This is a genomic window from Mediterraneibacter sp. ICN-202921 (assembly GCF_037890075.1).
GTDB classification, from domain to species: Bacteria; Bacillota; Clostridia; order Lachnospirales; family Lachnospiraceae; genus Mediterraneibacter; species Mediterraneibacter massiliensis.
The window spans coordinates 1-57,671 of the sequence record NZ_JBBKBE010000010.1 but is presented as its reverse complement, the minus strand read 5'-3'; the positions used below and the strand labels follow the sequence as shown (position 1 = coordinate 57,671).

The following is a 57,671-nucleotide window of genomic DNA, read 5'->3' as shown; positions in this document are numbered from 1 at the left end:
CGACATCAATTTATGAAGAATTGGAATTTGTAGAAGATATTCTTGATCACAACAAGGAAAGTGTGGTGATCGTAGATGAAGCTTATGTAGATTTCGCCGGAAGATCTGCATTGGAATTGATTGAAAAGTATGATAATCTGCTTGTCGTACAGACATTTTCTAAGGCAAGGAGCATGGCGGGGATGCGTATCGGTTATGCGATAGGAAATAGGGCGCTGATCCGCTGCTTAAATGATGTGAAATATTCTTTTAATTCTTATACCCTTAATCAGACTGCGCTCATCTGTGGAGCAGAGGCGGTGCGTGACAAAGCATATTTTGAAAAAAATATCAGTAAAATTATAAAGACTAGGGAGAAGGCGAAGGAGAAACTTGCGGGTCTGGGCTTTGTGTTTCCGGATGCGAAGGCGAATTTTATTTTTGCGGCACATCCTAAATATTCTGCGCAGGAGATGTATTTGGCGCTGAAAAAAGCGGATATTTATGTGAGACATTGGGATGGAGAGAGAATACGGGATTATTTACGTATTACGATCGGAACAGAAGAAGAAATGAGAATATTATTTGATTTTTTGCAACAGTATATAAAGTAAGGAGAAAAAATGCTGAAAAAGATATTACAAGGAATGGTAGTAGGCATCGCCAATATTATCCCCGGGGTAAGCGGCGGAACGATGATGGTCGCTATGGGTCTCTATGATAAGCTGATCCATTCAATTACACATTTAAAAAGTGATTTTAAAAATAGCATGAAATTGCTGATTCCCATATTTTTAGGGGCCGGTATAGCAATTGTTGCATTATCTAGGCTGTTTGAATTTTTGCTCCGGGAGTATCCAATCCCGACAAATTTTGCATTCTGCGGTCTGATAGCGGGAAGTCTGCCTTTTATTTTCAAGAAAGTCCAGGGACATAAGACTTCGGGCGGGAAGATTGCCGCATTTATTGTTTTTTTTGCGGTCGTGATTTTGATGGCACTGTTAGGAGAGACAGGAGGTAAAAGCGCAGATGTTACATTTGGAGTTATCAATGTGATCAAACTTCTGTTTGTCGGCATCATTGCAGCCGCTACGATGGTTGTTCCCGGAGTGAGCGGTTCCATGATGCTTATGTTATTGGGATATTATGATACGATCATCCGAACGATCAATCGTTTCATAGACGCTCTCGTCTCTTTTGATATGGGGCAGATATTGACTGCCTGCGGAGTATTGATCCCATTTGGCATTGGAGTGGTATTGGGGATTTTCCTGATCGCAAAATTAATAGAATTTATTTTCCGCAAAGCAGAAATACATGCTTACTATGGAATACTAGGACTGATCATAGCCTCACCGATCGCGATTTTATTGAAAACAGACTGGTCCGGCGGGTCTGTGCTTGTGGTGGGGATAGGAATTGTGACCTTTATAGCAGGATGGTTTGTGGCTTCTAAATTAGGCGGAGAGTAAACGGATGGTGTTTGTAAGCAGAGTCGATGAAAAAGAGATGCGTCGTTGACACCGTCATAGAAAATCCGTATAATGAAACAGAGGAAAAGAAAGGACGGTGGCAGATGATTTTTGGAAATGATGAAGGAAAAAGAAACAGCATCTGGAAGACCGTAATGTCAGTCTCTACAGTACTGATCATTATTATCGCTGCCTTTTTTATCATAAAGCTTTTTACAGCGAATCCACTAGAAGGGAAATGGTACTGTGCAGACAGTGATCTTACGATGTCGGTAGGCGGAGACAAGACGATCGAATTTTCATGGAAGGATGAAGAAGAACAGTCTGTGAAAATGCATGCCGAGTACCAGATCGACAAAGAAGAAAAAGTGCTTACCCTCTATGAAAAAGAGAGTGCAGATGATGGAGCAGGCGGCGCAAAAGCAAAAGATGTATCTGCTGTATTAGATACCTTGTATGATTACAGTATTGAGCAGGAGACGTTGACATTGACAGATCGGGAGTATGGTGAGCAGATGATATTTGAAAGAAAATAGCGCCTGAAAAGCGGCAGTATATATGGGAGGGGTGGCAAGGGCCATCACTCCCATATGTTTCTTATGCGGCGCAGGTTTTGGGAGGAAGAAAAATGTTAAGAAATAAGACAAAAGAGATCAGGATAGGGAAGGTTTGTATCGGAGGAGAGCAGCCTGTTGCGATACAGTCTATGACAAATACAAAGACAGAAGATGTAAAAGGGACGATAGACCAGATCCTCAGGCTGGAGGCGGCAGGATGTGAAATCGTTCGCTGTGCGGTTCCGACGCCAGAAGCGGCAGAGGCGCTGAGGGAGATAAAAAAACAAATACATATTCCGCTTGTGGCAGATATACATTTTGATTACCGGCTTGCTGTTGCGGCTATTAAAAATGGTGTCGATAAGATACGCATTAATCCGGGAAACATCGGAAGTGAAGAAAAAGTACGTATGGTGGTAGAGGCGGCAAAGGAAAGAGAGGTACCTATCCGCATAGGGGTCAACAGTGGATCTTTAGAAAAGCATATACTGGAGAAAAATGGAGGCGTGACAGCGGAAGGACTCGTAGAAAGTGCTCTGGATAAAGTACACATGATCGAAAATATGGGATATGACAATCTCGTAGTAAGCATCAAATCTTCAGATGTGCTGATGTGTATAAAGGCGCATGAACTTATTTCTGAAATGTGTCCATATCCTCTGCATGTAGGAATCACGGAGGCGGGGACAGTATATGCCGGAAATATCAAATCTTCCGTAGGTCTGGGGGTCATTCTCTATGAAGGGATTGGGAATACGATCCGTGTGTCGCTGACAGGAGATCCGGTGGAGGAAATCAAGACAGCGAAACAGATCCTAAAGACATTGGGACTTAGAAAGGGAGGCATTGAAGTTGTATCCTGCCCGACATGTGGAAGAACAAAGATCGATCTGATCCAATTGGCGAATCAAGTAGAAAAAATGGTGGCAGACATTCCTTTGGATATTAAAGTCGCTGTTATGGGATGTGTGGTGAATGGACCAGGTGAAGCAAAAGAAGCGGATATCGGCATTGCAGGCGGCATAGGAGAAGGTCTGCTGATCAAAAAGGGCAAGATTATCAAGAAGGTAAAGGAAGAAGATCTCCTTTCGGTCCTTCGTCAGGAGTTGTTGAATTGGAAAGAGTAAGCAGTGAGAAAAAATTTTTTGACGTATTTCCTACACTGAAAACAGAGGAAGATCTGCAGGCTTTGTTCCGGGATGTAGAAGTGAAAAAGATCACGACAAATACAAAACGGGATTTCCTTCATGTGCATATACTCAGTACACATCTTATACAAAAAAAAGAAATCCGGAGAATGGAACAAAAGATTAAGGAACAGCTGTTTGGAACTGTACAGATCATAATCCGTATAGAAGAAAAATATATACTTTCCGGGCAGTATTCTGCAGAAGCGTTACTTTTGGAATACCGGGACAGTATTATCGAGGAACTGCGTGAAGACAGTGTACTGGCGGCAAATATGTACGAGCAGGCAGAACTGCATTTTGAAGGCAGGACAGTTTATCTGGAGCTGTTGGACACGATCGTGTCAAAAGGCCGAAAAGAGTCTATTGCAGAATACCTGGATACGGTTTTAAACAAACGTTTCCAGATAGGTGCGGAAGTGCGCATTTCTTATAAAAAGGCGTCTAAGCACAGCAGCAGGGAGGAAGATGAAGAACGTCTTCAGCTGGAGATCAATGAAATATTTAGACGGCGCACTGCTGAGCATAGGGAAGAAGACCCTAAAACGGTAGAAAAGAAAATGGTATCCTCAAAAGAAAGTCCTTCATCCGAAAAAAGAGGAAAGGCAGCCGGGAAAAAAGAATTTAAGAAGAAAGAATTTTACCGTCCGTTAAAACAGGGAGACGATCCCAATCTGCTCTATGGAAGAAATTTTGAAGATGAACCGATTCCTTTGGAACAGGTCATCACAGAGATGGGAGAAATCACAGTTCATGGGAAGATCATCAGCTTTGATACCCGGGAGATACGCAATGAAAAGACGATCATCATGTTTTCCGTGACAGATTTTACAGATACGATCACGGTAAAAATGTTTGCGAGGAATGAACAACTCCCAGATCTTCTGGGAGAACTAAAAAAGGGCGCTTTTATTAAAATAAAAGGTGTAACCACGATCGATAAGTTTGATGGAGAATTGACGATCGGTTCCGTAACTGGGATTAAGAAGATCGGGGATTTTACAGTCTCCAGAAAAGATCTGAGCATGCACAAGAGGGTGGAGCTCCACTGTCATACAAAGATGAGCGATATGGATGGAGTCTCGGAAGTAAAAGATATCGTGAAGCGTGCGCATGACTGGGGACATCCGGCCATCGCAATCACAGACCATGGGGTGGCGCAGGCATTTCCGGATGCGAACCATTATATAGAGACGCTAGATAAGGCAGATCCATTTAAGATTATTTATGGTGTGGAAGGCTATGTCGTAGATGACCTGACGGAGATTGCAGTGGGAGCGGGGAAACAGACGCTGGATGATACATATATTGTTTTTGATCTGGAGACGACGGGATTCAGCGCTATTAAAGATAAGATCATAGAGATTGGCGCTGTGAAAGTGATAAATGGAGAAATCGTAGATTCTTTTAGCACATTTGTCAACCCTAAACGGCCGATTCCTTTTGAGATCACGCAGCTTACCAGTATCACAGATGAGATGGTCATGGATTCCCCTGCTATTGAGACAGTACTTCCAGAATTTTTAGCGTTTGTAGGAGACGGTATTTTAGTGGCACATAACGCGGGATTTGATGTGGGATTTATCGAGCAGAACTGCCGCTATCAGGATATAGAACCGCATTTTACCTATGTAGATACGGTGGCATTAGCACGCGTACTTCTGCCTACATTGTCCAAATATAAGCTCAATGTAGTGGCAAAGGCGCTGAATATTTCTTTGGAAAATCATCACCGGGCAGTAGACGACGCAGAGGCGACGGCAGAAATATTTGTAAAGTTTGTCGAAATGCTGAAAAAAGAGAATATCACAACCTTAAAGGAAATAAATCGGTTTGGAGATATGAATCCAAACGCGATCCGGAAATTACCTACATACCATATCATTATCCTGGCAAAAAATGATATTGGAAGATATAATCTTTACCAACTGATCACGCAGTCTCATCTTACATATTATGCGCGTCGTCCGCGGATTCCCAAAAGTCTGCTGAATAAGCACCGGGAAGGACTGATCATAGGAAGTGCCTGTGAGGCAGGAGAGTTGTACCAGGCATTGCTGCATAAAAAATCAACAGAATTTATAGCAAGGCTTGCGGATTTCTATGATTACTATGAAATACAGCCTCTGGGGAACAATCGATTCATGATCGAGAGCAGCCGTCTGCCGGATATCAATGCAGACGAAGATTTAATGGAGATCAATCGAGAAATCGTGCAGCTTGGTGAAAAGTTCAAAAAGCCGGTCGTAGCCACCTGTGACGTTCATTTCCTCGATCCGGAGGATGAAGTGTATCGTCGGATCATCATGGCAGGGAAAGGCTTTGATGATGCAGATGCTCAGCCGCCTTTGTATCTGCGCACGACAGAAGAGATGCTGGAGGAATTTGCGTATCTGGGGGCTGCAAAAGCAAGAGAGATTGTGATCGATAATCCCAATAAAATTGCAGATATGGTGGAAAAGATCTCGCCGGTGAATCCTAACAAATGCCCGCCGGTGATCGAGAATTCAGATCAGGAATTAAGGGAGATCTGCTATCAAAAGGCACATGAGATGTATGGAGAAGAATTGCCTGTGCAGGTTTCCACCCGATTGGAAAAGGAATTAAATTCCATCATATCAAATGGGTATGCCGTGATGTATATCATTGCGCAGAAACTGGTGTGGAAATCGAACGAAGATGGGTATCTGGTCGGCTCCCGAGGGTCTGTTGGATCCTCTTTTGTAGCGACGATGGCGGGCATCACAGAGGTCAATCCTTTAAGCCCTCACTATTACTGCCCAAAATGTCATTACAGTGATTTTGAGTCAGAGGAAGTGAGAAGCTACGCAGGAGGTTGCGGCTTTGACATGCCGGATAAACGATGTCCAAACTGCGGCGCGCCTCTTGTGAAAGCAGGATTTGATATCCCTTTTGAGACTTTTCTTGGTTTTAAGGGCGATAAGGAGCCGGATATTGATTTGAACTTTTCCGGGGATTATCAGGCAAAGGCGCATAAATATACGGAAGTTCTTTTTGGAACCGGTCACACGTTTAAGGCTGGAACGATAGGAACTTTAGCGGATAAGACAGCCTATGGCTTTGTGAAAAATTATTATGAGGAAAAGGGGCAGAGAAAACGGAAGTGTGAAATTGACAGGATCACACAGGGATGTACCGGGATCCGGCGCAGCACCGGACAGCATCCCGGAGGGATAGTCGTACTGCCGCACGGACACAATATCAATGAATTTACTCCTGTGCAGCATCCGGCAAATGATATGGAGACAGATATCGTCACGACACATTTTGATTATCATTCTATTGACCATAACCTTTTGAAGTTGGATATCCTTGGACATGATGATCCGACGATGATCCGTACATTGGAAGATTATATTACGTCCGATGCGTTGGAAAATGAGTATAATACAGAACATCCGTTTATTGCGACAGAGATTCCGCTGGATGATGAACAAGTGATTTCCTTGTTCCATAATACAAGTGCCCTGGGGATTAAACCGGAGGATATAGACGGCTGCAAACTGGGGTGTTTGGGGATACCTGAATTTGGAACAGATTTTGTTATCCAGATGGTGCAGGATACGAAACCACAGACCCTGTCCGATCTGATCCGTATTTCCGGATTGTCTCACGGAACGAACGTATGGCTTGGAAATGCCCAGGAACTGGTGAAATCCGGAAAAGCGACGATTTCTACGGCAATTTGTACAAGAGATGATATTATGATCTATCTGATCAATCAAGGGGTAGAAAGTGCCCTAGCTTTTACGATCATGGAGAGTGTGCGTAAAGGAAAGGGATTAAAGCCGGAATGGGAAACAGCGATGAAGGAAAAGAATGTTCCAGACTGGTATATATGGTCCTGTAAAAAGATCAGTTATATGTTCCCAAAAGCGCACGCGGCGGCATATGTCATGATGGCATACCGCATTGCCTATTGTAAGATCAACTATCCACTGGCGTATTATGGCGCCTATTTTGGAATTCGTGCAGATGCGTTTTCTTATGAGATCATGTGTCAGGGAAAAGAAAAATTGAACTATTATATGAGGGATTATAAACGAAGAAGTGATTCGTTAAGTAAAAAAGAGCAGGATGTATTAAAGGATATGAAGATCGTACAGGAAATGTATGCAAGAGGCTTTGAATTCGTTCCAATCGATATTTATAAAGCAAAAGCAACGAAATTCCAGATCATAGACGGAAAACTTATGCCTTCTTTATCCAGTATTGAAGGAATGGGAGAAAAGGCGGCAGAAGCGGTGGAGGAAGCAGCGAAAGACGGACCCTATCTGTCCTTGGATGATTTCAGGGCAAGGACAAAGGTCAGCAAGACAGTCATTGATCTGATGGCGGATCTGGGACTCTTTGGTGATCTGCCGCAGAGCAACCAGCTTTCCCTGTTTGATTTTTAAAAAGGTCAAAGGTGAGCCTGTACAGAAAAGCAAGACCTATGCTATAATAATGCCAATGTATGGAAAAATAGGACAGATGGAGGAAAAGACAATGTACGATTTCGAAGAAATCAAGAAGGCGGATGCCGAAATTGCAGAGGCGATCGAAGAAGAAATGAAAAGACAGAATTCCCATATTGAGCTGATCGCCTCTGAAAATTGGGTGAGCAAGGCAGTCATGGCGGCGATGGGAAGCCCTCTGACAAATAAATATGCAGAAGGATATCCGGGGAAAAGATATTACGGTGGCTGTCAGTGTGTGGATGTGGCAGAGAATCTCGCTAGAGAAAGGGCAAAAAAGCTGTTTGGCTGCGAGTATGTAAACGTGCAGCCCCATTCTGGCGCGCAGGCAAATATGGCAGTTATGTTTGCGATGCTGACGCCCGGGGATACTGTGATGGGAATGAACCTAGATCACGGCGGTCATCTGACACACGGTTCACCGGTCAATATGTCAGGAAAATATTTCAAGATCACGCCTTATGGTGTCAATGAAGATGGGGTGATCGATTATGATAATGTTCTTAAAATCGCTAGAGAATGTAAACCCAAATTGATCATTGCAGGAGCCAGTGCATATGCAAGGACCATTGATTTTAAAAGATTTCGGGAGATTGCAGATGAGGTCGGCGCATATCTGATGGTAGATATGGCGCATATCGCAGGTCTTGTGGCAGCGGGACTCCATCCAAGTCCAATCCCTTATGCCCATGTGACAACAACGACGACGCATAAGACGTTACGAGGTCCGCGTGGAGGCATGATCCTTTCCAGTAATGAAGTTAATGAGAAGTTTAACTTTAATAAAGCGGTATTTCCGGGGATCCAGGGCGGTCCGCTGATGCATGTGATCGCGGCAAAGGCAGTCTGCTTTAAAGAAGCTCTGGAACCGGAATTCAAAGTGTATCAGGAGCAGGTGATCAAGAATGCGAAAGCACTCTGCGAAGGATTGATGAAGCGCGGCGTTAAGATTGTTTCTGGCGGAACTGACAATCATCTGATGCTGGTAGACCTGACGGGTAAAGAAGTCAGTGGAAAAGAACTGGAAAAACGCCTGGATGATGCTCATGTAACATGCAACAAAAATACCATTCCAAACGATCCACGTTCACCGTTTGTGACCAGCGGAGTAAGATTGGGAACATCGGCGGTGACGACCCGTGGATTGAAAGAAGAAGATATGGATAAAGTGGCAGAGATCATTGCTATGGTCATCGAAAGTGAAGAAAATGTAGAAAAGGCCAGGGCAATGGTAGCAGAACTGACAGAAAAATATCCTCTTTGTTAGAAGGTTCATTTCATTGCCAGAAGGCAGACTCCGCAATTAGATTTCAGAAGAAAAGACGACTTCATGCTGTTATATATCTCCAATCGGAAGGAAATACATACTTCTGTTTGGAAGTCAGCAGCGTGAAGTCGATTTTTTTACGTTTTGAATATAAACTTATCGTGCAGTCATTTTTTCGAATAATTGCCCTTTGATACTTTAATTCGACAAAGTATTGTGCTATACTGGAAAAAGACAATGTTTAAAGGCTAAAGGAGGAAAAGGAAAATGATATGGGCAAAGGAAGAAACTCTGCCAAGAAATGAAATTGAAGACATCCAGCTTAAGAAACTAAAGGATACGGTTCAATATATTTATGACCGTGTCAGACCTTATAGGAAGAAAATGGATGAGGCACAGGTGAAGCCAAAGGATATCATTTCTTTGGAAGACTTGAAAAAACTCCCATTTACATATAAAGCGGATTTTCGGGACAATTATCCGGATGGATTATTTGCGGTAGATAAAAAAGAGATTGTCCGTTATCATGCAAGTTCAGGCACGACTGGGAAGCCTACGGTCGTAGGATATACGCAGAAGGATCTAGATGTTTGGCTGAATAATGTGGCACGTATTGCCTGTATGGGAGGTGCGACAGCGGATGATGTGGCACAGATCTCGTTTGGATACGGAACGTTTACAGGCGCTTTGGGACTGCATGGAGGTCTGGAAAAAATCGGCGCTTCTGTTATTCCGATGTCATCAGGTAATACAAACAAACAGATTATGTTCCTGCAGGATATGGGTGTGACGCTGCTTGTGGCAACGCCTTCCTATGCACTGCATTTAGGAGAGGTGCTGCGGGAACGTGGGATCGATCCATCTAAGGATCTGAAGATCCACATAGGGCTGTTCGGCGGCGAGGGAATGACGGAACCGATGAGAGAAGAAATGCGCAAAGTCTGGGGAAGCCAGTTTATCTGTACACAGAACTATGGAATGAGTGAACTGTGTGGTCCCGGCGTGTCAGGAGAATGTACCGAACTGTGCGGGATGCACATCAACGAAGATTGGTTTATTCCAGAAATCATCGATCCGGAGACAGAAGAAGTGCTTGCACCGGGTGAGACGGGAGAATTGGTGATCACCTGTCTGGGTAAAGAGGCGCTTCCTCTCGTCAGATACCGTACGGGCGATCTGACACGGCTTATGTATGAGCCGTGTAAATGTGGAAGAACGACAGTAAGAATGGCAAATCTGTCTGGACGGGCGGACGATATGCTTGTCATTCGAGGGGTAAATGTATTTCCTGGGCAGATTGAGGAAGTATTATTTAAAATAGAAGAAATCGGACCTCATTATGAGATTTTAGTGGAGAGAAAGAATCGGCTGGATGTTATGACGATCACGGTAGAGTTAGTAGATGACAGACTGCTCGATAGCTATGGAAAGCTAAGTGCTCTGGAACAGAGGATAAAATCAGCTTTGAAATCACAGCTTGGTCTTGCGACACAGATACGTCTGGTCGCACCAAACTCTCTGCAGAGATTTGAAGGAAAAGCAAAAAGAGTAACAGATTTACGAAAGGATGGACTGTAAAATGGGAGAAAAAGTAATTATGCTCGGCAATGAGGCAATTGCACGGGGCGCATATGAGGTAGGCGTGAAAGTCTCTTCTGCGTATCCGGGGACACCGAGTACAGAAATCAGTGAATATCTGGTGCAGTATAAGAAAGATGTATATGAGGAATGGGCGCCGAATGAGAAAGTGGCGGTGGAAGTGGCAGTAGGAGCAAGTATTTCCGGCGTACGTTCTATGGCGTGTATGAAACATGTCGGTCTGAACGTGGCAGCGGATCCTTTGTATTCCGTATCTTATATGGGCGTAAATGGCGGGCTGGTGTTAGTAGTGGCAGATGATCCGGGATTATATAGTTCACAGAATGAGCAGGATACCCGTATGGTTGCACGCGCGGCACAGATCCCGGTGATCGAGCCGTCAGACAGTGCAGAAGCAAAAGATTTCTTTAAGGAAGCATTTGCATTAAGTGAAAAATATGACAGGCCGTTTATTTTCCGTACAACAACGAGACTCGCACACTCGCAGGGGCTTGTAGAGTTAAAAGAAAGAGAAGAAATTGCGGATAGGCCATATGAGAAACAGATCCAGAAAAATGTGATGATGCCGGGCAATGCCAAGCTGCGCCATATTGAGATTGAAAAGCGTAATCTAGAACTTGCGGAGGCAGCAAATACGCTTGCGATCAATAAGATGGAGATCAATGATACGAAGATTGGTGTGATCACAAGTGGGATCCCATACCAATATGTCAAAGAAGCGCTTCCACAGGCGTCCGTTTTAAAACTTGGAATGGTCAATCCACTTCCGCGCAAGTTGATCGAAGAATTCGCGTCTAAGGTAGAGACGGTATATATAGTAGAAGAGTTAGATCCAGTTATTGAAGAACAAGTAAAATCCTGGGGTATTAAAGCAATTGGAAAAGAAATCTTTACCGTGCAGGGAGAGTACAGTGCCAATATGCTTCGCAGAGCGATCTTAAAGGAGGAACTGGATCTGGAAAAACCGGCGCAGGCACCGGGACGCCCACCTATCCTATGTCCGGGCTGTCCGCACAGAAGTGCGTTTTATGTGTTGAAGAAGCTGAAAATGCATGCAGCAGGCGATATCGGATGTTATACATTGGGGGCAGTGCCTCCTCTTAGTGTTATTGATACGACGATGTGCATGGGCTCTAGTATTTCCATGCTGCATGGGATGGAGAAAGCAAAAGGAAAAGAATATATTAAAAATTGGGTTGCAGTGATCGGAGATTCGACGTTCCTGCATACAGGTGTCAATTCTTTGATGAATATGGTGTATAACAAGGCAACAGGAACCGTGATGATCCTGGATAATTCTACGACAGGGATGACCGGGCATCAGGACCATGCGGCTACCGGAAAGACACTGCAGCAAGAGCCCACTTATGCGATCGATATTGCAGGATTATGTCGCGCGATGGGAATTAAAAATGTGGTGGAAGTTAATGTGTTTGACATCGCGCTTTTAGAAAAAACGATCAAAGAAGAAGTGGCGAAAGATGAGGTCTCTGTCATCATTACAAAGACGCCTTGCGTGCTTTTGGACAAATCCAAAAAACCTCTATATATCGCGCACGAAGATAACTGTAAAAAATGCGGTATGTGCATGAAACCGGGATGTCCGGCAATGACAAAGAATCCAGACGGAACGATCCGTATTGACGATACAATGTGTACCGGCTGTGGTTTATGTGAATCTTTATGTAAATTTGGCGCGATAGAAATGGTAAAGGCAGGTGAATAAAGATGGCGGCGAAAAATATTATGATTGTTGGTGTCGGAGGACAGGGAACATTGCTGACAAGCCGGATTTTAGGCGGACTTACGATTGCAGGAGGATATGATGTGAAGCTGTCAGAAGTACACGGAATGGCACAGCGTGGAGGAAGTGTCGTCACGTTTGTGCGTTATGGTGAAAAAGTGGCAGAACCAATCGTGGAAGAAGGGCAGGCAGATGTGATCATCGCATTTGAACGTCTGGAAGCACTTAGATATGCACATTATCTGAAAAAGGATGGTGTATTGATCGTCAATGACTGGCGTATCGATCCTATGCCGGTCGTGATCGGCGCGGCAGAGTATCCGGAGGGAATCATAGAAAAGTTGGAGAAAGAGTACAAAGTCTATAGAGTCAATGCGACGGAAGAATCGAAAAAACTGGGAAATCCAAAGGTATTTAATCTGATCGTGCTTGGTGTCGCGGCACAGCACATGGATTTCACAAAGGAGCAGTGGTACGAAGTGATCGAAAAGACAGTTCCTCCCAAGACGATAGACATCAATAAAAAAGCATTTGATGTAGGTTATACATTATAACTAAAATAGAAAAGGCAGGTGAGAAGATGATCAAGCAGCTTTCCGTATTTGTAGAAAATCAACCAGGCAGTATGATGAATGTGACGTCGGCTCTGGTCGATGCACATATCAATATACGGGCAATTTCGACGTTTGACACACCAGAGTTTGGAATCATGCGTCTGGTAGTAGATAAACCTAAAGAGGCAAAGGAGTATTTGACAAAGGAAGGATTTGTCGTTCGGATCACAGAGGTGATCGGGGCAGAATTAAAAGACGAAAAGGGAAATTTAAACCAGATGCTTACGATCCTGGCAGAGGGGAAGATTAATGTCAATTATATTTATTCCTTTGTTATACGTGCCGGTAAAGCACCGGTCATGGTCTTTCACACAGATGACTTTGAACGGGCTGAAGAAGTTTTGAAGGCAGCAAATGTCCAGATCGTGAAAGAGGACGAACTAGAATAGAAAGAAAAAATAGCAGCAGATAAGGAGCAGAAAAAATGGCAGCAGTATCGTTGGAGAATTGGAAAGAAAGAATCCGAAATCCGAAAATCGAGTGTATGAGCAGAGATGAGATGGCGCATCTGCAAAGTGAGCGTCTTGTAGACGTCGTAAGCAGAGCATATCAAAATGTAAGTTTTTATCATAAAAAGATGAAAGATATGGGAGTGGAGCCCGGGGATATTAAAGGCATTGAAGATATACATAAACTTCCGTTTACGACGAAAGAAGATTTAAGAGACAATTATCCGTTCGGCCTTCTGGCGATCCCTAAACAGGATGTCGTCCGAGTACAAGGGACGTCAGGAACGACAGGAAAGCTTACAATCGCCCCATATTCAAAAAAAGATGTAGAAGTATGGGGAGAATGTGTGGCGAGATGTCTTACAATGGCAGGTCTCACTGCAGAGGATATCATTCATGTGTGCTATGGATATGGCTTGTTTACAGGAGGATTGGGTCTGGATTATGGTGCGCAGGCATTGGGTGCTATGGCTATCCCTATGTCAGCAGGAAACACGAAAAGACAGATGATGTGTATGGAAGATCTGGGAGCGACAGCCTTTGCCTGCACGCCTTCTTATGCGCTTCATCTGGCTGAATCTATGCAGGAAGCCGGAGTGGTAGACCGTTTGAAGATCAAGGCGGGGATCCATGGAGCAGAACCTTGGACTGTAGAGATGCGCAAAAAGATCGAAAGCATTCTGCACATTAATTGTTTTGATATTTATGGAATGTGTGAAATTTCTGGTCCCGGGGTGGCACAGGACTGTATCCACCATGAAGGACTGCATGTACATGCGGATTATTTCTATCCGGAAGTTTTAAATCCGGCGACCCAGGAGGCATGCGCGGATGGAGAGACAGGCGAACTAGTATTTACGACACTGGCGAAAGAGGCGATGCCGCTTCTGCGTTACCGTACAAAGGATCTGACCAGTATGGACCGCAGTACATGCAAATGCGGAAGAACGCTGCCTCGTATTTCGAAGTTTACCGGACGTACAGATGATATGAAAGTCATCAGAGGCGTGAATGTATTCCCAACGCAGGTAGAAACCGCGCTTCTGAGTATGGGAGGAGCGGTAGCGCCGCATTACATGATGATCGTGGACAGAGAAGACAATATGGATGTACTGACAGTTATGGTAGAAGTAGATGAGAGCATGTTCTCTGACGAGATCCGTAAATTGGATGCATTGCGCAATAAGATCGGCGCTGTATTAAAACAAGCACTAGGTGTGTCTGCGCGTGTCAAGCTGGTAGAACCAAAGACGATCCAGAGAAGCGAAGGCAAAGCAGTGCGTGTGATCGACAACCGGAATCTGTAGGAAAGGAAGGTAAGGACAATGGGTATCACGATTCAACAATTATCAGTATTTCTGGAAAACAGGGAAGGAAGGCTGGACGAGGTGCTGTCGGTGCTTGCTGGAAATGAGATCAATATTGTGGCGCTGAGTCTTGCGGATACATCCGATTACGGTATGCTCAGGATGATTGTATCAGATCCGAATAAGGGCAAGGCAGTGTTGCGAGAGAATGGTATCACGGCAATGCTGACAGATGTGGTAGCTTTGCGTGTGCCGCATGAAACAGGATCTTTGAGCAAGGCGATGCATCAAATCGTAGAAGGGGAAGTGAATATTGAGTATATGTACGCTTTTGCCAATGGAGCAGATGCGTCTGCGGTACTTAAGACAGATGATCCCGCCCGTGTGGCAGATATTTTAAAAGGCAGCGGTTTTGATGTATGGGAGGCTTCTGAGGCATATGTCTCTAATATAAAAGAATAATAGAGCTGGTTTCACCCGCGGGCGGCATATTTAGATACTGCCGCCTGCAGTATGTCTGAAACGACTTTGGAAAGTGAAAAGAAGCTGTACGCACAGATTTTTCAGTGCGGCAGCTTCTTTTTTAATCTCTTTTCTCTGTATTGCTTTTTAATATTAAATCTAGTTTAATTTATATATTAAAAGGTACATAAAAAATCTGATTAAAGTTTTACTACATTTGTTGCCTGAGGTCCTTTGGCTCCTTCTGTTACTTCGAATTCAACAGCCTGGCCTTCTTCTAAGGATTTGAATCCATCCATAACCAGTCCGGAATAATGTACGAATACATCATTTCCTTCAGAATCGGAAATAAATCCGTAGCCTTTTTGGTTGTTAAACCATTTTACTGTACCTGTCATTTTGTTGTCCTCCATAAAAATTGAAAATAATATAGTTCTATATCGCTTTTTTTCGAAACGATACTGTGTCAGTTTAGCATGTTTAACAATAAAAGTCAACGGATTTAGAAAAGGTTCCACAAAAGCCACAAAAGCATGGAAAAGACGGACGGTCAATATTTTTTCTACAAATGGGAATTTTAAAATAGAGAGAGTAAAAATGATTGAAAACGATTGAATATGAATGAAAATAAAATAAAATGGTTGACAATGAATGAATCGGAGCGTAAGATAAAAGCAGAAGGAAGGTGGATGTATGTTAACGGAAGAAAGATTTTTGGAAATACTAAAAATAGTGAACACGAAGAAATCTGTAACAGTGCAGGAATTAAAAGAAATATTGGATACATCAGAATCTACTATACGCAGAGACTTGACAGCACTTCATAATAAGAAACTTTTAAATAAAGTACATGGAGGCGCTACAGCGATCGGGCTTGATTATGAAACCAAAGATGCAACAGTGGAGTCTCGTATGGATTTAAGTTCTGAGGAAAAAGATCAGATCGGACAATATGCGGCGCAGCTGATCGAAAAAAGCGATTTTATTTATTTGGACGCAGGTACAAGTATCAGCCATATGACGGCATACATTCATGAGCCGGATGCGGTTTATGTCACGAATGGGATCTATAATGCTAAACAGCTTGCACAGAAAGGATATAATGTATTTCTGCTGGGCGGAAGATTTAAGGCTGCTACAGAGGCAGCAGTAGGAACGGAAACGATCAGGAGTCTGGAAAAATATAATTTTACCAAAGGGTTTTTCGGGACAAATGGCGTGGATAAAGAACATGGTTTTACAACACCGGATGCAAGTGAAGCAGCTACAAAAGAGGCGGCAATGAAACGCTGCCGTCAGCGCTATGTGCTGGCAGATCAAACTAAGATAGGAAGAATTTCCCCTGTACAGTTTGGAAAATTTGAAGATGCATATATTATTACCACCGAAATTTTGGATGAAAAATTGAAAACAGAAAAGAATATGATCGAGGTGAAGAAAAAATGATTTATACAGTTACATTTAATCCCTCTCTGGATTATGTTGTACAGATAGATAATATGGAATTAGGACAGATCAACCGGACAAAAAAAGAGAATATCTATCCAGGCGGAAAGGGCAATAACGTGTCTGTTATTCTTTCTAATTTGGGGCTTGAAAGCAGGGCACTTGGCTTTAAGGCAGGTTTTACGGGAAAGGTGATGGATGATATGTTAAGGGCATATGGCTGTCAGACAGATTTTATTCTTCTGCCCGAGGGAAACAGCCGGATCAATGTAAAGATAAAAGCAGATACAGAAAGTGAGATCAACGGCCAGGGGCCTGTCATAGAAAAGGAAGCACTTATCCGCCTGTATGCCAAATTACAGGAACTGGAACCCGGAGATATTCTCGTGCTGGCAGGCAGTATTCCGGATACACTCCCGGAAAATGTGTATGAGCAGATTATGGAGCGGATGGAATATACCGGCGTTCGTGTCGTAGTCGATGCGACAGGTGAGCTTTTGAAAAGAGTGCTGAAATATCATCCGTTTCTTATTAAGCCAAATAATCATGAACTGGGCGATCTATTTGGAACCACGTTGTATACAGAGGAAGAAATTATTATGTATGCACAAAAATTACAGAAAATGGGCGCAGTAAATGTACTTGTCTCTATGGCAGAAAAGGGAGCACTTCTATTGGCGGAAGACGGACAGGTCAGAAAGATGAGACCGCCAAAGGGAACGGTGGTCAATTCGGTGGGCGCCGGAGATTCGATGGTGGCAGGCTTTCTTGCGGGATACTTAAATACAGGCGATTACGAGAAGGCGTTAGAGCTGGGGACAGCGGCTGGAAGCGCTACAGCATTTGTGTCCTGGCTTGCATCGAAAGAAGAAATCGTCAGATACCTTGTGAGACCGGCGATCGAATATGGATTATAAGAGATTGGTGAAGAAGAACAATTCAGAACGTATAAAGAGAGAGGGAAAATGATGAAAATTACAGATTTGTTAAAACCTTGCAGTATAGAATTAAATGGAAGGGCCGCTTCAAAAGAGGAAGTGATCTGTAAAATGGTAGATCTGATGGCAGCCAGCGGAAATATCCGCGATAAGGAAACATACAAAGCGGGCGTCTTTAAAAGAGAGTCGGAAGGCACGACTGGGATCGGAGAAGGGATTGCAATCCCGCATGCGAAGACGGATGCAGTGCAAAAACCGGGACTTGCGGCAATGGTTATACAAGAGGGCACAGACTATGATTCACTGGATGGAGAACCGGTTCAGCTGCTCTTTTTGATTGCCGCTGCGGATACCGAAGACAATGTGCATCTGGAGGTTTTAAGCCGTCTTTCTATGCTTTTGATGGATGAGACGTTTAAAGAACACCTGATACATGCAAAAAGCGTCAAAGAATTTTTAAAATATATAGATGAGGCAGAAAATGTAAAGGAAGAACAAGAACAGAAAAAGGAGCAGGAAAAAACACAAAAGCAAGGGTATGATGTGCTGGCAGTCACCGCCTGCCCGACAGGTATTGCACATACGTATATGGCGGCGGAAAGCCTGGAAAATACTGCAAAAGAGATGGGATGCAGTATCAAAGTGGAGACAAACGGATCCGGAGGGGATAAAAATGTTCTGACTGCAGAAGAAATCGCGCAGTGCAAATGTATCATTATCGCTGCCGATAAAGAAGTGAAAATGGCTAGATTTGACGGCAGACCGCTGATCGTGACAAAGGTAGCAGATGGCATACACAAACCAAAAGAACTGATAGAAAAGGCATTAAGCGGTACTGCCGCGGTTTATCACAGTAATAGCAAAGACGATATATCCGGCAGTGGAATCGGCGAAGAAAAGTTGGGAAGAAAAATATATAAGGCATTGATGAACGGTGTATCACACATGCTTCCGTTTGTGATCGGCGGCGGTATCCTGATCGCGCTTTCCTATATCTGTGACGGTGCAAATGCAGGAACAGATGTATTTGGAACCGGGACAGCGCTTGCCAGGTTTTTAAATCTGGTAGGAAATGTATCTTTTGGAATGATGTTTCCTATTTTGGCAGGATACATTGCAATGGCCATTGCAGATCGTCCGGCATTAATGCCGGGGATTGTAGGCGGGCTGCTTGCCAAAGCAGGAACTTCCGTAACTGTGCCGGAAGAACAGTGGATCTCCTCTGGATTTTTCGGCGCCTTGATCGCCGGTTTCCTGGCAGGAGTACTCATGCTTCTTCTCAAAAGACTACTGGAAAAACTTCCTCGTGCATTGGAAGGAACAAAACCGGTTCTTCTATATCCGTTTTTTGGAGTACTACTCATGGGGGCGATCATGATCTTTGTTGTAAATCCGCCTGTTGGAGCATTTAATTCCTGGTTGAATCAAGGACTTGCCAGTATGGGAGAGGGGAGCAAGGTGTTGCTGGGAATCTTTTTGGGTGGAATGATGGCCATTGATTTCGGCGGCCCATTTAATAAAGCAGCCTATGTATTCGGCACTGCTTCGATCGCAAGCGGACAATTTGATATTATGGCAGCGGTGATGGCGGGAGGAATGGTACCTCCGATCGGGATTGCCTTAGCAACAACATTTTTTAAAAATCGTTTTACAAAAAGTGAACGGCAGACAACTGTGACAAACTATATAATGGGGCTCTCCTTCATTACAGAAGGAGCGATTCCTTTTGCCGCTTCAGATCCTCTGCGGATCATACCGCCCAGTATTGTAGGAGCGGCAGCAGCAGGGGCACTGTCCATGCTGTTTGGATGTGGTTCAAGAGCGCCTCATGGCGGAATATTTGTGATCGGGATCATGGATCATGCACCGATGTTTCTCCTGGCTGTTTTAGCCGGTGCGCTGATTAGCATGCTGGGCATTGTTTTGTTAAAAAAGCCCCTGGAGAAGAAAACGCAGATTGAAAAACAGTAGCACATGGTATATACTTAATGCATAATTACCAAATCAAGGAGGAAATGAAAAATGAAAGAATTCAAATATGTGGTTACAGATCCGGAAGGAATCCATGCAAGACCGGCAGGGATCCTCGTAAAACAGGCAGCAGGTTACCAGTGTGATGTGAAAATCGCAAAAGGTGACAAGAAGGCAGATGCTAAGAGAATTTTTGGTGTGATGGGATTAGGCGTTAAAACAGGAGAAGAAGTGACGATTTCTACAGAAGGCGCAGATGAAGACAAAGCAATCGCAGAACTGGAAGCATTTTTCAAAGAGAACTTGTAGATTGTGAGAATAGATAAACCAAGGATAAGAGGACGGCGGTAAGCCGTTCTTTTTTGATTTATAGATTTTTCTTGTCAAGTATGAAAAAGTATGATATCCTTATAAAAAGAACATATGTTCTATTTTGAGACGGGAGAAAGTACAATGTACGATAAAATCATGGGGGACATGTCTGTCTATGACAAATTGCAGATATTGTCGGATGCGGCAAAATACGATGTTGCCTGTACATCCAGTGGTGTGGACAGAAAAGGGAACGGTACAGGTATGGGCAATTGTAATAAAGCAGGTATTTGTCACAGTTTTTCTGCGGACGGCAGATGTATTTCACTGTTGAAGATTTTATTTACAAACGAATGTATTTATGATTGTAAATACTGTGTAAATCGTTCTTCCAACGATGTGGTCAGGACCTCCTTTACACCTGAGGAAGTCTGTATGTTGACAATGGAGTTTTACAGAAGAAATTATATTGAAGGTTTGTTTTTAAGTTCGGGAATTTTAAAAAGTCCTGACTATACGATGGAGCTGATCTATGCAGCGCTTTATAAGCTACGCTACGTTCATAATTTCCAGGGGTATATCCATGTGAAAACGATTCCGGGAACGGATGAAGAGATGGTAAGACGGATCGGTTTTCTCGCTGATAGGATGAGTGTGAACCTGGAGTTGCCTACAGCAGAGGGGCTGCGGCTGCTGGCACCCCATAAAAATAGGAAGAATATCCTGACACCTATGCGCCTTGTACAGAATAAGATGACGGAAAATAAACAGGAGATCACTTTGTATAGAAATGTGCCTCGATTTGTCCCGGCAGGCCAGAGCACACAGATGATCATAGGGGCTACCCCGGAAACAGACTACCAGATTTTAAATGTGGCAGAATCTTTATATAAGAAATTTGAACTGAAACGGGTGTTTTATTCTGCTTTTGTATCTGTGAATAAAGAATGTTCTCTGCTCTCTGCACGAACGGAAGAAGGTCCGCCGCTTTTAAGAGAACATAGATTATATCAGGCGGACTGGTTACTTAGATTTTACCATTTTGAGGCGAAAGAATTATTAGATGAAAAGAATCCCAATTTTAATATTTTTTTGGATCCAAAGTGCAATTGGGCATTAAAACATCTGGAATATTTTCCGGTAGAGGTAAACCAGGCTGATTATAAGATGTTGTTAAGGGTACCTGGGATCGGTTGTAAATCAGCGTCCAGGATCGTGAAGGCAAGACGATTTGGAAACCTGAAGTTTGAAGATCTAAAGAAGATGGGAGTTGTACTAAAAAGGGCAGTATATTTCCTGACCTGCGGCGGAAGAATGATGTATCCGGTGAAAATGGAGGAAGATTCTATTACAAGAAATCTTCTGCATACAAAAGAAAAACTTCCAGAGGGAACGGACCGGCTGACGTACCGCCAGCTGTCTCTGTTTGACGACGTACAGTTTGGAGAAAAAGAGGCGTGCAGGGCAATCAGTCAGTGGTAAGGAAAGGAGGCGTCAGGCAGATGATGACGGTCTATCTATGTCAGGATACAATAACGGGGATATATTCTGCCCTTTATGACGCATGGCTGGAAAAGCGGGCGGGGGAGGCGAAGATTGCTTTGCGCGGGAATATGGAACCGGAGTTGTTCTGCGAGTACAGGGAAGTGGAGGAAAAGCAGAAGAAAGCAAGGGCGATAGAAAGCCTGATACGAAAATACTTAGGAGAGAATGCCTACGAAGATATTTATCGTGCGCTGTTGGCAGACGATCCGGAGAAAGCAAATGCTGTTTTCATGACAATGCAGGAGGCGAGAAGGATAAAAGACAGCAGAAGGATCATGGAACACTTAGATCACCCGGCTGTGGCAAAGGTGTTTGCGTTAAGCCGCAGAGTTGCAAATGAAGCCCATTATTTTGTTGAATTTGTCAGATTTAGAGAGTTGAAAAACGAAATCCTTTTTTCAGAGATTGCGCCGAAGAGTCAAGTGCTGACTTGTATCGGAGATCATTTTGCAAACAGGTTTCCCCTGGAAAACTTCCTGATTTATGACAAGACTCACCAGGTTTTTCTGCTGCACAAGGCAAGAAGTCCTTGGTATCTTGTGTGGGGAAAAAACCTAAATGAGGAGAGCATTTGCGAGATTTCAGAACAAGAGACAGAATATGAAAAACTTTGGAAATGCTTTTTTCATACGATTGCTGTTGAGGAACGGAAGAACCCAGTCTGTCAGCGCAGTCACCTTCCATTACGTTTTCGTACAGATATGTTAGAATTTGATAAGTGACTTGTGTGTATTTTCTCTATAAAAATGTTTCTAAAAGGATTGGCCTTGTTATATGAAATAAGGTATAATAGACAGCATGGAAACAGAAAAAATGATAAAAATATCAGTCCGAAATCTTGTGGAATTTATTTTGCGGGAGGGGGATATTGACAATCGAATAGCGCCGGGGATGGAAAAAGACGCGATGATGATGGGGAGCCGGCTTCACCGGAAAATTCAAAGGAGGATGGGCGAAGAGTATCATGCAGAGGTGAGCCTGAAGATACAGATACCCTGTGAAGGCTTCCTTCTGCAGGTAGAGGGAAGGGCGGATGGGATCATACAAAAAGAAGACGCAGAGGAGGCAACGATAGATGAGATCAAAGGAGTACTAAGAGAGCTGGCGCATCTTACCCGTCCGGTCAGCGTGCATCTTTCGCAGGCAAAATGTTATGCGTATATGTATGCCAAACAGGCAGGCTTACAAAAAATTTCTGTACAGATGACCTATTGTCATTTGGAAAGCGAGGAAATCAAGCAGTTTACACAACAGTATATGTTTGAAGAGTTAGAAATATGGTTTCAGGATCTGATTGCTAAATATGAAAAGTGGGCGCGGTTTCAGATTGAATGGAGAAAAAAGCGCAATCTCTCTATTAAAGCGCTTTCTTTTCCTTTTGCTTACCGGGAGGGGCAAAGAGAATTAGCGTACAGTGTGTATAGGACGATCTTGCGCAGAAAAAAGTTATTTATCCAGGCGCCAACCGGAGTGGGAAAGACGATGGCAGCTGTATTTCCGACAGTCAAAGCGATGGGAGAAGGACTGGGAGAGAAGATTTTTTACCTGACGGCAAAGACGATCACGCGAACAGTGGCAGAGCAGGCGTTTTTGAAGTTGAAAGGGAAGGGACTTTCCTGCAAGGTACTGACATTGACCGCTAAAGAAAAAATCTGCTTTCTAGAGCAGGCAGTCTGCAATCCGGATGCCTGTCCATATGCAAAAGGCCATTATGACCGTGTGAATGAAGCGGTATTTGAACTGCTTACCACACAGAGTACTTTTACGCGGACGGTGATTGAAGAACAGGCAAGGAAGCATAGAGTATGCCCCTTTGAGATGTCGCTGGATGTATCCAACTGGGTGGATGCGGTCATCTGTGATTATAATTATGTATTTGATCCGAATGCGCATCTGAAGCGATTTTTTTCTGAGAGTACCAAGGGAGAATATTTGTTTTTAATCGATGAAGCACATAATCTGGTAGAACGGGGACGAAAAATGTACAGCGCCGTTTTGTATAAAGAGGATTTCCTTGCGGCAAAACGGCTTGTTCAGGAAGTGGACAGCAAATTAGCAAAACGGCTTGGAGAATGTAATAAGCTTTTATTGACGCTGAAAAGGGAGTGTGAAAACTATCAGGTACTGGAGAGTGTTTCCCATATTTCTTTGAAATTAATGAACCTGATGGGGGAGATAGAACGATTTTTAGAAGAGTGTGAGGATGAGGCGAAGAGAGAACCCATCTTAGAATTATATTTCCGGGTGCGTGATTTTATTAATATTCATGATCTTCTGGATGAGAATTATGTCATATATACGGAACTGGAGCCGGATGGGCGCTTTAAGCTGAAATTGTTTTGTGTGAATCCGGCGGTAAATCTGGCAGGTTATCTGGAACAAGGAAACAGTACGATCTTTTTCTCCGCGACCTTGCTCCCTATCAAGTACTATAAGAAATTGCTCAGTGTAGAGGAGGAAGATTACGCGGTATATGCGGAATCAACATTTTCTGCAGAAAACCGGCTTCTTTTGTTGGGTATGGATGTAAGTACGAAGTATACGAGACGGGGGCCTGCTATGTATGAAAGATTTGCCGACTATATTTTGAAACTGGCTGTATCTAAAAAAGGAAATTATATTGTCTTTTTTCCATCTTATCAGTTCATGGAGGATGTGTGCCGGATATTTGCAGAAAAAACTGCGGGGAGAAGTGATTTGGAAAGCATCATGCAGTCGCAGTATATGGAAGAAGTGCACAGGGAAGAGTTCCTGGAAAAATTTAAAGAGAACAGGGAGAAGACGTTGCTAGGTTTCTGTGTGATGGGCGGTATCTTTTCAGAAGGGATCGACTTGTCCAGAGACAGGCTGATTGGTGCCGTGATCGTAGGGACAGGCCTTCCGCAAGTATGCAATGAAAGAGAAATATTGAAAACTTTTTTTGAAAAAAGAAATATGCAGGGATTTGACTTCGCTTATCTGTATCCGGGGATGAATAAAGTCCTGCAGTCCGCAGGAAGAGTAATACGTACGGAGAAAGACAGAGGCGTGATCCTGCTGTTAGATGAACGGTTTTTGAGAAGGCCCTATCAGGAAATCTTTCCACGGGAATGGAAGAAGTATCAAACATGCAGCCTGGAGACTGTGGAAAGACAGATCCGGGAATTTTGGGACAGCCAGAGCTGAAAGGTTAAGGAGCAAAATAACTTAAAAATTCCTGAACAGCTTTGGACAGAGGCATTTGTTCATTATATGCAATCACCAGTTCTCTTTCCGGCAGTTCCTCCTTTGTATCTACAATAAACAGACCGGTCATATTTCCGGCGATACAATAGTCGGGGAGAAAGGCAATGCCAAGGCCTATACGGGCAAGATCAATGAGCAGATCGTTGCTTGTCAGTTCTATCTCTGGGACGAGATCGAGCTGGTGCTGTTGAAACAGGCGATGTAGGAATTCATTGGTCGTACTATTTTTATCCAGCATTAAAATCGGATAGTGGGATAGTTCTTTTAAGGTGAATTTTTCATCTTTTAGATTTTTAAAAGCGCTTCCGGCAATGAAAACATCATGGAATGTTTTTATACTGTGAATTGCGGAGACATTACTTAAGCTGGTGTTTGGATAATTGACAACGATTAAGTCTACCTGGCCGTTTTCCAAAAGTTCTGCGCACTTGACAGAAGTCTGGTTGATCACTTTAATGTGAGCATTTGGAAAAGATCTGTGGAAACGTTCTAAATAAGGGACGAGAAAATATCGGCAGATCGTATCACTGGCTCCGATGCGGATCTGTCCTCCTGTAGTTGCGGCGTCAAGAAGCTGCGCTTCTCCGCGTTGGATCAGATGCATAGCAGGTTCTATATGGCGCAGAAGGATTTCTCCTTCAGGAGTGAGCTGTACCCGCTTTGTGCTGCGGATAAAAAGTGTCTGATCAAGTTTTCTTTCCAGTGTTTTGATGGATTGGCTGACTGCAGACTGCGAAATAAAAAGCAGTTTGGAAGCTTCTGAAAAACTCAAGGTAGATGCGACATGGAAAAACACTTTGTATAATTCATAATTTATATCCATTTATTAGACCTCCTAATAAAAACTACTTGTATTATAGGACAAAAAGGAGGGAATTACAATTGTAAAATTCACAGGCTGACAGGATATGATTCGAGAGGCAAAACAAAAAGCTAGAAAGGAACAAAAGCATGAACAAAGACACGAGAAAAAGAGATTGGCTTCTGGGGATCCTCTTTTCATTTTCGCTGATCACGGCAGTATTGATCTCCAGTTTTGAGATCGCTATGTATGCGGATTTTGGGTTTTACCAAAAAGAATATGAAAAATATAAAGTATTGCCCGAACTGGACATGGAGATGGATGACGTCATGCATGTTACGCGGGAAATGATGGCGTATCTAAGAGGAGACAGGGAAACACTGGAAGTTTATACGACGGTAGAAGGAAAAGAACAGGATTTCTTCAATGAACAGGATCGATTTCATATGGCAGAGGTAAAGGAGCTCTTCCTCGGAGGGCTACGCATAAGATGGATAGCTTTTGGCACTATGGCAGTCAGTTTGGTCTTATTGTTTTTTACGAAAGCAAAACGGAAAACACTGCTTTGCCGTTCTTATCAGATTGTTCTTGCAGTCTCCGGCGGTCTGGCATGTATTCTCGGGATTGCTGCGGCAATAGACTTTAATGCAGTATTTGTTAAATTTCATCACATCTTTTTTGATAATGATCTATGGCTGTTCGATCCGACTGAGGATTATATGATCCGTATGCTTCCGGAGGGGCTTTTTGCGGATATGCTGGGACGTATTGGTATTTTGTTTGGGGGAGGACTTCTGTTTTTGTTGGCAGTCAGCATAATCTGTATGAGAAAAAGAAAAAATTAATATTACTTATTAATTAGTTTAATTATATTAATTGTACTAATGAGAATGGGTGTGGTACCATAGAAAGTAGGAACTCTGACTGTGAGAATACAGCAGCACGGTTTAAAAGCAGCAGAATCAGAAAGAAAAAGGAGAAAATGTATGAGCAATGTAAGACGGGTATATGTAGAAAAAAAACCAGGATTTGCCGTACAGGCAAAAGAACTGAAACATGAAATCAAACATTATCTAGGGATCAGCACAGTGACAAATGTCCGAGTTTTGATCCGATACGATGTGGAGAATATCTCTGAGGATACATTTGAAAAAGCATGCAGCGGTGTATTTGCAGAGCCTCCGGTGGATGTGCTGTATAAAGAAAAATTTCCTGCAAATGAGGAAGATTTTATCTTTTCTGTAGAATATCTGCCGGGACAGTTCGATCAGAGAGCAGATTCTGCGGAACAGTGTGTACAGTTCATCAAAGAAGATGAAAAACCGGTGATAAAGACGGCTGTGACATATGTCTTAGAAGGAAATCTTTCTGCGGAAGAACAGGCAGCAGTAAAAAATCACTGTATTAATCCAGTGGATTCCCGAGAGACGGGGCTGGAAAAACCGGATACGCTTGTGACAGTATTTGAGGAACCGGAGGATGTGAAAGTGTTCGACGGTTTTAAAGATATGCCGGAAGAACAGTTAAAAATATTATACGATTCTTTGAATCTGGCAATGACATTTAAAGACTTTTTGCATATCCAGAAGTACTATGGTGCAGAGGAACATAGAGATCCGACTATGACAGAGATCCGTGTATTGGATACTTACTGGTCAGATCATTGCCGACATACGACATTTTCGACAGAATTAAAAGAGATCACCTTTGGAGAGGGCGACTATAAAGAGCCGATCGTCGGCACATATGCGCAATACCTGAAAGATCACAGTGAGATCTTTGCAGGAAGAGAAGACAAGTTTATCTGTCTGATGGATCTTGCACTGATGGCAATGCGAAAATTAAAAAAAGAAGGAAAATTAAAGGATCAGGAGGAATCCGAAGAGATCAACGCATGCAGCATCGTAGTCCCGATCCGGGTAGATGGCGTGGAGGAAGAGTGGCTCATCAATTTTAAAAATGAGACACACAATCACCCTACAGAGATAGAGCCTTTTGGAGGCGCGGCAACCTGCCTTGGAGGAGCGATACGAGATCCGCTTTCAGGACGTACTTACGTATATCAGGCGATGCGTGTGACCGGAGCGGCAGATCCTACAGTATCGGTAAAGGATACGCTGAAAGGGAAATTACCGCAGAAAAAATTGGTGAGAGGAGCTGCCCATGGATACAGTTCATATGGGAACCAAATCGGACTCGCAACAGGGGCGGTCAAAGAAATTTATCACCCCGATTATGTGGCAAAGCGTATGGAGATAGGGGCTGTTCTAGGAGCGGCACCGCGGCGTGCAGTCATTCGTGAAACCTCAGATCCGGGAGATATTATCATTCTTTTGGGTGGACGGACAGGAAGAGACGGATGCGGAGGAGCGACAGGATCCTCCAAAGTGCACACAGAAGAGTCGATCGAGACATGCGGTGCGGAAGTACAGAAAGGAAATCCGCCTACAGAGAGAAAAATACAGCGTCTATTTCGCAGAGAAGAAGTAAGTTGTCTTATTAAAAAGTGTAATGATTTTGGTGCAGGCGGTGTCTCTGTGGCAATTGGAGAACTGGCAGACGGACTGCGGGTAGATTTAGATAAAGTACCTAAGAAATATGCGGGGTTGGATGGAACAGAGATCGCGATCTCGGAATCCCAGGAGAGAATGGCTGTCGTAGTAGATGAGAAAGATGTAGGGCAGTTTCTTGCTTATGCAAGAGAAGAAAATCTGGAGGCGACACAGGTTGCGGTAGTGACTGAAGAACCTCGTCTGGTACTTATATGGCGGGGGAAGGAAATTGTAAATATATCCAGAGCTTTTCTTGATACAAACGGCGCGCATCAGGAGACAAGCGTAGAGGTGGAAATACCGTCTAGCAAAGAGAGTCTGTTTGTAAAAAAAGAAGTGTCAGATGTGAAAAAAGAATGGCTGCGCACTTTAAGTGATCTGAACGTATGCTCCCAGAAGGGGTTGGTAGAAATGTTTGACGGCTCTATCGGAGCGGGTTCTGTTTTTATGCCCCATGGAGGCAAGTATCAGATGACAGAGACACAGGCGATGGTGGCAAAGATCCCGGTGCAGACAGGAAAGACTGACAGTGTATCCATGATGAGTTATGGATTTGATCCGTATCTGTCCAGCTGGAGCCCATATCATGGAGCTGTTTACGCAGTAACAGAATCTATAGCAAAGATCGTGGCTGCGGGGGGAGACTATAGGAAAATACGTTTTACATTCCAGGAATATTTTCGCAGAATGACAGAAGAACCTAAGCGTTGGAGCCAGCCCTTTTCAGCACTTCTTGGAGCCTATGCGGCACAATTGGGCTTTGGTCTGCCGTCTATAGGCGGAAAGGATAGTATGTCAGGTACGTTCCAAGATATAGATGTACCTCCGACTTTGGTTTCTTTTGCAGTGGACATGGCTTTGGAAAAAGATATCATCACTCCGGAATTAAAAAAACCAGGAAATATACTGGTCTGGATGCATATAGAGAAAGATGACTATGATCTTCCGGTTTACGAGCAGGTCATGAAAGCATATGGAAAATTTTCTGAAGATATACACAGTGGAAAAATCGTATCTGCATATGCTCTGGATCGTCACGGCGTCATTGCGGCTATAAGTAAAATGGCATTTGGAAATAGGCTTGGGGTGAAAGTCGAATATGATCAGGAGGCGGGTGAACTGTTTGCCCCTGCTTTTGGTGACATTGTGGCAGAAGTCCCGGCAGAGCAGATCGGCAATTTAAGTATTTCTTATACTGTGGTCGGGAAAGTGACAGAGGAAAAGCGATTTGTATATGGAAGCGCAGAGATCTCTCTCGAAGAAGCAGAGAATGCATGGACAGAGACTTTAGAAAAAGTATTTGCCACAAAATCATCGGACAATGTAAAGGAAGTAGAAGAAAGACTTTATCGGGCATCAGATCTTCATATATGCAGCCATAAAATCGGGCAGCCTACAGTCTTTATACCTGTATTTCCGGGAACGAATTGTGAGTATGACAGCCAGAAAGCGTTTGAACGTGCCGGGGCAAAAGTGATCACAAAAGTATTCAAGAATTTAAATGCAGAAGATATCCGTGATTCAGTTTCTGTATTTGAAAAGGCGATCGGTAAAGCACAGATGATCATGTTCCCGGGAGGGTTCAGTGCAGGAGATGAACCAGATGGCTCGGCAAAGTTTTTTGCAACCGCATTTCAGAATAAGAAACTGAAAGAAGCGGTAGAAAAGCTGCTGAATGAGAGGGACGGACTTGCACTTGGAATTTGTAATGGCTTCCAGGCATTGATAAAACTGGGCTTAGTGCCAAATGGAAAAATTACCGGACAGACAGAAGATGCACCGACACTTACGTATAATACGATCGGAAGGCATATTTCCAAGATGGTATATACAAAAGTTGTTACAAATAAATCTCCTTGGCTGATGGAAGCAGAGTTGGGCGCAGTATATACGAATCCGGCTTCCCATGGAGAAGGGCGGTTTGTTGCGAACGAGACATGGCTCAAAAAATTGTTCGAGAATGGGCAGGTAGCAACACAGTACTGTGATCCAGAGGGTAAGATCAGTATGGATGAGACATGGAATGTCAACGGCTCTTACTGTGCTGTTGAAGGAATCACAAGTCCGGACGGAAGAGTATTAGGGAAAATGGCACATGCAGAGAGACGCGGAGACGGCGTTGCAGTTAATATTTACGGAGAACAAGATATGAAAATTTTCGAGTCTGGCGTGGAATATTTTAAATTGTAAATGGAATAGAGTATGTTGTTTTGCAAAACTCCCTGCTTGTTTAGCAGGGAGTTTTGTTGTCCGATCTTTATCACCGAGTTTTTTACATATTGTAAAAGATATGGTGGATAGAACAGAAGATAAAGCGGTTTTTGAAACAGTGACCGGCAGCGAAGCAATAACAGTATTGTAGGACAAAATTTTGCTTGTTTAGGAAATATAGGTGTGATATGATAAATGAAACACAGGATTTTCTTTTAGATACAACAGTATTCATGGCGTCTCTGCCGGCTGGTTTTGTGAATTTTCCCTGCTATTTATAAAAATATTTTTAGACGGTGGATCCAGATTGCCAAAAGCAAATCATAGATGGGTTTTCGACAATGAAGGATACTTGTAGTGATTGAAAAGAAAATGTTGTTGACATTTTTGTGACAATATAATACTATAATAACAGGAGACGAACAACTGTTCGAAAAAAAGAAGGAGCAGCAGATACTATGGCAAATAAGATAGAGATGACAAAGTCGAAAAATATGGAAGAAAAAAAGAAAGCGTTGGATGCCGCAATCGCAAAATTAGAAAAAGATTTTGGAAAAGGAACTGTTATGAAATTAGGCGAGCCGGGGGCTCAGGTTTCTGTGGAAACTGTGCCGACGGGGTGTCTGAGTCTGGATCTGGCGCTGGGCTTGGGGGGCGTACCAAAAGGACGTGTGATAGAAGTCTATGGTCCAGAATCCAGCGGCAAGACTACAGTGGCCCTTCATATGATCGCAGAAGTACAGAAAAGAGGAGGAATCGCAGGTTTTATTGATGCAGAGCATGCGCTGGATCCCGTTTATGCAAAGAACATAGGAGTAGATATTGATGAATTGTATATTTCTCAGCCGGACAGTGGAGACCAGGCTTTGGAGATTGCAGAGACAATGGTCCGCTCTGGAGCTGTCGATATTATTGTCATCGACTCAGTTGCCGCTCTTGTACCTAAACAGGAGATAGAGGGGGATATGGGAGACAGCCATGTCGGATTGCAGGCAAGACTGATGTCCCAAGCACTTAGAAAATTGACTCCTGTGATCAGCAAGTCTAATTGTGTAGTTATTTTTATCAATCAGCTTCGTGAAAAGGTTGGTGTGATGTTTGGAAATCCTGAGACTACAACAGGAGGACGAGCCTTAAAGTTTTATGCTTCTGTCCGTATGGATGTCAGAAGAACAGAGACTTTAAAGCAAAGCGGCGAGATGGTTGGCAACAGAACTCGAATTAAAATTGTGAAAAATAAAATTGCGCCGCCGTTTAAAGAAGCGGAATTCGATATTATGTTCGGAAAGGGAATCTCACGTGCAGGAGACGTTCTGGATCTGGCGACAGGAATCGATCTGGTGAAAAAAAGCGGGGCTTGGTATGCATATGAAGGAGATAAGATAGGACAGGGCAGGGAAAATGCAAAAGTATATCTGGAATCTCATCCTGAAATAATGGAAGAATTGGAGAAGAAAGTAAGAGCGCATTACCATTTGGACGGAGAAGTGGAAGAAGAAAAGACAGAAGATTTAAAACTCACTCCAAAAACAGAAAAAGAATAGGACACTGCAATAATGGTCGTTACGAAGATAGAGTTGCTGACAAAAACAAAATATAAGATTGATATAGACGGACAGTTCGCTTTTGTTTTATATAAGGGCGAACTGTCCCGTTATGGTATTGCAGAAGATCAGGAAATTGCCGAAGAGACGATTGGAAAGATTGAAACAGAAGTACTTATGAAAAGGGCAAAATTGCGGGCTTTACATTTACTGGAAGATATGGACAGGACAGAAGGCGAACTTTATAAAAAACTAGTGCAAGGGATGTACCCGGAAGAAATTGTAAAAAAGACACTGGAATATGTGAAATCATTTGGGTACTTGGATGATCTGCGTTATGCTGAAAATTTTATTGTAAGCCGCAGGGAGAAGAAAAGCAGAAAAGAAATTTATGTATTGCTTAGCCAAAAAGGAATTGAGAGAGAAAAGATAGAGCAGGCATTTTACAATTGCTATACGGATACATCAGAAACGGAAGCAGTGAGGGGGATTTTAAAAAAAAAGAAATGGGAATCGACGGAAACAGATGAGAGAAAGATCCGGAAAATGTATGCGTATCTTGCACGGAAGGGATTTCGTTATGAGACAGTCCGTCAAGTAATACAAAATCATGATGACAATGCTTGACATAGTTGTGAAAACAGTATAAAATTTAAGTGTTGTATTTAAGTAAATTTGTACAATGAAAATTAAATAAGGAGGTGCTCCTGTGCCGATAATTGTATGTGTAGTTATTGCTGTGGCCCTCGCGTTGATAGTTGGTATCATTACCCATTTTGTTACGATTTCGAATCTGAGAAAAAATGCAGAATCCAAAATAGGAAATGCAGAAACGAAAGCAAGAGAAATCATTGATGATGCTGTCAAGACTGCTGAAGCGACAAAAAAGGAAGCTCTTTTAGAGGTGAAGGAAGAGTCTATCAGGACGAAGAATGAACTGGAAAAAGAGACGAAGGAGAGAAGAAACGAACTGCAGCGCTATGAAAAAAGAGTGCTGGCAAAAGAAGAAGCCGTAGACAAAAGGTCAGAGGCTATCGAACATCGCGAAGCAAAATTTACAGCAAAAGAAGAACAATTAAGACAACGTGAAGCCAAGGCAGAAGAACTAAACCAAAAGAGAGTACAGGAACTGGAACGAATCTCAGGATTAACCTCCGAACAAGCAAAAGAATATCTGTTGAAAACTGTTGAAGAAGATGTAAAGCATGATACAGCTAAAATGGTCAGAGAGTTGGAAACACAGGCGAAGGAAGATGCGGATAAAAAGGCAAAAGAATATGTTGTCAACGCGATCCAGCGGTGCGCAGCAGACCATGTGGCTGAAACAACTATTTCGGTGGTGCAGCTTCCAAGTGATGAAATGAAAGGAAGGATCATAGGCCGAGAGGGAAGGAATATCCGAACACTTGAAACACTGACAGGTGTAGAATTGATTATTGACGATACACCAGAGGCAGTGGTTTTATCCGGTTTTGATCCGATCAGAAGAGAAGTTGCCAGAATTGCCCTGGAAAGACTTATTGTGGATGGGCGTATCCATCCAGCAAGAATAGAGGAAATGGTGGAGAAAGCGCAAAAGGAAGTCGACACCATGATACGGGAAGAAGGAGAAGCGGCAGCCTTAGAAGTGGGTGTGCCAGGAATACATCCGGAACTGATCCGTCTTCTCGGACGTATGAAGTTTAGGACGAGTTATGGACAAAATGCATTAAAGCATTCGATAGAAGTAGCGCAGCTGTCAGGCCTTCTTGCCGGCGAGATAGGGCTGGATGTCAGAATGGCTAAACGCGCAGGTCTTTTACATGATATTGGAAAATCAATCGATCATGATGTGGAAGGTTCACATATCCAAATTGGTGCAGATCTGTGTAGAAAGTATAAAGAATCTGCTACTGTTATCAATGCAGTAGAAGCGCATCATGGCGATGTGGAGCCGCAGACGCTCATCGCATGTGTGGTTCAGGCGGCTGATACAATATCGGCTGCACGTCCAGGGGCAAGACGAGAAACAATTGAAACATATACCAACAGATTAAAACAGTTAGAAGAGATCACCAATCAGTTCAAAGGTGTAGATAAATCTTTTGCTATTCAGGCAGGAAGAGAGATTCGAGTAATGGTAGTTCCAGAGCAGGTATCTGATGATGATATGGTACTTATGGCCAGGGATATAGCGAAGCAGATAGAGTTTGAGCTTGAGTATCCGGGTCAGATCAAGGTAAATGTAATTCGTGAATCGCGGGCTACAGATTATGCCAAATAGACAGAATCAGAACAGGCTGATAAAAGTACGACCCTTGTCCTTTGACAAGGGTCTTCTTTAGTTGTGTGCCATGGACGTGTATTGTGCTTAAGTTATTGTAAAAGGAGGAAAATACTATGGAAAATAAAATTAAAAGATTAAAAAGAGAGCTGAAATTCAAGGGGAAAATCTTAGAATTTTACCAGGATACGATGGAAATCGATGGAACGCATACAGCGGTTTGGGATTTTATTAACCATAAAGGCGCGGCTGCAGTTGTGCCTGTCACCAAAGACGGGAAAATTCTGATGGTTAGGCAATATAGGAATGCATTGGAACGGTACACATTGGAGATTCCGGCAGGTGCGCTGGACAGCACGGAGGAGCCGGGAATTTTCTGCGCCTCAAGAGAATTAGAGGAAGAAACCGGATATAAGAGTGAACATCTTACATGGCTGCTCACTATACGCACAACGGTAGCGTTTTGTAATGAAAAAATAGAAGTCTATGTAGCGGAAGATTTGATGCCATCCAGACAAAAGCTAGATGAAGATGAATTCATAGAAATAAAAGCATATACAATGGAGGAATTAAAAGAGAAAATATTTACGGGAGAAATTGAAGATGCGAAGACGATTTCTGCACTTCTCGCGTATGATGTGAAATTTAGAAAAAAAGAATAAATAGGCGGTTCGGGCATATAATGAAATATCTCAACGATAGGAGGCACACTTTGTGAAGATACTTCATACGAGAAAGCAGCTTTTCATATTTTTTATGCCTGGATTCTTGATTGGTATTTTTTATATCAATCTGCTTGCAAAGCATTATGTGGCAGAACCTGGGATCTTCAGTGACTATTTTTTGAAACAATTTGGAAATGTGGAGATCGTGATAGAAGAATATATATGGTATTTGCTCCGAGTAAGAGTGCTTCCGTTTCTGTTGCTGCTGGGGATTTCATTTACACGAGTCAGAAAAATCGCGGCGGTACTATTCTTAGTGTGGACGGGCATTTCTAGCGGAATCCTGCTTTCAGCGGCAGTGCTGGAGTTAGGGATCAAAGGTAGTTTACTGTGTATGGTTGGGATCCTGCCGCAATTTTTATTTTATATCCCCGCTTATCTCGTTTTACTTTGGTATTGTTATTCCTATCCAAAGAATCATTGGAATTCTCAAAAAACAGTGTTTGTATCCTCTATGATTTTTATAGGGATCATTGTAGAAGCCTATGTAAATCCCATATTAGTAGAAGCATTTTTGTCAACATTATAAGTAGAGATTTAATGAAACAACAAACAGTACAAAATGAAGCGTAAGCGGAATTGAGCCAACGCTGCCTTCCACATTTAAGTTTATATTCAAAACGTAAAAAATCGACTTCACGCTGCTGCGCATTTCCAAACAGAAGTGTGCATTTCCTTCCGATTGGAGATATATAACAGCGTGAAGTTGTCTTTTTTTCTAAAATCTAATTGTGGAATCTGCCTTTTGGCAGTGAAGTGAAACTTCTAATTGGAAGAGACAGCGAAGAAACATTGTGTTAGATAAACAGGCATTGACAGGAGCGTTCCGAATACAGTTCGTCAATTAAATTTATCCTTCCATTTTAATATAAGTACTGCGCACAGTGTTACTAGAAACTGGCTTGCAAGCAATCCCCATAAGTAGCCTTGTATGCCATATAGGGGGACAGCGGCAAACACGCTCACGATACGTACGCCCAGACCGATCAAATTGATAATGAGAGTGAAAGTTGTTTTGCCTAAGCCGTTTATGATACTTAGAAAAGCTCCGTTTACATAAAGGAAAGGGCAGATCCAGGCGAGGGTGACGATAAATTTCCCAGCAGCAGAACTGCGAAAGATAAAAGAACCGATAAAGGAACCGAATAGTAGAAAGAAGAGACAGCAGGCGAGTCCGAGTATAAAACAGGAGCCGGCTGCTTTTTTTATGAGTTCGGATAGTTTTTTATCATGTCCGGCAGCTTGGTTTTCGGCGACAGCGGGCATCAGCATAATAGAGACAGAATTGGTAAGCGCAGAGGGAAATAAGATGCAGGGGAGCGCCATTCCTGTCAGTACACCATATATACGCAGTGATTGTGAGGCACTGTGGGTATAGAGTTTAAGACAGTTGGGGATAGCAGCAGCCTCTATACTCTGCAAAAGAGTAACAAAAAGCCGGTTGGCAGTTAAAGGAAGCGAAAGTAGAAGCAGTTCTTTTGTGTTATCCGCTGCTTTGTCAAAGGCAAAACGAGGAAGGCGCCAATGCCGTCCCCATAGAGACTTTGCGGAATATAGGGCAGCTGCGAATTCTCCGGCAACAAGACCGGATACAGCAATTAGGACAGAAGGAGTTGTTCCCTGTCTTTGAAGATAAATATACAAAAGAGCAACAGAAGCGATGCGGACAGTTTGTTCTATTAATTGGGAAAGAGCTGGGATTTTTGTTTGTTTCAGTCCGTAACAGTATCCGCAGATACAGCTGTGGACAGCGCTGCAGGGAAGCGCATAAGAGGAAGCAGTCAGAAGAAGTCTACATCTGGGATCGCCTAAAAAAACTTCTGCTATGTAAGCGGAGTTGGCCTGTATAAATAATAATCCTGCAAAGGCAAGAGAACAGGAGAAGATCAAGCCGGATAACAGTACATTTTTTGCTTCTTTCGGCCTTCCAAGAGACATTTTTCGTGCTACGGTGCGGGATATAGATGTCTGGAATCCTGCGGATGAAAGAGAGATGAACAGTGTATAGACAGGAAAGATCAGCTGGTAAAGCCCGACATTTTCCTCGCCAAAAGCATGGCTCAAAAAGATACGGTAGAAAAAGCCCATAAATCGTGTGGAAAGACCGGTAATGGTCAGAACTATGGTTCCTCGGATAAAAGCATGTTTTTTTGCCATAAAATCTCCTAAAATATATACTTTTTACAACATATTCACAGTTCTGTCTTGACAGAACATAAAGCAGATGATATTCTACAGATGAAAATCCTAGTGAAATAATAGGGAATACAAATGAACAATCATTTTACCACAGAAGCAGGCGAATAAAAAAGTTACAGCAGGCATTCATAAAGAAGGTGAGAATTTGAAATTATCGACAAAAGGAAGATATGGGCTTAGAGCGTTGATCGATCTTGCGCAGTACAGTGAAAATGGCCCGGTATCTATAACGAATATTTCTGGCCGGCAGGATATTTCAGAACGGTATTTGGAGCAATTGATGGCAAAATTAAAAAAGGCGGGGATCGTAGAAAGTATCCGTGGAGCCGCAGGAGGGTATCTTCTTGCAAAACCTATGGAAGAAATCTCAGTCGGTGAGGTGTTAAGAGCGTTGGAAGGAAGCTTGGAGCCGGTCGAGTGCGCGGGTCTGGAGCCGGGAAATGGGTGCAGCGCATCTGATATCTGTGTAACGAAGTATGTATGGCAGCGGATCAATGAGAGTATCAACCAGGCTGTAGATGAAATAAAATTGGAGCAGCTTGTGGAGGAAAGCAAAAAGAAGCAGCATACGGCAGATAGGGTGTCAAAAACAGAATGTGGCAATTAGGAATAGCGAGAAGCAGAAACGATATTCTAAAAGATAGTGTAAATGACAATGCAGCAAGAAGGAGAAAAATACGATGGAAAAATTTATTTATTTAGATAACGCAGCGACGACAAAAACAGCGCCGGAAGTAGTAGAAGCAATGCTTCCTTATTTTACGGAATATTTTGGAAATCCATCCAGCGTCTATGGGTTTGCTTCTCAAAATAAAGAACGGATCATAGAGCAGAAGGAAATAATTGCTTCTATATTAGGAGCAAAGGAAAATGAAATTTACTTTACAGCGGGAGGAACGGAAAGTGATAACTGGGCGCTGAAAGCTGCCGCGGAAGCATATAGAAAGCAGGGAAAACACATCATAACAAGTAAGATAGAACACCATGCAATCCTGCACACATGTGAATATCTGGAGAAACAATATGGATTTGAAGTGACATATCTGGATGTGGATGAAAACGGAATTGTAGATGTACAGAATCTGGAAAAAGCAATCCGTCCAGATACGATCTTGATTTCGATCATGTTTGCAAATAATGAGATCGGCACTATCCAGCCGATCAAAGAAATCGGAAAGATCGCTCATGACCATGGTATTTTGTTCCACACAGATGCGGTGCAGGCGTTTGGCCAGATTCCGATCAATGTAGAAGAATGCCATATCGATATGTTAAGCGCCAGCGGACATAAATTGAACGGACCAAAAGGAATTGGATTTTTATATATCAGAAAAGGTGTGAAGATCCGTTCTTTTATCCACGGCGGCTCACAGGAAAGAAAGCGTCGTGCCGGCACAGAAAATGTACCGGGGATCATAGGTCTTGGCAAAGCAGCGTTGCTGGCAGCGGATTCTATGGAAGAAAGGACAGCGCAGGAAAGAAAGCTAAGGGATTATCTGATTGATAAGATTGAAAAGGAGATCCCTTACTGTAGACTGAATGGAGACAGGGTAAAAAGGCTGCCGAACAATGTAAATTTTAGTTTCCGTTTTATCGAAGGAGAGTCGCTGCTGATCATGCTGGACATGAAAGGAATCTGTGCATCCAGTGGTTCCGCGTGCACATCAGGGTCTTTAGACCCTTCCCATGTACTTCTTGCGATCGGGCTTCCTCATGAGATAGCGCATGGGTCTTTACGGCTGACATTGGGCGCGGATATCACCAAAGAAGATGTGGATTATGTGGTGGAGGAACTGAAAAAGATTGTAGCCCATCTGCGCAGTATGTCCCCGCTTTATGAAGATTTTGTAAAGAAACACGCAAATGAATCAATATAAAAAATCAGGAGGTATAAATATGTATACAGAGAAAGTAATGGATCATTTCCAGAATCCAAGGAACGTAGGAGAAATTGAAAATGCAAGTGGGGTAGGTACTGTCGGCAACGCGAAATGTGGGGATATTATGCGGATCTATCTGGATGTAGACGATGAGCAAGTGATTCGAGATGTGAAGTTTAAAACGTTTGGATGTGGAGCGGCTGTGGCGACTAGCAGCATGGCAACGGAGTTGGTGAAAGGAAAAACAATCTACGAGGCGCTTCAAGTGACAAACAAAGCAGTGATGGAAGCACTTGATGGACTTCCGCCGGTGAAAGTGCATTGTTCTCTTTTAGCAGAAGAAGCGATCCATGCGGCATTGTGGGATTATGCGCAGAAGAACGGGATTGAAATCGAAGGTTTGAAAAAACCGAAATCAGATATCCATGAGGATGAGGAAGCAGAGGAAGAAGAATACTGATGAGCAAAGTAGTGGTGGGAATGTCCGGAGGCGTGGATTCTTCAGTTGCGGCCTATCTTTTAAAAGAACAGGGATATGAAGTGATCGGAGTAACCATGCAGATATGGCAGGACGAAGAACAGGCAGTTATGGAAGAAAATGCAGGCTGCTGCGGGCTGCGTGCGGTGGATGATGCGAGGCGGGTAGCGGCGGCGTTAGATATCCCCTATTATGTGATGAATTTTAAAGAGGAATTTAAAGAAAATGTGATCGATTATTTCGTACATGCATATTTGCAGGGAAAAACACCTAATCCATGTATTGCCTGCAACAGGTATGTTAAATGGGAATCTCTTTTAAAAAGAAGCCTTGCGATCGGTGCTGATTATATAGCGACAGGACACTATGCGCGTATAGAACGTCTGGAAAACGGGCGTTTTACACTGAGACGTTCTGAAAATCTGAAAAAGGATCAGACCTATGCACTTTATAACCTGACCCAGGAGCAGCTGAGGAGGACGTTGATGCCGGTAGGCGCCTACAGTAAAGAAAAAATACGCGAGATTGCTTCCAGAATACATCTTACAGTGGCAGACAAGCCGGACAGTCAGGATATTTGCTTTGTCCCTGACGGTGATTATGCGTCCTATATAAAAGAAAATACAGACAGACCGATTGCGGAAGGGAATTTTGTATCTGCAGAAGGAAAAGTCTTGGGAAGGCATAAGGGCATCATACATTATACAGTGGGACAGAGAAAAGGACTCGGACTTTCACTTGGGTATCCGGCTTTTGTGTTGGAGATACGTCCGGAGACGAACGAAGTAGTGGTCGGAACATATGAACAGTCATTGACCTATACATTGCGTGCGAACCAGCTGAATTTTATGGCTGTAGAAGATCTAAGAGAACCTATGCATGTTTTTGCGAAAATAAGATATAATCATAAGGGAGCATGGTGTACGGTAGAAAAAATAAATGACGAAGAAGTGCTCTGTACTTTTGAGGAACCACAGCGGGCGGTCACTCCCGGACAGGCAGTTGTCTTTTACCAGGACGATTATGTTTTAGGGGGGGGAACCATATTATGATACGAAGTGATTTTCATATGCATACAGCATTTTCGGGAGACTGTAAAGCTTCCGCCCGTGAAATGATAGAAGGAGCGCTAAAAAAGGGGATGCGGACCATTTGTATCACAGATCATAACGATAAGGATTATCCTATACAAGAGGATGACACAGAAGATGATTTTGTGTTCGATGTGGAAGAATACTTCCGTATATTGCGAGAACTGCAGCAGGAATATGCCGGAAGGATAGAAATACGTATCGGGATTGAACTGGGGCTCCAGCCGCATTTGGGTGAATATTATGAGAAATTGGTAAACAGTTATCCTTTTGATTTTGTGCTTGGTTCTGTGCATGTAGTAAATGGCAGCGATCCTTATTATGGAGAAATATTTCGAGGACAGACAGACAGAGAAGCGTATGAGCAGACATTTATCACAACATTAAAAAATATAGAAATGGTGAAAGATTTTGATGTTTTGGGCCATCTGGACTATGTAGTGCGGTATGGAACATATGGCATACAGGAATATTCATATAGAAGATTTGCGGAATATATAGACGAGATTTTAAGAAAAATTATCGCGCAGGGCAAGGGATTGGAAATGAATATGGCGGGAATGAAATATGGCTTGGGATTTGCACATCCACATCCGGATATATTGAAAAGATATAAGGAGCTGGGTGGAGAGATCGTTACGATCGGGGCTGACGCGCATTGCCCGGAACATATCGCCTATGATTTCAGGAAGGCGGGGGCAATCTTAAAGGCCTGTGGATTTGAATATTATACAGAATTTAAAGAAAGAATGCCGATTTTTAAACATGTTCCATAAAAATATATTTAGTACTTGAATTTTTGTTCTTGTTTTAGTACAATGAGTCTAGTTGATGAATCTTTAACAAAGTTTAGGGGCTTGTTGGAGATTTGCAATAAAGACCGGGAAGACGGTCAACAATTTTTAAAACTTTAGGAGGAATTAATCATGGCAGTAAAGGTAGCGATTAATGGTTTTGGACGTATCGGACGTCTTGCGTTCAGACAGATGTTTGGAGCAGAAGGATATGAGGTTGTTGCGATCAACGATCTGACATCTCCGAAAATGCTGGCTCACTTATTAAAATATGACTCTACACAGGGAAAATATGAACTGGCTGATAAAGTAGAAGCAGGTGAAGATTCTATCATTGTAGATGGAAAAGAAATCAAGATTTACGCAAAAGCAGACGCAAAAGAACTTCCTTGGGGTGAAATCGGCGTAGATGTAGTTCTGGAATGTACAGGCTTCTACACATCCAAAGCAAAAGCACAGGCTCACATTGACGCAGGTGCAAAGAAAGTTGTTATCTCTGCTCCGGCGGGAAATGACCTTCCTACAATTGTATATAATGTAAACCACGAGAAGCTGACAAAGGAAGATAATATCATTTCAGCAGCTTCCTGCACAACAAACTGTCTGGCACCGATGGCAAAAGCATTGAATGACCTGGCACCGATTAAATCTGGTATTATGTGTACGATCCATGCTTATACAGGCGATCAGATGACACTGGATGGACCACAGAGAAAAGGAGATTTAAGAAGATCTCGTGCAGCAGCATGCAATATCGTTCCAAACAGCACAGGCGCAGCGAAAGCAATTGGTCTTGTTATTCCAGAACTGAATGGAAAACTGATCGGTTCCGCACAGCGTGTTCCAACTCCGACAGGTTCTACAACTATTCTGACAGCAGTCGTAGAAGGAAATGTTACAGTAGATCAGATCAATGCAGCTATGAAAGCAGCAGCTAATGAATCTTTTGGATACAACACAGATGAGATCGTATCCAGCGATATTGTCGGCATGAGATATGGTTCTTTATTCGATGCTACACAGACAATGGTTCTTCCATTGGAAAATGGTACAACAGAAGTACAGGTTGTTTCATGGTATGACAATGAAAATTCTTACACAAGCCAGATGGTAAGAACGATCAAACACTTCGGAACATTACTGTAATCCGAAAAAAAGAAATTGACTCACAAAGGGTCCGGTCTTATTTGGGCCGGACTTCTTTATTTAAGGAAAATCAGGAGGCAAACGACAATGCTTAATAAAAAATCAGTAGATGATATTAATGTAAAAGGAAAAAAAGTACTTGTAAGATGTGATTTCAATGTACCGTTGATCGATGGCAAGATCACAGATGAAAACCGTCTGGTGGCAGCACTTCCTACAATTAAAAAGCTGGTAGCTGACGGAGGAAAGATTATTCTTTGTTCTCATCTTGGAAAGCCGAAGGGTGAGCCGAAACCAGAGCTGTCCTTGGCGCCGGTAGCAGCAAGACTGACAGAACTTCTCGGACAGGAAGTGAAATTTGCGGCAGACCCGGAAGTCGTAGGTCCAAATGCAAAAGCGGCGGCAGAAGCGATGAAAGATGGAGAGATCATCCTTTTGGAAAATACCCGTTACAGAGCAGAAGAGACAAAGAACGGAGAAGAATTTTCAAAAGAACTGGCATCCTTGTGTGACGTATTCGTAAATGATGCATTTGGAACAGCTCACAGAGCACACTGCTCTAACGTGGGAGTTACAAAGTATGTAGATACGGCAGTTGTAGGATATTTGATGCAGAAAGAGATCGATTTCCTTGGCAATGCAGTGGAAAATCCGGAGAGACCATTCGTAGCGATCTTAGGAGGTTCTAAGGTTTCCAGTAAGATCTCTGTTATTGAAAATCTGTTGGAAAAAGTAGATACGTTGATCATCGGCGGCGGAATGTGCTACACATTCAGCAAAGCCCAGGGCGGTAAGGTTGGAAAATCACTTCTGGAAGAAGATTATTGCCAGTATGCGCTGGATATGATCGAGAAGGCAAAAGCAAAAGGCGTGAACTTGCTCCTTCCAGTAGATTCAGTGATCGCAGATGATTTTTCGAATGACGCAAATACAAAAGTTGTTGCACAGAATGAAATTCCGGATGGCTGGATGGGGCTGGATATAGGACCTGAAACAGCAAAATTGTATGCAGAGACAGTAAAGACAGCAAAGACAGTCGTATGGAATGGACCAATGGGATGTTTTGAAATGCCTAAATTCGCAAATGGCACAGAAGTAGTGGCAAAAGCACTGGCAGAGACAGACGCAGTTACGATCATTGGCGGGGGAGATTCTGCGGCAGCAGTAAACCAGCTCGGATATGGAGATAAGATGACACATATCTCCACAGGCGGCGGCGCTTCTTTGGAATTCCTGGAAGGAAAAGAACTGCCGGGCGTAGCGGCAGCTAACGATAAATAAAAATATAAAAGAAGAAAGAGAGAAAAAGATGGCAAGAAAAAAGATTATCGCAGGTAACTGGAAAATGAATAAAACACCGAGCGAGGCAGTTGCTCTTGTAGAAGAACTGAAACCATTGGTGGCAAATGAAGAAGTAGATGTTGTGTTTTGTGTTCCTGCGATCGATATCGTACCAGTCGTAGAAGCATGTAAAGGAACTAATATCCAGGTTGGTGCAGAGAACATGTATTTTGAAGAAAGCGGAGCTTATACGGGAGAAATCTCTCCGGCAATGCTTGTAGATGCAGGTGTGAAATATGTAGTACTTGGACATTCTGAGAGAAGAGAGTATTTCGGTGAGACAAATGAAGATGTGAATAAGAAAGTCTTAAAAGCATTTGAGCATGGCATTACGCCGATCATGTGCTGTGGAGAGACTTTAGAGCAAAGAGAACAGGGCGTAACCATGGATTTCATACGTCAGCAGGTAAAAGTAGGCTTCCAGAATGTGACTGCAGAACAGGCAAAGAAAGCAGTCATTGCATATGAGCCGATCTGGGCGATCGGGACAGGAAAGACTGCAACGACAGAACAGGCACAGGAAGTATGTGCAGGGGTCCGCGCATGCATCGCAGAGATATATGATGAAGCTACAGCGGAAGAAATTCGTATTCAGTACGGCGGTTCTGTAAACGCTGCGACTGCTCCGGAATTATTTGCACAGGCTGATATTGATGGCGGTCTTGTAGGAGGAGCTTCCTTGAAAGCGGATTTTGGCAAAATTGTAAACTATAATAAATAATAAGCAATAAGGTAAGGACCCGTTTCCCTGGCTGATGTCATTGGAAACGGGTTTTCTTAAGGATATTGCCTGCGGGAGGATGATGATATGATATACGATACAATTTCAATACAGGCAGAGGGCTCTTTGGATTATGCAAGGCTTCAAATATATATACTAGACAGTACTCCCGGCTACCAGGAGGGACTTTTGCGTCCGATGATCCTTGTGTGCCCAGGCGGAGGATATGAGCATACGAGTGACCGGGAGGCGGAACCTGTAGCGATGCGTCTGCTTGCAATGGGATACCATGTGGGCATACTGCGGTATTCTACTGCTCCGGCAAAATATCCTACAGCTCTTTTGGAACTTGCTCAGGCTATGAAGACTGTACATGAAAATGCTCAAAAATGGCATGTAAATATAAAGAAAATCTTTGTGCAAGGATTTTCGGCAGGCGCACACTTGGCGGCAAGCCTTGGAGTATCCTGGAATCAGGAACTGGTATACAAAAGCACCGGGATTCCGGCAAAGAAGCTAAGACCGGCAGGCATGATCCTTTGTTATCCGGTGGTTACTTCTGAAAAGGGATTGGCACATGAAGGAAGTTTTCAAAACCTGCTTGGAGAAGTTGAAAGAAAAGAGTGGGAGAAGATTTCCATAGAAAAGCAGGTAGGGATACATTGTCCCCCTTGTTTTATATGGCATACGTGTACAGATGAAACGGTTCCGGTAGAAAATGCACTGCTTCTTTTTTCTGCCCTCAAAAAGGCGGGCGTAAGTGTGGAACTGCACATCTATCCGGAAGGAAAACACGGACTGTCTTTGGGGGATGCCTCTACAAGTGATCCGGAAGGAAATATGATCTGTGAATCTGTCCAGTCCTGGATTTCCCTATTAAAAATATGGCTGGCAAGTCAGACGGAAGAAAAATGACAAAGTATCCGATTGCAAAATCTATGAAAAACGGGTACAATAAGTACCGGAAGATGAATCGATGTAAAGGAGAAAAGAATATGAGTAAAAAACCAACCGTATTGATGATATTAGATGGATATGGGTTAAATAATACAAGAAAAGGGAATGCGGTCGCAGAGGCAAAAACACCTGTTATGGATTCCCTGATGGCAGACTATCCGTTTGTAAAAGGAAATGCAAGTGGGATGGCAGTTGGTCTTCCGGAAGGCCAGATGGGAAATTCAGAGGTAGGACATCTGAATATGGGCGCCGGCAGGATCGTATATCAGGAATTGACAAAGATTACAAAGTCGATCCAGGACGGAGATTTTTTTGAAAATCAGGCGCTGCTTGAAGCGTGTGAAAATGTAAAGAAAAATAATTCCGCCTTACATCTGATGGGCCTGGTATCAGACGGTGGAGTGCACAGCCATAATACACATATTTATGGACTTTTAGAACTGGCAAAAAAGAAAGGATTAAAAAAAGTATATGTACATTGTTTCTTAGATGGACGTGATACACCGCCTGCTTCCGGGAAAGAGTTTGTGGAAGAACTGGAAGCAAAAATGCAAGAAATCGGTGTAGGAGAAGTTGCAACTGTTTCCGGTCGTTATTATGCGATGGACAGGGACAATCGGTGGGATCGTGTGGAAAGAGCGTATAAGGCTCTTGTAAAAGGCGAAGGTGTAAAAGCATCTTCTGCTCCGGCAGGCATCCAGGCTTCTTATGACGTTGAAAAAACAGATGAATTCGTAGAACCTATGGTAATCGAAAAAGGCGGCGTTCCGACTGCAACTATAAAAGAGAAGGATTCTGTGATCTTCTTTAATTTCCGTCCGGATCGTGCAAGAGAGTTGACAAGAACATTCTGTGACGATGACTTTACATGTTTTGACAGAGGCAGCCGTATTAAGACAACATTTGTATGTTTTACAGAATATGATGTGACGATTGAAAATAAATCTGTTGCTTTTGTAAAAGAGAAGATCACGAATACATTCGGAGAATTTCTTGCTGCTAATGGCTTGAAACAGGCAAGGATAGCGGAGACAGAAAAATATGCTCATGTCACCTTTTTCTTTAATGGTGGTGTGGAGGAACCAAATGAAGGAGAAGATAGGATCTTGGTAAAATCTCCAAAGGTTGCTACGTATGATCTGAAGCCGGAGATGAGCGCATATGAAGTATGTGATAAGTTGGTAGAAGCGATCAAAGCGGATAAATATGATGTCATTATCATCAATTTTGCCAATCCGGATATGGTAGGGCATACGGGCGTAGAGACAGCTGCCATTGCTGCCATAGAGGCAGTGGACAAGTGTGTAGGGAGAACAGTAGATGCGATCAAAGAAGTAGACGGGCAGCTGTTTATCTGTGCAGATCACGGCAATGCTGAGCAGCTGATCGATGAAGAGACCGGAGAAGCATTTACAGCGCATACGACCAATCCGGTACCGTTTATCATCGTAAACGCAGATCCATCCTATAAACTCAGAGAAGGCGGTTGTCTTGCGGATATAGCGCCTACCCTGATCGAGATGATGGGGTTGGAACAGCCGAAAGAAATGACAGGAAGTTCTCTGTTGATAAAATAAGGTCGGCAGAAGCCAGACAGCCTTAAAAATAAAACTGTGCAGCGCCGGTGTGCTAAGAAGAAATTCTTATGTACGTCGGCGCTTGACTTTAAGAAAATGGGAGGAAATATGCGGGAAAGATTGACAAAAAGTGATGTGAAAAAGATACAAGAAGAGATAGAGCATAGAAAACTGGTCGAGAGAAAAGAACTGATAGAAGCGGTAAAAGAAGCGCGGTCTCATGGCGACTTGAGTGAAAATTTTGAATACCATGCAGCGAAAAAAGAAAAAAATCGAAATGAGAGTAGAATACACTATTTGGAGAGAATGTTAAAAACAGCGGAAATCGTGGAAGATCATTCGAAGAATGACGAGGTTGGATTGAATAATACAGTGGAAATATATTGTGAAGATGATAAGGAGACAGAGACATACCGCATTGTTACTTCTGTCAGAGGAAGTTCTTTGAATGGACTGATCAGTATTGAATCTCCTTTAGGCAAGGCAGTGCTCGGGAAAAAAGAAGGGGAGCGCGCCTATGTAAAAGTGAATGAAAGTACAGGCTATTATGTAGTCATTAAAAAAATCATAAAAACACAGGATGAGGCAGAGGACAAAATCCGAAGTTATTGACAGAAAGGGGAAAGAAGATGGGGATTCATACGATAGCTTTTGATCTGGATGGAACGATCACGGATTCCGGACCTGGAATCTTAAACAGTATAAACTATGCGCTTGAGAAGTCCGGCAGGCAGAGAGAAGATACAGAGAAGCTTAAATGCTTTATAGGGCCGCCTCTTGCCGGACAATTCGAAAAATTCTGTAATATTACCAGGGAAGAGAGCCTTCAGATGGTGCAGTATTATCGTGAATACTACAGCGTAAAAGGAATCTTTGAAAATCGTGTATATGAAGGAATGGAAAAAGTATTTCAAAGCCTGATTGAACATGATTTTCGGCTAGTGATCGCGACTTCTAAGCCAGAACATTTTGCCAAAATCATAGCGAAACATTTTGGTTTTGATAAATATTTTGCGTTCATAGGCGGAGCATTATTGGATGAAGGCAGAACAGATAAGACAGAAGTCATAGAATATGTACTGGAGCATTTTCAGATCAGAGACAGAAAAGAAATCTTGATGGTAGGAGACCGTTCCTATGATATGATCGGAGCGGCGCAGACCGGCGTGCATTCTCTTGGCGTATTATACGGTTATGGCAGCCGGGAAGAACTAGAGGAGGCGAAGGCGGAGCGTCTTGTATCTGTACCAGAAGAGATTGCATCTGTTATTATAAAAAATGCAGAAAATTGGATTTAACATAAAATTAATCAAGAGAAAAGAATAATTTTTACAAGTTGTCCTTACAATAAGAGCAGTTCCTTTGATCGGGGATATCCATATGTCAGATAGTGAAAAGTATATGACAATATTTTAAAGAATTGTGAGGGCGATAAGATGTACAAAGGATTATGGAAATTGACAGAACGATATACGAAGAGAGAAACAGGCGTGTCTGTATATCTTGCGACACTGATCCTGCTTTGGACAGCTCTGGCCATATTTGCAGGAGTATTTGTCTGTGCAGCTGAGAAAAAGGATATAGTAAAATGCCTGGCAGACATCGTATGCACAGGGGCATATGCAGGCATCATATTTGGATTATGCGGAGGGATATTCTTTCTCTGTAAACATACAAAAATATAAATTGAACCGACGAACTGCCTTTTATAGAGAAAGTAAAATTATCATAGAGGATCGCAAAGAAACAGATCATACCCTGTTTACATGTAAGCATGACACAGGGTATGATCTGTTTTTTTGCACGGTTTGTTGCTTTGTTCAATTTATATATGCATATTTTTATTTGCTGTGGACAACATGAGTTTGATACGGTTTAATTGGTTTACTTCACTGGCGCCGGGGTCGAAATCGATTGCCACGATATTGGATTGAGGGTAACGGCGCCGCAATTCCTTTATGACACCTTTTCCTACAACATGGTTCGGAAGGCAGGCAAAAGGTTGTGTGCACACGATATTGCCTGCGCCGCTGTGAATGAGTTCCAGCATTTCTCCAGTGAGGAACCAGCCTTCCCCGGTCTGATTTCCTATGGAAACAATTTCTGAAGCCATTTTTGCTAAGTCTTCAATATGGACAGGCGGGGCAAAATGTTTACTTTGGCTAAATGCCTTTGAAGCAGGAGCACGGAACCATTCTATCACTTTAATTCCTAAGTTTCCGATGAGTGCTTTGCTTTTTTTCATGCCAAGATGAGAAACCTTGAAATTTTGGTTGTAAAAACAGTAGAGCAAAAAGTCAGTCAGATCAGGCACGACTGCTTCTGCACCTTCACTTTCCAGCAGATCGACCAGGTGATTGTTTGCGGCAGGAAGAAACTTAACAAGAATTTCTCCTACAATTCCGACACGCGGCTTTTGAATTGGCAAGAGTTCAATATGATCAAAATCATCTATAATGTCCTGGCATAATTTTTTGAATCTGCGGCGGGATGGATAACCGCAGGACAGAAATTCCTTGCATACCTGCGCCCATTTGCGGTGGACAGCATTGACCGTACCAGCGACAGCCTCATAAGGACGCATCCGATAGACACATTTCATGAAAATATCACCGAGTACGACGGAATAAACACCACGCAGGACAAGAGAAGGAGTCAGCTTGAACCCGGGGTTGCCTTCCAGTCCGCTTAAGTTGACAGAGATAACAGGGATGTGCCCGTATCCTGCTTTTTTTAAAGCGCGCCGTATAAAACCGATGTAGTTGGAGGCGCGGCATCCTCCGCCTGTCTGGCTGATAATGACTGCCAGGTGGTCTGTATCGTATTTGCCGGATAAAATGGCGTCTAAGATCTGCCCGACTACTATGAGGGACGGATAGCAGGCATCATTATTTACGTATTTTAAGCCCATGTCTACAGACTGCTTATTGTCATTTGGAAGAATTTCTACTTTGTATCCTGCCGATCGGAATGCTGCTTCTAAAAGCTCAAAATGTATGGGTGACATCTGTGGACAAAGGATCGTATGAGTCTTTCGCATTTCTTTTGTAAAGGGTACCTTTTCGATAGAAGAAGGATGGATCTCGCGTTTTGTCTTATGTTGATCTCGCACACGTATCGCCGCAAGAAGAGAACGGACACGGATCCTTGCCGCACCTAGGTTATTCACTTCATCGATTTTTAGTGTTGTATATATTTTGCCGGAATTTGTCAGAATCTCTGCTACCTGATCTGTGGTCACGGCATCCAGACCACAGCCAAAGGAGTTTAGCTGTATCAGATCCAGATTGTCTGTTGTTTTTACATAATTTGCCGCTGCGTACAAGCGGGAATGATACATCCATTGATCCATGACGTTTAGAGGACGCTCTACCGGATTCAGGTGGGAGATAGAGTCCTCTGTCAGCACAGCTATATTATAGGAATTGATCATCTCAGGTAGACCGTGATGTACTTCCGGATCGATATGATAAGGTCTGCCGGCGAGGACGATTCCCCGATTGCCGGTTTCTTTTAAGAAACGGATCGTTTCCTCCCCTTTTTTGCGCATATCCTCACGGCATGAGGAAAGTTCCTTCCATGCGTCATGGACAGCAGATCTGACAGCTTCTTTGGAAAGAGAAAATGTATCCTTTAATTCTTCAAACAAACGATAGGAAAGGGTATCTTCATTCTGGAAGGATAAAAACGGATGTATAAAATCTACTTCTTTGTGAACGATCGGATCCATATTGTTCTTTATATTTTCTGGATAGGAAGTAACGATCGGGCAGTTATAGTGATTGTTCGCCTCCTTGAATTCCTCTCTTTCATAAGGGATAGAAGGATAAAAAATGTGTTTTATCCCTTTGTTGATCAGCCATTGTACATGCCCGTGCGCAAGTTTTGCGGGATAACATTCAGATTCACTTGGAATCGATTCGATCCCGAGTTCATATATTTTTCGGGTGGAAGCTGGAGAAAGAATAACTCGGAACCCCAGTTTTGTGAAAAAGGTAAACCAAAACGGATAATTTTCATATATATTCAGAACGCGCGGGATACCGATCGTCCCTCTTTGCGCATCTTCTTCTTTGAGCGGTGTATAGTCAAAATACCGGTGAAACTTGTAATCAAACAAATTTGGAAGGGCATTAGAAGATTTTTCTTTTCCCAATCCGCGCTCACAGCGATTTCCGGTGATAAATTTTCGCCCACCGCTGAAATGGTTGATCGTCAGACGACAGTTGTTTGTACATCCTCTGCATTTGGTCATAGTGGTAGAATATTCCAGATTTTCGATGTCTTCGATAGAAAGCATGGTAGTACCTTTACAGTCCGCATAACGCTCTCTTGCGATGAGGGCCGCTCCAAAAGCACCCATGATTCCGGCAATATCCGGGCGGATAGCCTCACAGTCTGCTATTTTCTCAAAACTTCTAAGAACTGCATTATTGTAGAATGTACCTCCTTGTACAACGATATGGTCTCCAAGTTCAGAGGCGTCCGACACTTTGATTACTTTAAACAGGGCATTTTTAATAACAGAATAGGCGAGGCCTGCGGAAATATCGGCGACAGAAGCCCCTTCTTTTTGTGCCTGTTTTACCTTGGAATTCATAAATACAGTACACCGCGTTCCAAGGTCGATCGGATTTTGAGCATAGAGCGCCTCATGAGCGAAATCCTCTACGCTGTAATTTAAAGATTTGGCAAATGTTTCTATAAAAGAACCACAGCCGGAGGAACATGCTTCATTTAACTGTACACTGTCTACGGTTTGATTTTTAATTTTGATACATTTCATATCCTGACCGCCGATATCCAGTATACAATCTACGTCCGGTTCAAAGTAGGAAGCGGCATAGTAGTGGGATACCGTTTCTACCTCGCCTTCATCCAACAGCAGAGCAGCTTTGATCAATGCCTCACCATATCCGGTGGAACAAGAGTGTACAATCTCCACATCTTCCGGCAACTGGCTGTATATGTCTTTGATAGCTGCTATAGTAGTACCAAGTGGATCTCCCTCATTGTTATGATAAAAAGAATAAAGGAGGGTGCCATCCTCACCGACAAGTGCGGCCTTTGTAGTTGTAGAACCCGCATCAATTCCTAGAAAGGCTTTTCCGTGATACGTAGCTAAGTCTTTGACCGGAACCTGATGCTTTTCATGCCGAGAAATAAAAGCTTCATATTCCGCGGCAGTTGCAAATAGCGGTTCCATGCGGTCAACTTCAAAATCCATTTGGATTTTGTCTTCTAGGCGTTTTTGAAGAGACTGCAGTTCCATTTTGCAGTCTTTTTTAGAATTTAAGGCAGAACCGATCGCTGCAAAAAGATGGGAATGTTTGGGCGCGATGATATGTTCTTCGTCCAGCTTCAGCGTCCGTATGAACGCTTCCCGCAGTTCAGACAGAAAATGAAGAGGTCCGCCTAAAAATGCCACATGCCCACGAATCGGCTTTCCGCAGGCAAGTCCGCTGATCGTCTGATTAACAACTGCCTGAAAGATAGAAGCGGAAAGATCCTCTTTGGAGGCGCCTTCATTGATCAGAGGCTGAATATCTGATTTTGCGAACACGCCGCATCGGGCAGCAATGGAATAAAGTGCTTTATACTGTTTTGCATATGCATTTAAACCGGAAGCATCGGTCTGTAAAAGAGAAGCCATCTGGTCGATAAAAGAGCCGGTACCTCCTGCACATACGCCGTTCATACGCTGTTCTACATTTCCCCCTTCGAAATAGATGATTTTTGCGTCTTCGCCGCCTAATTCAATGGCGACATCTGTCTGTGGCGCATAGTCCTGCAGTGCTGTAGATACGGCGATCACCTCCTGGACAAAAGGGACTTCCAGGTGTTTGGCAAGTGTAAGGCCGCCGGAACCAGTGATGACAGGGGAGACAGAAATAGGACCAAGCTTGTAAAGCGCTCTTCCAAGAAGGTCGGAAAGGGTTTCCTGGATATTGGCAAAATGCCGTTCGTAATCAGAAAATAAGACTTCGTTATCTGTATTTAAGACAGCGATCTTTACTGTCGTAGAACCAATATCAATTCCAAGAGTATGTAATTCATTTAAATTCATAAATATAACCTCGTTTTCATTTGATTTATGCTCAGTTACTTCCTATTAAATGTGTTCTTGTTTTTACAACAATTTACATTATACGACAGGATGTATAAAAAGACAATTGTCATTATTATGCGGGTTTGCAAAATAATTCCAGGCCGCTATAGGAAATTTAGATAAAGATACGGTTAAAAAGAGAAAAAGTGCACAACAACTGTTTGACAAACTGGGGGCATAACGTTACAATACTCAATGAATATACTCATTGGGTATAAATTTGGAGAATAAGGAGTAGAAATCTTTGAACTGGCTAAATAAATTAGAGCGAAAATTTGGACGTTTTGCAATCTCAAATCTGACAATGTATTTGCTGGCAGGTTATGTGATCGGGTTTGGAATCCTGCATCTTATGCCGCAGCTTATAGGCTGGATCACGCTGGAACCGGCGCTGATCCTGAGAGGACAGATATGGAGACTGATATCTTGGGTACTGATACCGCCGACAACGAATATAATATCTTTGTTGTTTTTAGTACTTTTATACTATTCCCTTGGCACAGCTTTAGAAAGAGCATGGGGAACTTTTCGTTATAATGTATATATTTTTTCTGGAATCTTGTTTACCGTCATCGCTACATGCATCTTATACGGCGTGCTCTATGGAATATACGGGTTCTCAGTATCTCTTTCCAGTGTGGGGATGATCAGTACAAATTATATTACAATGTCGATCTTCCTTGCGTTTGCCGCTATGTATCCGGATATGGAAATATTGCTGTATTTTATCCTGCCGATCAAAATGAAGTGGATGGCGCTTGTGTATGCGGCAATGGCGCTGTACTATTTTGTTATGGGCGGCATCGCTACGAAAGTGGCGGTCGGCGCGTCGCTTTTGAACTTTATTATTTTTTTCTTGTCCAGCAGGAATGTAAAACCCTATACACCGAAGGAAAGAGCGAGAAAAGCAAAATTTAAGCAGCAGACACGCCTGCATATGACATATGCAAATGGAGCAAGGCATCGCTGTGCTGTCTGCGGACGTACAGAACTGGACGATCCTACATTGGAGTTTAGATTTTGCTCAAAATGCAATGGGAATTATGAGTATTGTCAGGATCATTTATTTACGCATGAGCATGTAAAATAAATGTTTTATAGAAGTTGTGTGAGAGAAAAGGAGAGCTAGAAAATGAAAAAGACAAAAGTGGTTTGTACAATGGGACCAAACACAAATGACAGAGAACTTATGAGAAAACTTATCCAAAACGGAATGGATGTAGCGCGTTTTAACTTCTCTCATGGAGATTATGCTGAACATAAAGGGCGGATGGATATGTTGAAGCAGCTCCGTGAAGAAGAACATAGTAATACAGCAATCCTTTTAGACACCAAGGGACCTGAGATCAGAACAGGACTTCTGAAAGCGGGAAAAAAAGTAACACTGAAAGAAGGAGAACAGTTTACACTGACGATCGATGAAATAGAAGGTGATGAAAAGAAAGTATCCATTTCCTATGCAGGGCTTGCAGAAGATGTGGAGATTGGGAAAACGATACTGATCGATGATGGTCTGATCGGTCTGCGTGTGACCGGAAAGACAGAAAAAGATATTATCTGCACAGTGATTAACGGCGGAGAGCTGGGGGAGCGCAAGGGGGTAAATGTGCCGAATGTAGCTGTCAGACTTCCGGCAATCACACAGAAAGACAAAGAAGACTTAAAATTTGGAGTGGAACAAGGCGTTGATTTTATTGCGGCATCGTTTGTGAGAAATGCGGAATGTATATTAGAGATACGCGCCTATTTAAAAGAACTAGGCTCACCGTATATTCCGATCATCGCAAAAGTGGAAAATGCGGAAGGAATACAGAATATTGATGAGATCATACGGGCGGCAGATGGAGTCATGGTCGCACGAGGTGATCTGGGAGTAGAGATTCCGGCTGAAGAAGTTCCGTATCTCCAGAAAATGATCATTCAGAAGTGCAATAGTAATTTTAAGACGGTTATTACGGCTACACAGATGCTGGATTCTATGATACGCAATCCAAGACCCACCAGAGCAGAGGTAACCGATGTGGCGAACGCTGTATATGACGGCACAGACGCCGTGATGCTTTCTGGTGAGACTGCGCAGGGAAAATATCCGCTGGAATCGCTTCAGATGATGGTGCATATCATTGAAAATACAGAACAGCATCTGGAATATGATCTGATGCTGGAAAAGGCAGGGGAGCATTTAAAAGCAGGGGTATCCAGTGCAATTGGCTATTCTTCTGTTCTTGCAGCGGCAAATCTGCATGCGAAATGTATCATCACGCCTTCCGTCTCAGGAGCTACAACAAGAGTGGTTTCTAATTTGCGGCCGAAGCAGGAGATATTGGGTGTTACTCCAAATGAAAGGACGCTGCGCAGGATGTCTATATACTGGGGAGTGCGTCCTATTAAATCCCTGGAGTTTGATACGACAGAGGATATTTGCAACGGAGCGATAGAACTGGCTGTTGTGAAACAATATGTAGAGCCGGGAGATATAGTTGTTTTGACTGCGGGTATCCCCTCTCCGAATGTGAAGAAGGAGAGAAGTGGTGTGAGCAATATGATGAGAATTGCTACGGTTGAGTAGAACAGATAAATAAGATGAGGGTGTCTTAAAAGTCATAAAAAGACTTGCGAGATACCCTCATTTGACAATCTATAAGAAAAGAGAGAAAAGTACGGTAGGAAAATTGGAATTGTGCGTTGACATATCATTGGATATACTGTATAGTGTTTCTGAAAAGGACTACTAAAAATGCCGAAAAGAAAGAGGAATATGGATAAACATCAATTTACAGAATATTTATTGAGTTTTGGTTTGACCAGACAGGAGGCCGGCGTGTATGAAAAGCTTCTGCTAAATGGAAAACAGACCGGTTATGAAGCGGCGAAAGAAACAGGGATTTCCCGGTCGAATGTGTATGGAGCTCTCGCGGCGTTGGTGGAAAAGGGGGCGGCCCATGTTGTAGAAGGTACCGCCAAAAAATATATGCCTGTCCCATTGGAGGAGTTTCTGGAAAATTACATGAAAAAACTGGAAAAGGAAAAAAGCTGGCTGCTTGCAAATATACCATCGGCAAAGACAGAAGAGGAAGGGTATATTACGATTGAAGGTGTGCAGAACGTCTATAATAAAATGACAAACCTTCTGTTGCGGGCAAAAGAACGTGTCTATGTATCTTGTTCGAGGACATGTCTGGAAAGTTTGAGACAAGAATTAGAGACGCTTTTGGCGAAAGGAAAGAGAGTCGTAGTCGTAACAGACTATCCGGCGGTGCTCAAAGGAGCGGAAGTTTATGTGGCAGATGACAGAGGAAGCCAGATCGGGATCATTGTTGATTCCGTATATGTCCTGTCAGGAGAATATGGAGATGGGAGTATGAATACTTGTTTGTATTCCGGACAGAGCAATTTTGTGAAGTTATTTAAAAGTGCGATGGCAAATGAGATCAAATTGATTACACTACAGGGAGGAAAGATAAAATGAATAAAGAAACGTTTGTGACAAAGGAACAGTTAGATAAAATTACACAAGAATACCCAACCCCGTTTCATCTCTATGATGAAACGGGAATCCGCAAGAATGTAGAAGCGTTGAAAGAGGCGTTTGCCTGGAATCCGGGATATAAAGAATATTTCGCGGTAAAGGCGACACCCAATCCCTTCCTGATCGATATTTTGAAAGAATATGGATGCGGCTGTGATTGTTCCTCTTATACGGAGCTGATGCTCTCGGATGCAGTGGGGATCCGGGGAGAAGATATTATGTTTTCTTCTAATGACACGCCGGAAGAAGATTTTCAGATGGCAGATAGACTGGGCGCGATCATCAATTTAGATGATATCACACATATTGCATATCTGGAAAAAGCAATCGGACATATTCCGGAGACGATCAGCTGCCGATATAATCCAGGCGGACTTTTTAAGATCAGTAATGATATTATGGATAATCCGGGGGATGCAAAATATGGCATGACGACAGAACAGCTGTCTGAGGCGTATAAAATTTTGAAGGAAAAAGGGGCGAAGGAATTTGGTCTGCACGCTTTTCTGGCAAGTAATACGGTGACAAATGAGTATTATCCTATGCTTGCAAAGGTTTTGTTCAAACAGGCGGTAAAACTTCAGCAGGAAACAGGTGTGCATATTAAGTTTATCAATCTTTCCGGGGGAATCGGAATTCCTTATCATCCGGATCAGGAGCCAAATGATATCCGTATGATCGGAGAAGGTGTGCGCCGTGTCTATGAAGAAGTACTAGTGCCTGCCGGAATGGGAGATGTGGCAATCTATACAGAACTTGGAAGATTTATGATGGGGCCGTATGGATGCCTTGTGACAAAAGCGATTCATGAAAAGCATACGCATAAAGAATATATCGGGGTTGACGCCTGCGCAGTCAATCTGATGCGTCCGGCTATGTATGGAGCTTATCATCATATTACAGTGATGGGCAAAGAAAACCAGCCCCATGATCATAAATATGATATTACGGGTTCGCTTTGTGAAAATAATGATAAGTTTGCCATAGACAGGATGCTGCCTAAAATTGATATAGGAGATTATCTGGTGATCCATGATACAGGAGCGCATGGTTTTTCTATGGGATATAGTTATAATGGCAAGCTAAAATCTGCGGAATTGCTTTTAAAAGAGGATGGCAGCGTAAAATTGATCCGCCGGGCAGAGAAGCCGAAAGATTATTTTGCGACGTTTGATTGTTTTGAAATAGGAAAAAAATTGG

Annotated in this window: 47 protein-coding genes (1 of these 47 running past the window's edge); 43 read left to right on the top strand and 4 right to left on the bottom strand. The window is 43.0% G+C overall.

Translation table 11 applies throughout. The features are described 5' to 3' along the window. The 12 genes from WKT01_RS09240 to WKT01_RS09185 form a co-directional block, all read left to right on the top strand. Positions 1–593: the 3' portion of a pyridoxal phosphate-dependent aminotransferase gene (locus tag WKT01_RS09240; RefSeq protein WP_270395998.1), read on the top strand. The gene continues 469 nt to the left of window position 1, outside the view; the window shows 593 of its 1,062 coding nt (coding positions 470–1,062); the start codon falls outside the window, past its left edge; the stop codon is at positions 591–593. Between the two features lie 9 nt (positions 594–602). Then, complete coding sequence (locus WKT01_RS09235) at positions 603–1,451, top strand: DUF368 domain-containing protein (RefSeq protein ID WP_270396000.1); 849 nt, start codon at positions 603–605, stop codon at positions 1,449–1,451. Positions 1,452–1,477: 26 nt separating this feature from the next. Then, a complete protein-coding gene (locus tag WKT01_RS09230; RefSeq protein ID WP_340312149.1) occupies positions 1,478–1,987 on the top strand; it encodes a hypothetical protein in 510 nt (169 codons plus the stop codon). Between the two features lie 92 nt (positions 1,988–2,079). Continuing rightward, positions 2,080–3,135, top strand: a complete 1,056-nt coding sequence (gene ispG, locus WKT01_RS09225) for a flavodoxin-dependent (E)-4-hydroxy-3-methylbut-2-enyl-diphosphate synthase (protein WP_270396002.1) — start codon at positions 2,080–2,082, stop codon at positions 3,133–3,135. Next, entirely contained in the window at positions 3,123–7,613 is a 4,491-nt protein-coding gene (locus tag WKT01_RS09220; RefSeq protein WP_117975005.1) for a PolC-type DNA polymerase III, read from the top strand. Before ispG ends, WKT01_RS09220 begins: the two co-directional genes overlap by 13 nt. 91 nt (positions 7,614–7,704) lie before the next feature. Continuing rightward, complete coding sequence (gene glyA, locus WKT01_RS09215) at positions 7,705–8,940, top strand: serine hydroxymethyltransferase (protein ID WP_340312147.1); 1,236 nt, start codon at positions 7,705–7,707, stop codon at positions 8,938–8,940. Between the two features lie 267 nt (positions 8,941–9,207). Continuing rightward, positions 9,208–10,518 (top strand): phenylacetate--CoA ligase family protein, encoded by a 1,311-nt coding sequence (locus WKT01_RS09210; protein WP_117975004.1) that lies wholly within the window; start codon positions 9,208–9,210, stop codon positions 10,516–10,518. 1 nt (position 10,519) lies between these two features. Then, positions 10,520–12,265 carry an indolepyruvate ferredoxin oxidoreductase subunit alpha gene (gene iorA, locus WKT01_RS09205; RefSeq protein WP_340312146.1) on the top strand — a complete coding sequence of 582 codons (1,746 nt, stop codon included), beginning with the start codon at positions 10,520–10,522 and terminating at the stop codon, positions 12,263–12,265. A gap of 2 nt (positions 12,266–12,267) precedes the next feature. Further along, entirely contained in the window at positions 12,268–12,837 is a 570-nt protein-coding gene (locus WKT01_RS09200; RefSeq protein ID WP_059069212.1) for an indolepyruvate oxidoreductase subunit beta, read from the top strand. A 26-nt stretch (positions 12,838–12,863) separates the two neighbouring features. Then, complete coding sequence (locus tag WKT01_RS09195) at positions 12,864–13,286, top strand: ACT domain-containing protein (protein WP_117975002.1); 423 nt, start codon at positions 12,864–12,866, stop codon at positions 13,284–13,286. A gap of 35 nt (positions 13,287–13,321) precedes the next feature. Further along, complete coding sequence (locus WKT01_RS09190) at positions 13,322–14,653, top strand: phenylacetate--CoA ligase family protein (RefSeq protein ID WP_059069216.1); 1,332 nt, start codon at positions 13,322–13,324, stop codon at positions 14,651–14,653. 18 nt (positions 14,654–14,671) lie between these two features. Continuing rightward, positions 14,672–15,115: an amino acid-binding protein gene (locus WKT01_RS09185; protein WP_059069217.1), complete on the top strand. Its 444-nt coding sequence runs from the start codon at positions 14,672–14,674 to the stop codon at positions 15,113–15,115. Between the two features lie 200 nt (positions 15,116–15,315). Here the strand turns inward: WKT01_RS09185 and WKT01_RS09180 are convergent, their stop codons facing one another. Further along, on the bottom strand, positions 15,316–15,513 hold the full coding sequence (locus WKT01_RS09180; RefSeq protein ID WP_004840409.1) for a cold-shock protein: 198 nt from the start codon (positions 15,511–15,513) through the stop codon (positions 15,316–15,318). Between the two features lie 295 nt (positions 15,514–15,808). Between WKT01_RS09180 and WKT01_RS09175 the strand changes: the two genes are divergently transcribed. From WKT01_RS09175 to WKT01_RS09145, 7 genes are all read left to right on the top strand, one after another. Continuing rightward, the gene (locus WKT01_RS09175) at positions 15,809–16,561 is read left to right on the top strand and encodes a DeoR/GlpR family DNA-binding transcription regulator (RefSeq protein WP_059069219.1); all 753 of its coding nucleotides are present in this window, start codon (positions 15,809–15,811) and stop codon (positions 16,559–16,561) included. Beyond that, positions 16,558–17,478, top strand: coding sequence for a 1-phosphofructokinase (gene pfkB, locus WKT01_RS09170; protein WP_117975001.1), 921 nt, complete (start codon positions 16,558–16,560; stop codon positions 17,476–17,478). The genes WKT01_RS09175 and pfkB overlap by 4 nt, the downstream gene beginning before the upstream one ends. A gap of 51 nt (positions 17,479–17,529) precedes the next feature. Next, on the top strand, positions 17,530–19,470 hold the full coding sequence (locus WKT01_RS09165) for a PTS fructose transporter subunit IIABC (RefSeq protein WP_059070420.1): 1,941 nt from the start codon (positions 17,530–17,532) through the stop codon (positions 19,468–19,470). A gap of 51 nt (positions 19,471–19,521) precedes the next feature. Next, positions 19,522–19,779 (top strand): HPr family phosphocarrier protein, encoded by a 258-nt coding sequence (locus tag WKT01_RS09160; RefSeq protein ID WP_059069223.1) that lies wholly within the window; start codon positions 19,522–19,524, stop codon positions 19,777–19,779. A gap of 144 nt (positions 19,780–19,923) precedes the next feature. Continuing rightward, a complete protein-coding gene (locus tag WKT01_RS09155; RefSeq protein ID WP_340312138.1) occupies positions 19,924–21,264 on the top strand; it encodes a putative DNA modification/repair radical SAM protein in 1,341 nt (446 codons plus the stop codon). Between the two features lie 20 nt (positions 21,265–21,284). Beyond that, complete coding sequence (locus WKT01_RS09150; RefSeq protein WP_340312136.1) at positions 21,285–22,049, top strand: TIGR03915 family putative DNA repair protein; 765 nt, start codon at positions 21,285–21,287, stop codon at positions 22,047–22,049. Positions 22,050–22,125: 76 nt separating this feature from the next. After that, on the top strand, positions 22,126–24,492 hold the full coding sequence (locus WKT01_RS09145; protein ID WP_340312134.1) for an ATP-dependent DNA helicase: 2,367 nt from the start codon (positions 22,126–22,128) through the stop codon (positions 24,490–24,492). Positions 24,493–24,496: 4 nt separating this feature from the next. Here WKT01_RS09145 and WKT01_RS09140 read toward each other — a convergent pair whose 3' ends face one another. Further along, the gene (locus WKT01_RS09140) at positions 24,497–25,375 is read right to left on the bottom strand and encodes a LysR family transcriptional regulator (protein ID WP_059069229.1); all 879 of its coding nucleotides are present in this window, start codon (positions 25,373–25,375) and stop codon (positions 24,497–24,499) included. A gap of 128 nt (positions 25,376–25,503) precedes the next feature. On the opposite strand from WKT01_RS09140, the gene WKT01_RS09135 reads away from it, so the two are divergent. The 7 genes from WKT01_RS09135 to WKT01_RS09105 all read left to right on the top strand — a co-directional run bounded on the left by WKT01_RS09135 (position 25,504) and on the right by WKT01_RS09105 (position 35,178). After that, a complete protein-coding gene (locus WKT01_RS09135; RefSeq protein WP_340312132.1) occupies positions 25,504–26,199 on the top strand; it encodes a TIGR01906 family membrane protein in 696 nt (231 codons plus the stop codon). Between the two features lie 141 nt (positions 26,200–26,340). After that, positions 26,341–30,096, top strand: coding sequence for a phosphoribosylformylglycinamidine synthase (locus WKT01_RS09130; RefSeq protein WP_270396016.1), 3,756 nt, complete (start codon positions 26,341–26,343; stop codon positions 30,094–30,096). A 479-nt stretch (positions 30,097–30,575) separates the two neighbouring features. Continuing rightward, positions 30,576–31,661: a recombinase RecA gene (gene recA, locus WKT01_RS09125; RefSeq protein WP_270396183.1), complete on the top strand. Its 1,086-nt coding sequence runs from the start codon at positions 30,576–30,578 to the stop codon at positions 31,659–31,661. Between the two features lie 12 nt (positions 31,662–31,673). Next, entirely contained in the window at positions 31,674–32,288 is a 615-nt protein-coding gene (locus WKT01_RS09120) for a regulatory protein RecX (RefSeq protein WP_117974996.1), read from the top strand. Between the two features lie 82 nt (positions 32,289–32,370). Next, on the top strand, positions 32,371–33,924 hold the full coding sequence (gene rny, locus WKT01_RS09115; RefSeq protein WP_059069236.1) for a ribonuclease Y: 1,554 nt from the start codon (positions 32,371–32,373) through the stop codon (positions 33,922–33,924). Positions 33,925–34,040: 116 nt separating this feature from the next. Further along, positions 34,041–34,586, top strand: a complete 546-nt coding sequence (locus tag WKT01_RS09110; RefSeq protein ID WP_059069239.1) for an NUDIX hydrolase — start codon at positions 34,041–34,043, stop codon at positions 34,584–34,586. A 52-nt stretch (positions 34,587–34,638) separates the two neighbouring features. Then, positions 34,639–35,178: a stage II sporulation protein M gene (locus WKT01_RS09105; protein WP_117974995.1), complete on the top strand. Its 540-nt coding sequence runs from the start codon at positions 34,639–34,641 to the stop codon at positions 35,176–35,178. 311 nt (positions 35,179–35,489) lie between these two features. Here the strand turns inward: WKT01_RS09105 and WKT01_RS09100 are convergent, their stop codons facing one another. After that, positions 35,490–36,806, bottom strand: a complete 1,317-nt coding sequence (locus tag WKT01_RS09100; RefSeq protein ID WP_340312126.1) for a polysaccharide biosynthesis protein — start codon at positions 36,804–36,806, stop codon at positions 35,490–35,492. A 187-nt stretch (positions 36,807–36,993) separates the two neighbouring features. Between WKT01_RS09100 and WKT01_RS09095 the strand changes: the two genes are divergently transcribed. From WKT01_RS09095 to WKT01_RS09035, 13 genes are all read left to right on the top strand, one after another. After that, complete coding sequence (locus WKT01_RS09095) at positions 36,994–37,455, top strand: RrF2 family transcriptional regulator (RefSeq protein ID WP_059069244.1); 462 nt, start codon at positions 36,994–36,996, stop codon at positions 37,453–37,455. Positions 37,456–37,528: 73 nt separating this feature from the next. Then, positions 37,529–38,725, top strand: a complete 1,197-nt coding sequence (gene nifS / locus WKT01_RS09090) for a cysteine desulfurase NifS (protein WP_059069246.1) — start codon at positions 37,529–37,531, stop codon at positions 38,723–38,725. A gap of 19 nt (positions 38,726–38,744) precedes the next feature. Further along, positions 38,745–39,188 carry a Fe-S cluster assembly scaffold protein NifU gene (gene nifU, locus WKT01_RS09085; RefSeq protein WP_059069248.1) on the top strand — a complete coding sequence of 148 codons (444 nt, stop codon included), beginning with the start codon at positions 38,745–38,747 and terminating at the stop codon, positions 39,186–39,188. After that, entirely contained in the window at positions 39,188–40,258 is a 1,071-nt protein-coding gene (gene mnmA / locus WKT01_RS09080) for a tRNA 2-thiouridine(34) synthase MnmA (RefSeq protein ID WP_340312124.1), read from the top strand. The genes nifU and mnmA overlap by 1 nt, the downstream gene beginning before the upstream one ends. Next, positions 40,255–41,073, top strand: a complete 819-nt coding sequence (locus tag WKT01_RS09075; RefSeq protein ID WP_340312122.1) for a histidinol-phosphatase HisJ family protein — start codon at positions 40,255–40,257, stop codon at positions 41,071–41,073. Before mnmA ends, WKT01_RS09075 begins: the two co-directional genes overlap by 4 nt. Positions 41,074–41,223: 150 nt before the next feature. Further along, positions 41,224–42,237 carry a type I glyceraldehyde-3-phosphate dehydrogenase gene (gene gap / locus WKT01_RS09070; RefSeq protein WP_059069255.1) on the top strand — a complete coding sequence of 338 codons (1,014 nt, stop codon included), beginning with the start codon at positions 41,224–41,226 and terminating at the stop codon, positions 42,235–42,237. An 87-nt stretch (positions 42,238–42,324) separates the two neighbouring features. Then, a complete protein-coding gene (locus WKT01_RS09065) occupies positions 42,325–43,518 on the top strand; it encodes a phosphoglycerate kinase (RefSeq protein WP_059069257.1) in 1,194 nt (397 codons plus the stop codon). Between the two features lie 28 nt (positions 43,519–43,546). Next, complete coding sequence (gene tpiA, locus WKT01_RS09060) at positions 43,547–44,299, top strand: triose-phosphate isomerase (protein WP_059069258.1); 753 nt, start codon at positions 43,547–43,549, stop codon at positions 44,297–44,299. Between the two features lie 87 nt (positions 44,300–44,386). Then, a complete protein-coding gene (locus tag WKT01_RS09055; RefSeq protein ID WP_059069260.1) occupies positions 44,387–45,214 on the top strand; it encodes an alpha/beta hydrolase in 828 nt (275 codons plus the stop codon). 80 nt (positions 45,215–45,294) lie between these two features. Continuing rightward, positions 45,295–46,833, top strand: coding sequence for a 2,3-bisphosphoglycerate-independent phosphoglycerate mutase (gene gpmI, locus WKT01_RS09050; RefSeq protein ID WP_270396195.1), 1,539 nt, complete (start codon positions 45,295–45,297; stop codon positions 46,831–46,833). Between the two features lie 108 nt (positions 46,834–46,941). Next, positions 46,942–47,445 carry a GreA/GreB family elongation factor gene (locus WKT01_RS09045; RefSeq protein WP_059069262.1) on the top strand — a complete coding sequence of 168 codons (504 nt, stop codon included), beginning with the start codon at positions 46,942–46,944 and terminating at the stop codon, positions 47,443–47,445. Positions 47,446–47,462: 17 nt separating this feature from the next. Further along, entirely contained in the window at positions 47,463–48,131 is a 669-nt protein-coding gene (locus tag WKT01_RS09040; protein WP_059069264.1) for an HAD-IA family hydrolase, read from the top strand. Positions 48,132–48,269: 138 nt separating this feature from the next. After that, entirely contained in the window at positions 48,270–48,518 is a 249-nt protein-coding gene (locus tag WKT01_RS09035; RefSeq protein ID WP_270396196.1) for a hypothetical protein, read from the top strand. A gap of 140 nt (positions 48,519–48,658) precedes the next feature. On the opposite strand, the gene WKT01_RS09030 is transcribed toward WKT01_RS09035, so the two are convergent. After that, the gene (locus WKT01_RS09030; RefSeq protein ID WP_270396197.1) at positions 48,659–52,900 is read right to left on the bottom strand and encodes a 2-hydroxyacyl-CoA dehydratase; all 4,242 of its coding nucleotides are present in this window, start codon (positions 52,898–52,900) and stop codon (positions 48,659–48,661) included. A 286-nt stretch (positions 52,901–53,186) separates the two neighbouring features. Between WKT01_RS09030 and WKT01_RS09025 the strand changes: the two genes are divergently transcribed. The 4 genes from WKT01_RS09025 to WKT01_RS09010 all read left to right on the top strand — a co-directional run. Then, the gene (locus WKT01_RS09025) at positions 53,187–54,032 is read left to right on the top strand and encodes a hypothetical protein (protein ID WP_270396198.1); all 846 of its coding nucleotides are present in this window, start codon (positions 53,187–53,189) and stop codon (positions 54,030–54,032) included. A 42-nt stretch (positions 54,033–54,074) separates the two neighbouring features. Further along, positions 54,075–55,511, top strand: coding sequence for a pyruvate kinase (gene pyk / locus WKT01_RS09020; protein WP_059069271.1), 1,437 nt, complete (start codon positions 54,075–54,077; stop codon positions 55,509–55,511). 189 nt (positions 55,512–55,700) lie between these two features. Beyond that, positions 55,701–56,411, top strand: a complete 711-nt coding sequence (locus WKT01_RS09015; protein WP_059070430.1) for a TrmB family transcriptional regulator — start codon at positions 55,701–55,703, stop codon at positions 56,409–56,411. Further along, positions 56,408–57,671 (top strand): diaminopimelate decarboxylase (locus WKT01_RS09010; protein ID WP_340312119.1); only part of this gene is annotated, 1,264 nt, incomplete at its 3' end. The genes WKT01_RS09015 and WKT01_RS09010, both read left to right, overlap by 4 nt.

Excerpts from the sequence above, each read along its gene's own strand:
- WKT01_RS09235 (WP_270396000.1), top strand. The coding sequence starts at position 603 with ATGCTGAAAAAGATATTACAAGGAATGGTAGTAGGCATCGCCAATATT.
- WKT01_RS09230 (WP_340312149.1), top strand. The coding sequence starts at position 1,478 with ATGAAAAAGAGATGCGTCGTTGACACCGTCATAGAAAATCCGTATAAT.
- ispG (WP_270396002.1), top strand. The coding sequence starts at position 2,080 with ATGTTAAGAAATAAGACAAAAGAGATCAGGATAGGGAAGGTTTGTATC.
- glyA (WP_340312147.1), top strand. The coding sequence starts at position 7,705 with ATGTACGATTTCGAAGAAATCAAGAAGGCGGATGCCGAAATTGCAGAG.
- WKT01_RS09210 (WP_117975004.1), top strand. The coding sequence starts at position 9,208 with ATGATATGGGCAAAGGAAGAAACTCTGCCAAGAAATGAAATTGAAGAC.
- iorA (WP_340312146.1), top strand. The coding sequence starts at position 10,520 with ATGGGAGAAAAAGTAATTATGCTCGGCAATGAGGCAATTGCACGGGGC.
- WKT01_RS09200 (WP_059069212.1), top strand. The coding sequence starts at position 12,268 with ATGGCGGCGAAAAATATTATGATTGTTGGTGTCGGAGGACAGGGAACA.
- WKT01_RS09195 (WP_117975002.1), top strand. The coding sequence starts at position 12,864 with ATGATCAAGCAGCTTTCCGTATTTGTAGAAAATCAACCAGGCAGTATG.
- WKT01_RS09190 (WP_059069216.1), top strand. The coding sequence starts at position 13,322 with ATGGCAGCAGTATCGTTGGAGAATTGGAAAGAAAGAATCCGAAATCCG.
- WKT01_RS09185 (WP_059069217.1), top strand. The coding sequence starts at position 14,672 with ATGGGTATCACGATTCAACAATTATCAGTATTTCTGGAAAACAGGGAA.
- WKT01_RS09180 (WP_004840409.1), bottom strand. The coding sequence starts at position 15,513 with ATGACAGGTACAGTAAAATGGTTTAACAACCAAAAAGGCTACGGATTT.
- WKT01_RS09175 (WP_059069219.1), top strand. The coding sequence starts at position 15,809 with ATGTTAACGGAAGAAAGATTTTTGGAAATACTAAAAATAGTGAACACG.
- pfkB (WP_117975001.1), top strand. The coding sequence starts at position 16,558 with ATGATTTATACAGTTACATTTAATCCCTCTCTGGATTATGTTGTACAG.
- WKT01_RS09165 (WP_059070420.1), top strand. The coding sequence starts at position 17,530 with ATGAAAATTACAGATTTGTTAAAACCTTGCAGTATAGAATTAAATGGA.
- WKT01_RS09160 (WP_059069223.1), top strand. The coding sequence starts at position 19,522 with ATGAAAGAATTCAAATATGTGGTTACAGATCCGGAAGGAATCCATGCA.
- WKT01_RS09155 (WP_340312138.1), top strand. The coding sequence starts at position 19,924 with ATGTACGATAAAATCATGGGGGACATGTCTGTCTATGACAAATTGCAG.
- WKT01_RS09150 (WP_340312136.1), top strand. The coding sequence starts at position 21,285 with ATGATGACGGTCTATCTATGTCAGGATACAATAACGGGGATATATTCT.
- WKT01_RS09145 (WP_340312134.1), top strand. The coding sequence starts at position 22,126 with ATGGAAACAGAAAAAATGATAAAAATATCAGTCCGAAATCTTGTGGAA.
- WKT01_RS09140 (WP_059069229.1), bottom strand. The coding sequence starts at position 25,375 with ATGGATATAAATTATGAATTATACAAAGTGTTTTTCCATGTCGCATCT.
- WKT01_RS09135 (WP_340312132.1), top strand. The coding sequence starts at position 25,504 with ATGAACAAAGACACGAGAAAAAGAGATTGGCTTCTGGGGATCCTCTTT.
- WKT01_RS09130 (WP_270396016.1), top strand. The coding sequence starts at position 26,341 with ATGAGCAATGTAAGACGGGTATATGTAGAAAAAAAACCAGGATTTGCC.
- recA (WP_270396183.1), top strand. The coding sequence starts at position 30,576 with ATGGCAAATAAGATAGAGATGACAAAGTCGAAAAATATGGAAGAAAAA.
- WKT01_RS09120 (WP_117974996.1), top strand. The coding sequence starts at position 31,674 with ATGGTCGTTACGAAGATAGAGTTGCTGACAAAAACAAAATATAAGATT.
- WKT01_RS09110 (WP_059069239.1), top strand. The coding sequence starts at position 34,041 with ATGGAAAATAAAATTAAAAGATTAAAAAGAGAGCTGAAATTCAAGGGG.
- WKT01_RS09100 (WP_340312126.1), bottom strand. The coding sequence starts at position 36,806 with ATGGCAAAAAAACATGCTTTTATCCGAGGAACCATAGTTCTGACCATT.
- nifS (WP_059069246.1), top strand. The coding sequence starts at position 37,529 with ATGGAAAAATTTATTTATTTAGATAACGCAGCGACGACAAAAACAGCG.
- nifU (WP_059069248.1), top strand. The coding sequence starts at position 38,745 with ATGTATACAGAGAAAGTAATGGATCATTTCCAGAATCCAAGGAACGTA.
- mnmA (WP_340312124.1), top strand. The coding sequence starts at position 39,188 with ATGAGCAAAGTAGTGGTGGGAATGTCCGGAGGCGTGGATTCTTCAGTT.
- WKT01_RS09075 (WP_340312122.1), top strand. The coding sequence starts at position 40,255 with ATGATACGAAGTGATTTTCATATGCATACAGCATTTTCGGGAGACTGT.
- gap (WP_059069255.1), top strand. The coding sequence starts at position 41,224 with ATGGCAGTAAAGGTAGCGATTAATGGTTTTGGACGTATCGGACGTCTT.
- WKT01_RS09065 (WP_059069257.1), top strand. The coding sequence starts at position 42,325 with ATGCTTAATAAAAAATCAGTAGATGATATTAATGTAAAAGGAAAAAAA.
- tpiA (WP_059069258.1), top strand. The coding sequence starts at position 43,547 with ATGGCAAGAAAAAAGATTATCGCAGGTAACTGGAAAATGAATAAAACA.
- WKT01_RS09055 (WP_059069260.1), top strand. The coding sequence starts at position 44,387 with ATGATATACGATACAATTTCAATACAGGCAGAGGGCTCTTTGGATTAT.
- gpmI (WP_270396195.1), top strand. The coding sequence starts at position 45,295 with ATGAGTAAAAAACCAACCGTATTGATGATATTAGATGGATATGGGTTA.
- WKT01_RS09045 (WP_059069262.1), top strand. The coding sequence starts at position 46,942 with ATGCGGGAAAGATTGACAAAAAGTGATGTGAAAAAGATACAAGAAGAG.
- WKT01_RS09040 (WP_059069264.1), top strand. The coding sequence starts at position 47,463 with ATGGGGATTCATACGATAGCTTTTGATCTGGATGGAACGATCACGGAT.
- WKT01_RS09035 (WP_270396196.1), top strand. The coding sequence starts at position 48,270 with ATGTACAAAGGATTATGGAAATTGACAGAACGATATACGAAGAGAGAA.
- WKT01_RS09030 (WP_270396197.1), bottom strand. The coding sequence starts at position 52,900 with ATGAATTTAAATGAATTACATACTCTTGGAATTGATATTGGTTCTACG.
- pyk (WP_059069271.1), top strand. The coding sequence starts at position 54,075 with ATGAAAAAGACAAAAGTGGTTTGTACAATGGGACCAAACACAAATGAC.
- WKT01_RS09015 (WP_059070430.1), top strand. The coding sequence starts at position 55,701 with ATGGATAAACATCAATTTACAGAATATTTATTGAGTTTTGGTTTGACC.